Annotated in this window: 51 protein-coding genes (1 of these 51 cut by a window edge); 24 read left to right on the top strand and 27 right to left on the bottom strand. The window is 70.8% G+C overall.

Features of this window, described 5'->3' with window-relative positions:
• Both P3L51_RS04325 and P3L51_RS04320 read right to left on the bottom strand, forming a co-directional pair.
• Positions 1-1,158, bottom strand: partial view of an FAD-dependent oxidoreductase gene (locus P3L51_RS04325; RefSeq protein ID WP_354603686.1) — the 5' portion only. It extends 456 nt beyond the left edge of the window; 1,158 of the gene's 1,614 nt are visible here — the first part of the coding sequence; its start codon is at positions 1,156-1,158; its stop codon lies off the left edge, out of view.
• Positions 1,159-1,214: 56 nt separating this feature from the next.
• Positions 1,215-2,315: a LacI family DNA-binding transcriptional regulator gene (locus P3L51_RS04320; protein ID WP_354603685.1), complete on the bottom strand. Its 1,101-nt coding sequence runs from the start codon at positions 2,313-2,315 to the stop codon at positions 1,215-1,217.
• Between the two features lie 173 nt (positions 2,316-2,488).
• On the opposite strand from P3L51_RS04320, the gene P3L51_RS04315 reads away from it, so the two are divergent.
• A complete protein-coding gene (locus P3L51_RS04315; protein ID WP_354603684.1) occupies positions 2,489-3,460 on the top strand; it encodes an acetylxylan esterase in 972 nt (323 codons plus the stop codon).
• 87 nt (positions 3,461-3,547) lie between these two features.
• Here the strand turns inward: P3L51_RS04315 and P3L51_RS04310 are convergent, their stop codons facing one another.
• A complete protein-coding gene (locus P3L51_RS04310; protein ID WP_354603683.1) occupies positions 3,548-4,876 on the bottom strand; it encodes an aminotransferase-like domain-containing protein in 1,329 nt (442 codons plus the stop codon).
• A 159-nt stretch (positions 4,877-5,035) separates the two neighbouring features.
• Here P3L51_RS04310 and P3L51_RS04305 point away from each other — a divergent pair, with 159 nt between their 5' ends.
• The 3 genes from P3L51_RS04305 (at position 5,036) to cynS (ending at position 6,968) form a co-directional block, all read left to right on the top strand.
• Complete coding sequence (locus tag P3L51_RS04305; RefSeq protein ID WP_354603682.1) at positions 5,036-5,941, top strand: alpha/beta fold hydrolase; 906 nt, start codon at positions 5,036-5,038, stop codon at positions 5,939-5,941.
• Positions 5,938-6,402: a hypothetical protein gene (locus P3L51_RS04300; protein WP_354603681.1), complete on the top strand. Its 465-nt coding sequence runs from the start codon at positions 5,938-5,940 to the stop codon at positions 6,400-6,402. Before P3L51_RS04305 ends, P3L51_RS04300 begins: the two co-directional genes overlap by 4 nt.
• A 122-nt stretch (positions 6,403-6,524) precedes the next feature.
• Complete coding sequence (cynS, locus tag P3L51_RS04295) at positions 6,525-6,968, top strand: cyanase (RefSeq protein ID WP_354603680.1); 444 nt, start codon at positions 6,525-6,527, stop codon at positions 6,966-6,968.
• Between the two features lie 67 nt (positions 6,969-7,035).
• On the opposite strand, the gene P3L51_RS04290 is transcribed toward cynS, so the two are convergent.
• Positions 7,036-8,193, bottom strand: a complete 1,158-nt coding sequence (locus tag P3L51_RS04290) for an ROK family protein (protein ID WP_354603706.1) — start codon at positions 8,191-8,193, stop codon at positions 7,036-7,038.
• A 264-nt stretch (positions 8,194-8,457) separates the two neighbouring features.
• On the opposite strand from P3L51_RS04290, the gene P3L51_RS04285 reads away from it, so the two are divergent.
• Together P3L51_RS04285 and P3L51_RS04280 are read left to right on the top strand one after the other, a co-directional pair.
• Positions 8,458-10,626 (top strand): alpha-galactosidase, encoded by a 2,169-nt coding sequence (locus tag P3L51_RS04285; protein WP_354603679.1) that lies wholly within the window; start codon positions 8,458-8,460, stop codon positions 10,624-10,626.
• Positions 10,627-10,668: 42 nt separating this feature from the next.
• Positions 10,669-12,396 (top strand): glycoside hydrolase family 13 protein, encoded by a 1,728-nt coding sequence (locus P3L51_RS04280; RefSeq protein WP_354603678.1) that lies wholly within the window; start codon positions 10,669-10,671, stop codon positions 12,394-12,396.
• Here the strand turns inward: P3L51_RS04280 and P3L51_RS04275 are convergent.
• From P3L51_RS04275 to P3L51_RS04255, 5 genes are all read right to left on the bottom strand, one after another.
• Positions 12,388-13,041: a GntR family transcriptional regulator gene (locus P3L51_RS04275; RefSeq protein ID WP_354603677.1), complete on the bottom strand. Its 654-nt coding sequence runs from the start codon at positions 13,039-13,041 to the stop codon at positions 12,388-12,390. The genes P3L51_RS04280 and P3L51_RS04275 overlap by 9 nt on opposite strands.
• Before the next feature lie 185 nt (positions 13,042-13,226).
• Complete coding sequence (locus tag P3L51_RS04270; RefSeq protein ID WP_354603676.1) at positions 13,227-14,954, bottom strand: ThuA domain-containing protein; 1,728 nt, start codon at positions 14,952-14,954, stop codon at positions 13,227-13,229.
• A gap of 20 nt (positions 14,955-14,974) precedes the next feature.
• Complete coding sequence (locus P3L51_RS04265) at positions 14,975-17,854, bottom strand: carbohydrate-binding protein (protein WP_354603675.1); 2,880 nt, start codon at positions 17,852-17,854, stop codon at positions 14,975-14,977.
• 982 nt (positions 17,855-18,836) lie between these two features.
• Complete coding sequence (locus P3L51_RS04260; protein WP_354603674.1) at positions 18,837-19,040, bottom strand: hypothetical protein; 204 nt, start codon at positions 19,038-19,040, stop codon at positions 18,837-18,839.
• A 27-nt stretch (positions 19,041-19,067) separates the two neighbouring features.
• The gene (locus tag P3L51_RS04255; RefSeq protein ID WP_435594369.1) at positions 19,068-21,446 is read right to left on the bottom strand and encodes an AbfB domain-containing protein; all 2,379 of its coding nucleotides are present in this window, start codon (positions 21,444-21,446) and stop codon (positions 19,068-19,070) included.
• A gap of 215 nt (positions 21,447-21,661) precedes the next feature.
• On the opposite strand from P3L51_RS04255, the gene P3L51_RS04250 reads away from it, so the two are divergent.
• Complete coding sequence (locus P3L51_RS04250) at positions 21,662-21,976, top strand: nuclear transport factor 2 family protein (RefSeq protein ID WP_354603672.1); 315 nt, start codon at positions 21,662-21,664, stop codon at positions 21,974-21,976.
• 374 nt (positions 21,977-22,350) lie between these two features.
• Positions 22,351-22,629, top strand: a complete 279-nt coding sequence (locus P3L51_RS04245) for a hypothetical protein (protein ID WP_354603671.1) — start codon at positions 22,351-22,353, stop codon at positions 22,627-22,629.
• A 16-nt stretch (positions 22,630-22,645) separates the two neighbouring features.
• Here P3L51_RS04245 and P3L51_RS04240 read toward each other — a convergent pair whose 3' ends face one another.
• Positions 22,646-23,050 carry a cupin domain-containing protein gene (locus tag P3L51_RS04240; protein ID WP_354603670.1) on the bottom strand — a complete coding sequence of 135 codons (405 nt, stop codon included), beginning with the start codon at positions 23,048-23,050 and terminating at the stop codon, positions 22,646-22,648.
• 52 nt (positions 23,051-23,102) lie between these two features.
• Between P3L51_RS04240 and P3L51_RS04235 the strand changes: the two genes are divergently transcribed.
• On the top strand, positions 23,103-24,113 hold the full coding sequence (locus P3L51_RS04235) for a GlxA family transcriptional regulator (RefSeq protein ID WP_435594367.1): 1,011 nt from the start codon (positions 23,103-23,105) through the stop codon (positions 24,111-24,113).
• 202 nt (positions 24,114-24,315) lie between these two features.
• Here the strand turns inward: P3L51_RS04235 and ligA are convergent, their stop codons facing one another.
• The 3 genes from ligA to hemC all read right to left on the bottom strand — a co-directional run bounded on the left by ligA (position 24,316) and on the right by hemC (position 28,567).
• Positions 24,316-26,508: an NAD-dependent DNA ligase LigA gene (gene ligA, locus P3L51_RS04230; protein ID WP_354603668.1), complete on the bottom strand. Its 2,193-nt coding sequence runs from the start codon at positions 26,506-26,508 to the stop codon at positions 24,316-24,318.
• Positions 26,509-26,598: 90 nt separating this feature from the next.
• A complete protein-coding gene (locus P3L51_RS04225) occupies positions 26,599-27,522 on the bottom strand; it encodes a TIGR03564 family F420-dependent LLM class oxidoreductase (RefSeq protein WP_354603667.1) in 924 nt (307 codons plus the stop codon).
• Between the two features lie 109 nt (positions 27,523-27,631).
• Entirely contained in the window at positions 27,632-28,567 is a 936-nt protein-coding gene (gene hemC, locus P3L51_RS04220; protein WP_354603666.1) for a hydroxymethylbilane synthase, read from the bottom strand.
• A 156-nt stretch (positions 28,568-28,723) separates the two neighbouring features.
• On the opposite strand from hemC, the gene P3L51_RS04215 reads away from it, so the two are divergent.
• Entirely contained in the window at positions 28,724-29,518 is a 795-nt protein-coding gene (locus tag P3L51_RS04215; protein WP_354603665.1) for a calcium-binding protein, read from the top strand.
• Positions 29,519-29,638: 120 nt separating this feature from the next.
• Here the strand turns inward: P3L51_RS04215 and P3L51_RS04210 are convergent, their stop codons facing one another.
• Positions 29,639-29,764 (bottom strand): hypothetical protein, encoded by a 126-nt coding sequence (locus tag P3L51_RS04210; RefSeq protein ID WP_354603664.1) that lies wholly within the window; start codon positions 29,762-29,764, stop codon positions 29,639-29,641.
• Between the two features lie 395 nt (positions 29,765-30,159).
• On the opposite strand from P3L51_RS04210, the gene P3L51_RS04205 reads away from it, so the two are divergent.
• The 5 genes from P3L51_RS04205 (at position 30,160) to rox (ending at position 35,236) form a co-directional block, all read left to right on the top strand.
• Positions 30,160-31,368, top strand: a complete 1,209-nt coding sequence (locus P3L51_RS04205) for a cytochrome P450 (protein ID WP_354603663.1) — start codon at positions 30,160-30,162, stop codon at positions 31,366-31,368.
• Between the two features lie 10 nt (positions 31,369-31,378).
• Positions 31,379-32,506: a type III polyketide synthase gene (locus P3L51_RS04200; RefSeq protein ID WP_354603662.1), complete on the top strand. Its 1,128-nt coding sequence runs from the start codon at positions 31,379-31,381 to the stop codon at positions 32,504-32,506.
• Positions 32,507-32,656: 150 nt separating this feature from the next.
• Positions 32,657-33,115, top strand: coding sequence for a hypothetical protein (locus P3L51_RS04195; protein WP_354603661.1), 459 nt, complete (start codon positions 32,657-32,659; stop codon positions 33,113-33,115).
• The gene (locus tag P3L51_RS04190) at positions 33,112-33,528 is read left to right on the top strand and encodes a hypothetical protein (protein ID WP_354603660.1); all 417 of its coding nucleotides are present in this window, start codon (positions 33,112-33,114) and stop codon (positions 33,526-33,528) included. Before P3L51_RS04195 ends, P3L51_RS04190 begins: the two co-directional genes overlap by 4 nt.
• A 280-nt stretch (positions 33,529-33,808) precedes the next feature.
• On the top strand, positions 33,809-35,236 hold the full coding sequence (rox, locus tag P3L51_RS04185; protein ID WP_354603659.1) for a rifampin monooxygenase: 1,428 nt from the start codon (positions 33,809-33,811) through the stop codon (positions 35,234-35,236).
• 81 nt (positions 35,237-35,317) lie between these two features.
• Here the strand turns inward: rox and P3L51_RS04180 are convergent, their stop codons facing one another.
• From P3L51_RS04180 to P3L51_RS04150, 7 genes are all read right to left on the bottom strand, one after another.
• The gene (locus P3L51_RS04180; protein ID WP_354603658.1) at positions 35,318-36,274 is read right to left on the bottom strand and encodes a right-handed parallel beta-helix repeat-containing protein; all 957 of its coding nucleotides are present in this window, start codon (positions 36,272-36,274) and stop codon (positions 35,318-35,320) included.
• A gap of 353 nt (positions 36,275-36,627) precedes the next feature.
• Complete coding sequence (locus P3L51_RS04175) at positions 36,628-37,371, bottom strand: NPP1 family protein (RefSeq protein WP_354603657.1); 744 nt, start codon at positions 37,369-37,371, stop codon at positions 36,628-36,630.
• A gap of 220 nt (positions 37,372-37,591) precedes the next feature.
• On the bottom strand, positions 37,592-37,828 hold the full coding sequence (locus tag P3L51_RS04170) for a hypothetical protein (RefSeq protein ID WP_354603656.1): 237 nt from the start codon (positions 37,826-37,828) through the stop codon (positions 37,592-37,594).
• Positions 37,825-40,185 carry a glycoside hydrolase family 65 protein gene (locus P3L51_RS04165; RefSeq protein ID WP_354603655.1) on the bottom strand — a complete coding sequence of 787 codons (2,361 nt, stop codon included), beginning with the start codon at positions 40,183-40,185 and terminating at the stop codon, positions 37,825-37,827. The genes P3L51_RS04170 and P3L51_RS04165 overlap by 4 nt, the downstream gene beginning before the upstream one ends.
• Entirely contained in the window at positions 40,182-40,967 is a 786-nt protein-coding gene (locus P3L51_RS04160; protein ID WP_354603654.1) for an HAD family hydrolase, read from the bottom strand. Before P3L51_RS04160 ends, P3L51_RS04165 begins: the two co-directional genes overlap by 4 nt.
• 204 nt (positions 40,968-41,171) lie before the next feature.
• Positions 41,172-42,512, bottom strand: coding sequence for a PP2C family protein-serine/threonine phosphatase (locus P3L51_RS04155; protein WP_354603653.1), 1,341 nt, complete (start codon positions 42,510-42,512; stop codon positions 41,172-41,174).
• A 100-nt stretch (positions 42,513-42,612) separates the two neighbouring features.
• Positions 42,613-43,107, bottom strand: coding sequence for an FBP domain-containing protein (locus P3L51_RS04150; protein ID WP_354603652.1), 495 nt, complete (start codon positions 43,105-43,107; stop codon positions 42,613-42,615).
• 136 nt (positions 43,108-43,243) lie between these two features.
• On the opposite strand from P3L51_RS04150, the gene P3L51_RS04145 reads away from it, so the two are divergent.
• Entirely contained in the window at positions 43,244-43,858 is a 615-nt protein-coding gene (locus tag P3L51_RS04145; RefSeq protein WP_354603651.1) for a TetR/AcrR family transcriptional regulator, read from the top strand.
• A gap of 61 nt (positions 43,859-43,919) precedes the next feature.
• A complete protein-coding gene (gene pgm, locus P3L51_RS04140; RefSeq protein WP_354603650.1) occupies positions 43,920-45,566 on the top strand; it encodes a phosphoglucomutase (alpha-D-glucose-1,6-bisphosphate-dependent) in 1,647 nt (548 codons plus the stop codon).
• A 44-nt stretch (positions 45,567-45,610) separates the two neighbouring features.
• On the opposite strand, the gene P3L51_RS04135 is transcribed toward pgm, so the two are convergent.
• A complete protein-coding gene (locus P3L51_RS04135; protein WP_354603649.1) occupies positions 45,611-46,450 on the bottom strand; it encodes a hypothetical protein in 840 nt (279 codons plus the stop codon).
• Positions 46,451-46,524: 74 nt separating this feature from the next.
• Positions 46,525-47,781, bottom strand: coding sequence for a glycosyltransferase family 4 protein (locus tag P3L51_RS04130; protein WP_354603648.1), 1,257 nt, complete (start codon positions 47,779-47,781; stop codon positions 46,525-46,527).
• Between the two features lie 238 nt (positions 47,782-48,019).
• On the opposite strand from P3L51_RS04130, the gene P3L51_RS04125 reads away from it, so the two are divergent.
• From P3L51_RS04125 to P3L51_RS04105, 5 genes are all read left to right on the top strand, one after another.
• Positions 48,020-48,844, top strand: coding sequence for an aldo/keto reductase (locus P3L51_RS04125; protein ID WP_354603647.1), 825 nt, complete (start codon positions 48,020-48,022; stop codon positions 48,842-48,844).
• A gap of 88 nt (positions 48,845-48,932) precedes the next feature.
• Positions 48,933-50,003 (top strand): hypothetical protein, encoded by a 1,071-nt coding sequence (locus P3L51_RS04120; protein ID WP_354603646.1) that lies wholly within the window; start codon positions 48,933-48,935, stop codon positions 50,001-50,003.
• Between the two features lie 161 nt (positions 50,004-50,164).
• Complete coding sequence (locus tag P3L51_RS04115) at positions 50,165-50,950, top strand: SAM-dependent methyltransferase (protein ID WP_354603645.1); 786 nt, start codon at positions 50,165-50,167, stop codon at positions 50,948-50,950.
• Between the two features lie 89 nt (positions 50,951-51,039).
• Positions 51,040-51,849 carry a PrsW family intramembrane metalloprotease gene (locus tag P3L51_RS04110; RefSeq protein ID WP_354603644.1) on the top strand — a complete coding sequence of 270 codons (810 nt, stop codon included), beginning with the start codon at positions 51,040-51,042 and terminating at the stop codon, positions 51,847-51,849.
• A 20-nt stretch (positions 51,850-51,869) separates the two neighbouring features.
• Positions 51,870-52,331 (top strand): SRPBCC family protein, encoded by a 462-nt coding sequence (locus P3L51_RS04105; protein ID WP_354603643.1) that lies wholly within the window; start codon positions 51,870-51,872, stop codon positions 52,329-52,331.
• Between the two features lie 70 nt (positions 52,332-52,401).
• On the opposite strand, the gene P3L51_RS04100 is transcribed toward P3L51_RS04105, so the two are convergent.
• The gene (locus P3L51_RS04100) at positions 52,402-53,190 is read right to left on the bottom strand and encodes a LysR family substrate-binding domain-containing protein (protein WP_354603642.1); all 789 of its coding nucleotides are present in this window, start codon (positions 53,188-53,190) and stop codon (positions 52,402-52,404) included.
• Positions 53,191-53,248: 58 nt separating this feature from the next.
• Between P3L51_RS04100 and P3L51_RS04095 the strand changes: the two genes are divergently transcribed.
• A complete protein-coding gene (locus P3L51_RS04095) occupies positions 53,249-53,653 on the top strand; it encodes a DUF5997 family protein (RefSeq protein WP_354603641.1) in 405 nt (134 codons plus the stop codon).
• Between the two features lie 56 nt (positions 53,654-53,709).
• On the opposite strand, the gene P3L51_RS04090 is transcribed toward P3L51_RS04095, so the two are convergent.
• Positions 53,710-54,150, bottom strand: a complete 441-nt coding sequence (locus P3L51_RS04090) for a DUF7144 family membrane protein (RefSeq protein WP_354603640.1) — start codon at positions 54,148-54,150, stop codon at positions 53,710-53,712.
• A 342-nt stretch (positions 54,151-54,492) separates the two neighbouring features.
• Here P3L51_RS04090 and P3L51_RS04085 point away from each other — a divergent pair, with 342 nt between their 5' ends.
• Positions 54,493-55,032, top strand: coding sequence for a hypothetical protein (locus P3L51_RS04085; RefSeq protein ID WP_354603639.1), 540 nt, complete (start codon positions 54,493-54,495; stop codon positions 55,030-55,032).
• Between the two features lie 12 nt (positions 55,033-55,044).
• On the opposite strand, the gene P3L51_RS04080 is transcribed toward P3L51_RS04085, so the two are convergent.
• Together P3L51_RS04080 and P3L51_RS04075 are read right to left on the bottom strand one after the other, a co-directional pair.
• Positions 55,045-55,239: a ferredoxin gene (locus tag P3L51_RS04080; protein ID WP_354603638.1), complete on the bottom strand. Its 195-nt coding sequence runs from the start codon at positions 55,237-55,239 to the stop codon at positions 55,045-55,047.
• A gap of 104 nt (positions 55,240-55,343) precedes the next feature.
• Positions 55,344-56,573 (bottom strand): cytochrome P450, encoded by a 1,230-nt coding sequence (locus P3L51_RS04075; protein ID WP_354603637.1) that lies wholly within the window; start codon positions 56,571-56,573, stop codon positions 55,344-55,346.
• Positions 56,574-56,608 lie beyond the last annotated feature (35 nt).

Raw genomic sequence — 56,608 nt, 5'->3', positions numbered from 1 at the left:
TACGTACGGCGCCTTCGCGAGCCCGTCGGCCGTACCGGTGACGTCCGGGCGCAGCCGCAGTCCGGGGAATCCCCTGCCGCCGTCGGCGCGCGGCGCCTCGGTCTGGAGCCAGTACAGGACCGAGAGCGACAGCTGCCGTGCCTCGGCGAGCGCGGCGGCCGACGTCTCCTCGCCGGCGCCGATCAGGGGCTTCAGCCAGTAATCGTTGAGCGGCCAGTTGACGAGGGTGATGTCGGAGTCGAACGCGCCGGGCCGGTGCAGCTTGCGCGCCAGGATCCGGCGGAAGCCGAACAGTTCCTTGTCGCCCGCGTCGGCGGACTGGTCGGCGGTGACGTCGAGCGGGTCGAGTTCCGGGTTGGGGACGAAGGTGCGCGGTACGGCCTCAAGGGTGCGGGGGTCCGGCGCGAGGAAGCCGAGCAGCGGTCCGGGCCAGAAGTCCGGCTGGTAGGCGCGCCAGAAGTCGTAGTCGGCCGGCCGGTCGATGGTGTGGTCCTCGCCCTCGTGGTGGGAGAGCGCGAAACACACTGTGATGCCCTGCTGGTTGAGGGGCTGCGCCTCGTCGGGGGCGTGCGGTTCGTCGAACTCGCTCCGCGCCTCGGCGCCGATGGCGTGCTCGACCCCGGCGAGTTCGAGCAGTTCGCCGGTCTCGGTCGCGTCGATGACGTAACGGGCGCTGATCGTACGGCGGTTGCCACCGCGCAGGTCGGCGAGTGTGACGGACCGTACGGTGTCGTCGTCGCCCGTCTCGGCGGCGACGGGGCGGTGTTCGGTCAGGAGCGTGAGCCGGCCCGAGGAGCGGTGCGGCGCGAGCATCGCCTCCAGGACGGCGAGGGCGACGCGCGGCTCGTGGCAGAGCTTGCTGACGCGGCCGGCGCCCGGGTTGAGATCGGTGAGGGCCAGCGCCTCGGAGCGCAGCGGGTACCACCGGCGGTAGTGGTCCCTGATGGACTCGCGCAGGGTGCGGTACGAGGCGGTGGTGCCGAACTGCTCGACCCACGGGTGCTCGTCCGGCGGGACGGCCTGGGAGGTGAGCTGGCCGCCGATCCAGTCCGTCTCCTCGGTGAGGACGACGGTGCGTCCGGCCCGGCAGGCGGCGAGGGCGGCGGCCACGCCGCCGAGCCCGGAGCCCACGATGAGGATGTCGGGTGCGGATGTCACGGTTCTCCTTGAAGTGCTGTGTGTGCGTTGGCGCTTGGCGCGACGGGCGGTTGGGGTCAGTGGTGGACGGGTGGCGCTCCCGCCGTCGTACCGGGCCGGAAGGCGCAGGCCACCAGTGGTTCCGCGGCCTGCTCCCCCGCCACCAGCGCGGCGAGCATCCGCACGGCGGCGGCGCCCAACTGCGGCCGGGGGATGTCGAATCCGGTGGGCGTCGGTCCGTCGGACAGGTCCGGCGGCGGGCTGCCGAGCAGCGCGAGCGAGGCGTCGCGCGGGCAGTCGATGCCTACGAAGTGCGCGGCGCCGTACAGCGCGCGCCAGGCGTCGCCGGTGTCGGTCTCCTCGGCGACGAACGCGGTGACGCCGTCGTCGAGCCAGCCGCGCAGCCGCTCGGCGGTGAGGTCGCGCTCCGGGTCGGCGGAGCGGAAGACGGCGGCCGGGCCGCCGGGCAGTCCGGCCTCCTCCAGGCCCTTGAGGAAGCCGTGTTCACGGTCGGTGGACGCGGGGGCCTCGTCGTCCTCGCGTACGAGCACGATCCGGCGGTGGCCGAGTCCGGCGAGGTGGGTGACGACCTCCTTGCTGGCGCTGACGTAGTCGGCGCCGACCCAGGCCAGCCCCTCCAGTTCGTCCCTGCGGCCGAGGTGCACCACGGGGAAGCCGTCGGCGACCAGGCGCAGCAGTTCGTCGGCGGGTGCGTGGCGGCCGAGGAAGAGGCAGCCGTCGGCGAGCCGTACCCGGTTGAGCGCGTGCGGTCCGGCGGCCCCCGCGCCGCCCGTGCTGGAGCCGGTGAACAGCACCAGGTCGTAGCCGCGCGCCGCGGCTTCCTGCTCGACGCCGACGAGGAACGGGTAGTACGAGTGCTGTACGTCGGTCGGGAAGGTGGACGTGAAGCTGAAGACCCCGAGCAGGTTGTTGCGCGCGGCGGCCAGCCGGCTGGCCGCCGGATCGGGGACGTAGCCGAGGCTGCGTACCGCGTCGAGCACCTTGCGCCGGGTCTCCTCGGAGATCGTGGCGCCCTGCTTCCGCGCCCCGAGCACCAGTGAGACCGTGGCCTGCGAGACCCCGGCGAGCCTGGCGACCTCGGCCTGGCGTGGTCGCGACGTACGGCCCGTGGGTGCGGGGGTCCGGCCCGGCCGGGCCCGCTTCCTGGGTTCCTCCACCGTGTTCCTCCGGATCGTTAATGCGTATTAGTAATGCGCATTAACGAGTACTGTGGACCTCCGGAACGCGGGGGTCAAGACATCGGTCAAGAGTTCTTCCGGCCTCTTCTTCGCCGACGGCCCGGACCGTACGGTGTGATCGTCCGCCCGCTGAACACGAGGTGATCCCGCGCATGGCCCTGTTCGATCTGCCCCTGGACGAGCTACGGAACTACCGCAGCCGGTCCGTGGAACCGGACGATTTCGACGCCTTCTGGGCAACGACCCTCGCCGAGGCCCGCACCCACGATCTGGACGCCCGCTTCGAGCCCGTCGCGACGGGGCTGTCGACCGTGGAGGTGTTCGACGTGACCTTCGCCGGCTTCGGCGGCCACCCGGTCAAGGGCTGGTTCGTGCTGCCCGCGGGGACGCGTGAACCGCTGCCCGTGGTGGTGGAGTTCGTCGGTTACGGCGGCGGGCGCGGGCTGCCCCACTCCCGGCTGCTCTGGCCGTCGGCCGGCTTCGCGTACTTCGTGATGGACACCCGGGGGCAGGGCGCCGCGTGGGGCGGCGGTGACACCCCGGACCCGGTGGGCAGCGCGTCCGCGTTCCCCGGCTTTCTGACCCGGGGCATCGAGGACCCGCACGAGTTCTACTACCGCCGGGTCTTCACCGACGCGGTCCGCGCGGTGGAGGCGGCCCGCTCCCATCCCCTGGCCGACGCCTCCCGCACGGCCGCGCTCGGGCGCAGCCAGGGCGGCGGGATCACGCTGGCGGTGGCCGGACTGGTGCCCGACCTGGTGGCGGTCGCCCCCGACGTGCCGTTCCTCTGCGACTTCCCGCGGGCGACGACGCTCACCGACAGGGATCCGTACCGGGAGGTGGGCAAGTACCTCAACACCTACCGCCGCCGGGGCGAGCGGGTCCGGCGGACGCTCAGCTACTTCGACGGGGTGCACTTCGCGGCACGCGGCCGGGCCCCCGCGCTGTTCTCGGCGGCTCTGGAGGACCAGACCTGTCCGCCGTCGACGGTGTTCGCGGCGTTCAACGTCTATCCGCACGAGGACCGGACGATCGAGGTGTACGAGTTCAACGGCCATGAGGGCGGCGAGGCCTACCAGGAAGAGGCCCAACTGGGCTGGCTGCCGGGCCGCCTGACGGTCTGACGGTCACGCGCCCCGGTCGCCGGGTCGCCGGTCGCCCTTGCGCGCGAGGCTGCCCGGGCCCGTACGGGATCGGCGCCGCGCCCGCGGTCATTCCGGCGCGGCGTCCTCCGGTGTGCCGCGTGCCAGGGTGGCGAGGAGGTCGAGGGCGTCGGCGAGCGTGCGGTGGGAGGGCGTGCCCAGGGCCAGCCGGACGGCGTTGGGCGCGCGGCCGGTGCCGACGGTGAACGCGGCGCCGGGCGCGACGGCGATGCCGAGGCGGGCGGCGGCGGCGACGAACATCTCGGCGCGCCAGTGGTCGGGCAGCTCCCACCAGCAGTGGTAGCCACGGGGGTCGGCGCGCACGGTGAAGCCGGCCAGGCTCTCGGCCCTGACGCGCTGGCGCTCCACCGCGTCGACGCGTTTGGCCCGGCCGATCGCGGCGGCGGTGCCGTCGGTCGTCCACCGGGTCGCGGCGTCGAGGGCGAACCGGGATGCCGCCCAGGCTCCCGAGCGCAGGGCCGAGGCCAGGCGCCGCTCGAAGCCGGGTGGTGCCACGGCGTACCCGAGGGTCAGACCGGGCGCGAGCCGCTTGGACATGCTGTCCAGGACGATCGTGCGTTCGGGTGCGAGGGTCGCGAGCGGCGGCACGTCGTCGCGGAGGAAGCCGTAGATGGCGTCCTCGATGATGTGCAGGTCCAACGCCCGCGCCGTTTCGACGAGTTGGTCCCTGCGGTGCGGCGGAATCGTCATGCCCAGCGGGTTGTGGAGCGTGGGCTGGAGATAGACGGCGCGCAGCGGCGGGGCGTCGGCCAGGGCCTGGGGCAGGAGGCCGTGCTCGTCCATGGCGAGCGGGACGAGGGTGATCCCGAGGTGGGCGGCGATGCCCTTGACGACGGGGTAGGTGAACTCCTCCACACCGAGCCGTTCCCCGGCCGGGACGCAGGCCGCGAGGGCCGCCGCGATCGCCTGGCGGCCGTTGCCCGCGAAGAGGATCCGCTCCGGTTCCGGTGTCCAGCCCGCGCGTGCGAGGAGGGACGCGGCGGCCTCGCGGGCGGCGGGTGACCCGGATCCGCCGAGGGGCCGGAGGCTGACCGCGAGTACGTCGGGGCGTTGCAGGTGCGCCAGGCCGGGGGCGAGCAGCTCGGCCTGTTCCGGCAGGACGGGGAAGTTGACCTCCAGGTCGACCCTGGCCTCGCTGGGCTCCGTGAGTGTCGGCTGCGGTCCGGGCGGCGCGGCGCGCACGAAGGTCCCCCGGCCCACCTCGCCGACGGCCAGTCCTCGCCGGATCAGCTCGCCGTAGACCCTGGCCGCCGTGGAGTTGGCGATGTCACGGCTCCGGGCGAACAGCCGCTGCGGGGGCAGCCGCTCGCCGGGGCGCAGGCGCCCGGCCCGGATGTCGGCCGCGAGCTGGTCGGCGATCAGGCGGTAGTCCTCCATGGCGCTCCCTCCCGCGCCGCTCCCGGCGGCGCGTCGCACGTGACCGGCATCAGTATTGCACCGAGGTCAATTTCAGCATTGCATCGAGATATTGCACCACATAGCATCGAGAAGGCAAGCGGGACGGCACGGGTCGAGCACCGGACGAGGGACGCGGACATGAGCACCACGACGCTTTACGACATCACCGTCGCCTACGACGACAAGGGCGGGGGCGAGGGTGCGGGCGAGGGCGGCGGTGACGTTCTGGTCCTCGTACACGGCCACCCCTTCGACCGCTCCATGTGGCGGCCCCAGATCGAGACGTTCGCGGGCCCACGGCAGCGGGTGATCGCCGCCGATCTGCGCGGCTACGGCGGGAGCACCGTCATACCCGGCAGGACGACGCTCACCACCTTCGCGTGGGACATCGCGGCACTGCTCGACCGGCTGGGCGTCGAACGCGTGGTTCTGGGCGGGCTCTCCATGGGCGGTCAGATCGTCCTGGAGTTCTACCGGCTCTTCCCGGAGCGGGTCCGGGCCCTGGTGCTGGCCGACACCTTCGCCGCCGGCGAGACGGAGCCGGGCAAGCTGGCACGCAACGCGATGGCGGACCGGCTGCTGCGGGAGGGCATGGGGCCGTACGCGGAGGAGGTGCTGACCAGGATGATGGCGCCGCACAACGTCGAGGCCCTGCCCGCGGTGGCCGGGCACGTACGGGACATGATGCGCGGCGCGCCGCCCGAGGGCGCGGCGGCGGCGCTGCGGGGCCGGGCCGAACGGCCCGACTACGTCGGCATGTTGGGGCGGGTGGCGGTGCCCGCGCTCGTCGTGGTCGGCAGCGAGGACGCGTACACGCCGGTCGCCGACGCGCGGGTGATGAGCGAGGGGATACCCGGCGCGACGCTCGCGGTGATCGAGGGCGCCGGGCACCTGCCCAACCTGGAACGGCGGGCGGAGTTCGACGGGGTGCTCGGTGCATTCCTCGACTCCCTGCCGCCCATTACCTCCGGGGTAATCGACCGGGACCGCGTCTTGGAGAACCATCAGGGAGGTCAAGCCGCTTCCCCGAGGAGAAACCCATGAGTTCGTCGGATTCGTTCGGTGTCCCCGCCCCGTCGCTGACGGCCGCGTCCGCCGATTCCACCGCCGTACGCGGTGACACCGGCCTGTTGCGCCTGGCGCTGCGGCTCGACGCCGTCGCCACCGGCGCCGTGGGGGCCGCCGCGCTGATCGGCTGCGCCGCGCTGGACTCGGCGCTGGGCCTGCCGGTCGCGTTCCTCGCCGGGATCGGTGCGTTCCTGGTGCTCTACGCGCTCTTCGTGGCATGGGTCGGTTCCGCGCGGGCCCCGCGTCGCGTGGCGGTACGGGCGGTGATCGGCGCCAACTTGGCGTGGTTCGCGCTCAGCGTCGTGACGGCCGCCGCCGGATGGCTCGACCCGACCGGGCCGGGCACGGCACTGATCGTGGTCCAGGCGGCGGCGGTACTGGGATTCGCCGATCTCCAGTTCTACGGGCTGCGCAAGGCGCGCAAGTCGCTGTCCTGAAGGGGCCTTTGGCAAGTCTCCGCGTCCGCACCGTCTCGGAGACGGGCCGTACCCCTTCCGTCTCGCCTCTCCTATGCTTTGGCCGCGTGCTACCAGGCCGCAGTCCGGGAATGGAGATGCACATGCTGAGCAAGCACGAAGCCTCCGAGGCCGTCCGCCAGGCCAAGGTGAAGACCGGGATCACCTGGGCCCAACTCGCCGAAGCGGTGGGCAAACCGCTCGCCTGGACCACGGCCGCGCTCCTCGGCCAGCACCCGATGGGCAAGGACGAGGCCGCCACCGCCGCCGCGCTTCTCGAACTCGGAGACGACGTCGCTCTCGCCTTCCAACTCCAGCCGTCGCGCGGTGCGTTGGACGCCGCCGTGCCGGTCGACCCGACGATCTACCGGCTGTACGAAGTCGTCCAGGTCTACGGTCCGACCATCAAGGAACTGATCCACGAGCAGTGCGGCGACGGCATCATGAGCGCCATCAACTTCCGCCTCGATGTCCGGCGCGTCCCCGACCCGGCCGGTGACCGCGTGGTCATCACGCTCGACGGAAAGTACCTCCCGTACCAGTGGTGACGGCCCCCTACGCCGGTGTCCGGGCGCGCGAGTCGGCGTCCGGGCGTCGTGCGCCCGGCGCGATCTGTCAGACACGGCCCAGTACATACGCCTGGATGGCTGTCACCGCCGCGCCGCGCGCCCACAGGGCGAAGTCCACCGGCCGTACGTCGAGCGAGACGGTCGCCGCGCGCGGATCCCGGTCGTACGCCAGGCCCTCGCGCAGCGCCTCGCGGGCCACCTCCGCGAGCCGCGCGCCCTCGCCGGTCAGAACGATCTCCGTGGTGAGGGTGAGGTTCGCGACGGCGGCGATCAGACGTCCCAGCGCCCGCCCCGAGGCCATGACCAGCGGCCCGGCCACCGGGTCGGCGGACGCCGCCAGATCGAGGCACTCGTCGTACGAGACGTCCCGCCGCAGTCCCACCGACGCGGCGGCGCGCAGCGAGGCCATCGACAGCATGGCGGTGGCGCAGCCGCGGTGCCCCCGCGGGCAGAGCGGTCCCAGGGGATCCAGCGGAAAGTGTCCGAGCAGGCCGACGCCCGCGTCCGGGCTGTCCACGACGCGGTCGTGCACGACGAGCCCGTAGCCGATGCCCGCCCCGACGGTGAGGACCGCGAACCGGTCATGGCCTCGTGCGGCGCCGAACCAGTGCTCGGCGCGGGTGAGCGCGAGCAGGTCGTTGTCGACGGCGGCGGGCACCCCGAGCGCGTCGGAGAGCACGGCCCCCAGCGGAACGTCGTCGTCCCACCCCAGGAACGGCGCTCGGGTGACCGTCGCGTGGTCGACCACGCTGCCGCCGAGGCTGACGCCGACGGCGGTGATGTGCCGTGATTCCGGGGCGAGTTCGGCGACGAGTTCGGCCGTGAGCGCGCGCAGGACGGCGACGACCGAGGCCGGGTCGCGTCCCGGCAGGTCCGCCCGCGCGCAGGCGACGACCTCGGCGCGGAGCGTGGTCAGTACGGCGTGCACGTCCTCGTGGGTGATCTTGGCCCCGATGAAGTGGTGCGCGTCGGCGACGATGTCGAGTGGACGGGTGGGGCGGCCGGCGCGCGACTCGTGGCCGGTACTGCCCGACTCGACGAGGAGCCCGCTGTCCAGGAGCGGCTTCGCCAGCCGGGTGAGGCTGCCGGCGGACAGGTCGAGCCGGCGGGCGAGTTCACTGCGGGGCAGGGGTCCACGCAGCAGCACTTCCAGGGCGACGGCGTGCGCGGCCCCGGAGAGCGGGGTCCACGGCGCTGGTGTCACGGACAAGGGACGGCCTTCCGCGAGGAGCCCGGCGCGTCCGGCGCGTGCGGGCAACTGGGTCCGGTCCATCCTGCCAGCTCACCTCATTTACTTCCACGCCGGAAGCAAACATGCCGCGAGGGACGCGTTCTCGCCATATCGACGGCATCCGATCCACCTGTTGACGAGCAAGTGACGAGCTATTGACGGGCCAAAACTTCCACCCCGAAACTAACCTGAGACGGCGGACGGCCTGAGAGACGACGGACGACCCGAGGAGCCCGTATGCGCACCGGTCACTCCCGTGACTACCTCCACCTCCGCACCGCGGGTACGAGCCTGGTCCTCGACTGCACCGGCGTCCGACTGCCCCGGGTGCTCCACTGGGGCGACGACCTGGGGGACATCGACCGAACCGGGCTCGCCGACCTGGCCACCGCGAGCGCCGCCCGGCAGATGTCCAACACCCTCGATCTGCCGGTGCCGCTCTCCCTCCTGCCGGAGCACTCGGCGGGCTGGCTCGGTACACCGGGCCTCACCGGCCACCGCGACGGCGCCGACTTCTCCACCGCCTTCACCGTCCGCTCGATCCGTACCGTCCGCACACCCGACCTCCCCCAGGCGCACCAACTCACCGTCGACGCCGTGGACGAACACGCCCGGCTCGCACTGGTGCTGGAGATCGAGCTGACCGCCTCCGGGCTCGTACGGCAGCGCGCCACCGTCACCAACCGCGACACCGGCGCGCGCCCGTACGTCCTCGACGGGCTGCTGCTCGCTCTGCCCGTGCCCGCCCACGCCACCGAGATCCTCGACCTCACCGGCCGCCATCTGCGCGAACGGAGCCCGCAGCGCCACGAGTTCACGCTCGGTACGCATCTGCGGGAGAACCGCCGGGGCCGGACGGGCACCGACGCGACGCTGCTGCATCTCGCGGGCGAGCGCGGCTTCGGTTTCCGTACGGGCGAGGTCTGGGGTCTGCACGTGGCGTGGAGCGGCAACCACCGCACCCTCGCCGAACGCACCCCCTCCGGTGTGTCCCTGCTCGGTGCCGGGGAGACCCTGCTCGCGGGTGAAGTCCCCCTGGCGGGCGGCGAGTCGTACACGAGCCCGTGGATCGTCGGGTCGTACGGTCACGGGCTCGACGAACTGGCCGGGCGCTTCCACCGGCATCTGCGTGCCAGGACCGGGCACCCGCACCGGCCCCGGCCGGTCACCCTCAACACCTGGGAGGCCGTCTACTTCCAGCAGGACCTCGGCACGCTCACCGCCCTGGCGGACGCCGCCGCCGAGGTGGGCGCCGAGCGTTTCGTCCTGGACGACGGATGGTTCAAGGGACGGCGGCACGACCGCGCCGGGCTCGGCGACTGGTATGTGGACGAGACCGTCTGGCCCGAGGGGCTGCGCCCGCTGGTCGACCATGTCCGTTCGCTGGGAATGGAGTTCGGGCTGTGGGTCGAGCCCGAGATGGTCAATCCCGACTCCGACCTGGCCCGCGCTCACCCCGAGTGGATCCTGGCGACGGGCGGGCGCCTCCCGCCGGAGTCCCGGCGGCAGCAGGTGCTCGACCTCGGCCACGCCGGGGCGTACACCTATCTGCTGGAGCGCCTCGACGCGCTGGTCGGCGAGTACGGCATCGACTATCTCAAGTGGGACCACAACCGGGATCTCGTGGAGGCCGGGCACAGCCCGACGGGCGCGGCCGGGGTCCACGTACAGACGGCGGCCGCGTACCGGCTCCTGGACGAACTGCGCGCCCGGCACCCCGGGTTGGAGATCGAGTCCTGCTCCTCCGGTGGTGGCAGGATCGACCTCGGCATCCTGGAACGCACCGATCGCGTCTGGACGAGCGACTGCATCGACGCACTCGAACGGCAGCGGATCCAGCGCTGGACAGGGCTGTTGCTGCCACCCGAACTCCTCGGTGCCCACGTCGGCTCACCCGTCGCGCACACCACCGGGCGTGCCCACACCCTCGACTTCCGGGCCGGGACCGCCCTGTTCGGGCACTTCGGCATCGAGTGGGACCTCACCGCCGCCGACCCCGACGAGCGCGCCCGGCTGGCCGAGTGGGTCGCCGCGCACAAGGAGCTTCGGCCGCTGCTGCACTCCGGCACGGTCGTCCACGGCGACCATCCCGATCCGGCGCTGTGGGTGCACGGCGTGGTGGCGGCCGACCGTTCGCGCGCGCTGTACGCCCTGGTCCAGACGGCGACGAGCGTGACATCTCCGGCGGGCCCGGTACGGCTGCCCGGACTCGACGCGGACGCCCGCTACCGGATACGGCCCCACCGGCCCGGCGACCGGACCGAAGGACCCCACCGGCCCGACCCGCTCTGGTGGGAGCGCGCGGAAGGGGTGGAGCTGACCGGCCGGACGCTGGCCGTCGCCGGGGTGCGGGCCCCGACGCTCCACCCGGAACGTCTCGTGCTGGTGGAGGCGTACAGGCTCTGACCGCCGTCCCACGAACACCGAACGCGAGCGAGGTTCAGGCACGTGAGCACCGACTCCCCCTCCCCCGAGACCTGGTGGAAGTCCGCGGTCGTCTACCAGATCTATCCGCGCAGCTTCGCCGACTCCGACGGGGACGGCGTGGGCGACCTGCGCGGCATCATCGACCGGCTGGACCATCTCGCCGATCTCGGTGTCGACGTCCTGTGGCTGTCGCCGGTGTACCCGTCCCCACAGGACGACAACGGCTACGACATCAGCGACTACCAGGACATCGATCCCGCCTTCGGCACGCTCGCGGACTTCGACGACCTGCTCGCCGCCATCCACGCGCGCTCCATGAAGCTGGTCATGGACCTCGTCGTCAATCACACCTCCGACGAGCACCCGTGGTTCACCGAGTCCCGGCGGGGGCCGGACAGCTCCCGGCGCGACTGGTACTGGTGGCGGCCCGCACGGGACGGCGCGGCCCCCGGCGCCCCGGGCGCCGAGCCCAACAACTGGCGCTCCTTCTTCTCCGGCCCCGCCTGGGAGTACGACGAGCCTGCCGGCGCGTACTACCTGCATCTCTTCTCCCGCAAGCAGCCCGACCTCAACTGGGAGAATCCCGAGGTCCGCGGGGCGGTCCACCGGATGATGAACTGGTGGCTCGACCGGGGCGTGGACGGCTTCCGGATGGATGTCATCAACCTCATCTCGAAGGACCCCGCCCTCCCCGACCGCACCCACCACGGCGCGGGCCCCCGGATCCACGAATTCCTCCAGGAGATGCACCGCGAGGTCTTCGCCGGGCGCCCCGAACGGCTGCTCACCGTCGGCGAGATGCCGGGCGTCACCGTCGAGGAGGCCAGACTCTTCACCGATCCGGCACGCGCCGAGGTGGACATGGTCTTCCAGTTCGAGCATGTCGGACTCGACCACGGCGACGGCAAGTTCGACGTACGGCCGCTGAACCTGCTCGATCTGAAGGCGTCGCTCGGCCGCTGGCAGGACGGTCTCGGCGAAGCCGGCTGGAACAGCCTCTACTGGAACAACCACGACCAGCCGCGCGTCGTCTCCCGCTTCGGCGACGACGGGCCCGGCCACCGGGTCAGGTCCGCGACGATGCTGGCCACCGTCCTGCATCTGCACCGCGGTACGCCGTACGTCTACCAGGGCGAGGAACTGGGCATGACCAACGCCCCGTTCGCCTCCATCGACGACTTCCGCGACATCGAGTCGCTCAACCACTACGCGGAGGCGGTCGGCCGGGGCGCCGACCCGGCGCGCGTCCTGGCGGGTCTGCGGGCCATGGGGCGCGACAACGCCCGTACGCCGATGCAATGGGACGCCTCCCCGCACGCCGGATTCACCACCGGCACCCCCTGGATCCCGGTGAACCCGAACCACACCGGGATCAACGCGGAAGCGGCGTACGGCGATCCGTCGTCCGTCTTCCACCACTACCGGCGGCTGATCGCGCTGCGGCACTCCGAACCGGCCGTGGCGCACGGTGACTTCACGATGCTGCTGCCGGACGACCCGCGTGTGTACGCCTTCACGCGGCGGCTGGTGGCGGCGGACGGTACGGCGACCGAGCTGCTGGTCCTCGGCAACTTCACGGGCGACGCGGCCGAGGTCGAACTGCCGGACGACGGCTGGCGGGACGCCGAACTGCTGATCGGCAATGTCCCCGACCCCGGGCCGCCGGTCACCGCGCTCACGCTCGCGCCCTGGGAGGCACGGGTCCACCGGCGTCACCGGGCCGACGGGCTTCCGCTCGCCTCAGTGTGACGGCTGCCCGGCCTCCTCGGGGAAGGCGCGGTGTACGAACGAGGCGATGTGGTGGTGGAGGGCGTCCCCGGCGGCCTTCGCGTCCCCGGCGACCGCGAGCCGCAGGATGTCGCGGTGCTCGGCCGCCTCGCGTTCCCAGGTCGGGACGGACGCCCACGCCACGGTGGACACGAGGGCGGCCTGGTCGCGGATCTCGTCCAGCAGCCGGGCGAGCAGCGGGTTGCCGCAGGGCAGATAGAGTGCCCGGTGGAAGTCGCGGTTGGCGAGCGACCTGTCCGCCCGGTCCGCCGCCGACTCGGCCCGGTCCAGGGCGTCCTGGGCCTCGTCGAGCCGGGCCTCACGGCTCACCGAGCGGCGCAGCGCCTCCGGTTCGAGCAGCAGGCGGACGTCGTACACCTCGCGCGCCATGGCCGCGTCGACATGCCGTACGACGGCACCCTTGTACTGGCTCATGACGACGAGCCCGGTACCGGCGAGGGTCTTGAGCGCTTCACGTACGGGCGTCTTGGACACGCCGAACTGGGCGGCGAGTTCGGCCTCGACCAGCGCCTGTCCCGGCCGGAGCCGCCCCGTGAGGATGGCGTGCTTGACCGCCTCCAGGACGTACTGGGTGCGGGACGGTATCGGAGTCGGCGTGAAGGTCATGTGTCTCATATATGACGTATGAAGTACGACGCGTCAACGCCATTGACGGAAGAGATACACAAAAATGAGCCGGCCCCGGGGACGGGTCCCCGGGGCCGACTCGGCCGTCCTGTACGTCACTTACGGCCTGTCAGTCACACGCCACGAGCCGGAGCCGCGTGGCGCGTGGCGCGTGGCGCGAGGCGCTATCTGCCGATCGTGAAGGTGTCGATGTCGAACAGCGAACCGGCGCCGCCGGTGAAGCTGAGGAACAGCGGCCCGGTCGGCGTGCCCGTCAGCGTGGTGGACACATTCTGGAAGGTCTCCCAGCCACCGGTGTTCGGCACCGCGACCGTGCCGACGACCGGTCCGGTCGCCGAGCCCGAGCGGATCTGGACGGTGCCTCCCGCGCCGGCCGACGAGACCTTCGCGGCGAAGGTCTTCGCTCCGTCGAGTGACGCCCCCGAGTAGCCCGCCCAGTCGCCGTTCTCGATGTAGCCGAGGGTCCGGCCGCCGCTCGCCGGAGCGTGGTCGGCGGCCTGGACGCCCTGCCCCGAGGTGTAGGACTCCCCTTCGTAGGTGGTCGAATGGGGCGGTGTGGTGCCGCCCAGCTCCTTGATCCTGATGTTGCGGAAGGACACGTCGTCACCGGTGCCGTGGTTCTGGATCCCGATGTGCCCCTGCTGGAGGGAGCGCACCGGGTCGGTGTTGGTGAAGTCGTTGATCCGTACGCCGTTGAGGAAGACCTGGAGCCGCTCCCCCTCCACTCGGATCTCGTACGCGTTCCAACTCCCCGGCGGATTGAGGGCGTTGTCGCGCGCCGCGATGTCCGCCGCCTTGAAGCCGTAGACGGACCCGGTGGTCCGGTCGGCCGCGTCGGTGGAGTCGATCTGGATCTCGTAGCCCTGGTTCACCGACGTGTTGACGTCGTCGGAGGCCGGGAAGCCTACGAACACACCGGAGTTGTCGTCCCCGGCCATGCGCCAGTCCAGCTTGAGGGAGTACGAGGCGTACTCCTTCGCGCGGTACCAGTACAGACCCATGCCGCCCTGCGCGTTCAGGGTGGCGTCGGTGTTGGTGAAGCTGCCCGGTCCGGCCTGGGACCAGCCGGTGGTCGAGCCGTTGTAGAGCGTCGTGTAGCCGGTCTCCGCACGGCAGTCGGCCTTGGCGAAGCCCGCCGCGTACCGGATGCCGCCGAGCAGCAGCGAGCGGAACGCGGGGTCGGCGTACGACTCCTGGATGTGGCCGAGCCCGGTGTAGAAGGAGCGGCCGTTGCCCTGCGGATGGCACCAGGTGATCGGGTGGTCGCCGCTCATCTCGCCGCCGCTGTAGCTGGATTCGTCCAGGCTCTGGAGGACGCGGACCTGCGGGCGGGGATTGGTGCGGTAGTTGTACCACTCGTCGGTACGGGACCAGGTCTGGCCCAGGTGCGAGGTGGCCGCGTGCGACCGGTCCTCGTTCTTCACCGTGGCCCGCTGGATCGCCGGGTGGCTCTTGAACCAGGCGCCGACGAGCTGCTGGTACTGCGGCCACTCGTACTCGGTGTCGGCCGCCGCGTGGATGCCGAAGTAGCCGCCGCCACCGTCCACGTACCCCTGGAGCGCGGACTGCTGACTGGCGTTCAGGACGTCGCCGGTGGTGGAGAGGAAGACGACGGCCTTGAAGCCGGCCAGGTTCGACGCGGTGAAGGCGTTGCTGTCCTCGGTGGCGGTGACGGTGAAGTTGTTGGCCGTGCCGAGGTCGCGGATGGTCTGGGTGCCGACCGGGATGGAGTCGTGACGGAAGCCCGCCGTCTTGGAGAAGACGAGGACCTTGTAGGCGGGATCGGCGGCCTGGGCCGCGGTGGCCGGTGCCAGGAGTGAGGCGGCGAGGCCGAGGGTGAGGGCGAAGGCCGCCGCGGCGGTCTTCGGCAGGGCACGGAGCTGACGGAGCATCACTGTCTCCTTGACTCGCGTCACTTGGTGAGAGTGAGGGTGTCGATGTCGAAGAGCGAGCCGGCCCCACCGGTGAAGGTGAGGAACAGCGCCCCGGACGATCCGGTACCGGTCAGCGCGGTGGAGACGTTCTGGAACGTCTCCCAGCCACCGGTGTTGGGTACGGCGACGGTGCCGAGGACGGCGCCGGTCGCCGAGCCCGAGCGGATCGTGACGGTGCCGCCGGCGCCGGCCGAGGAGACCTTCGCGGAGAAGGTCTTGGTCCCGGCCGTCGGAACGGAGGCGTAGCCCGCCCAGTCGCCGTTCTCGATGTAGCCGAGCGTCTTGCCGCCGCTCGCCGGAGCGTGGTCGGCCGCCTGGACGCCCAGCCCCGAGCTGAACGACTCGCCCTCGACGGTCTGGCTGGAGCCGCTGCTGCCGGTGGCGAAGGTGAAGGCGTCGATGTCGAAGAGGTTGCCCTGGCCGGTCACGCCCTTGAAGACGAGGAACAACTCGGTTGTCGCGGCGGGGGCGTTGGTGAGATTCGCCGACACGTCGACGAAGTTCTCCCAGCCGCCGGTGGGTGCCACGGCCACCGTGCCGAGCAGCGTGCCGGTCGCGGATCCGGCCCGTACCTCCAGGCTGCCACCGACGCCGCCGGACGCGACGCGGGCGGTGATCCTGTTGGCGTTGGCCAGGTTGTACGGCTTGAAGGAGATCCAGTCGTTGTTGTCGGTGAAGCCGACGGTGCTGCCGCCCTCGGCGTTGGCGTGCGCGGCGACCTGGATGCCGGACTGCGCGCCGAAGTGCTCGCCCTGCCGGTGGCGGGGCTGGAGGATGCTGGCGCTGTGCGTGGTCAGTCCGGCGCCGTCGGTGTACTCGGCGTCGAAGACCCCGTAGATGTTGGCCGCGCTGTCGTGCTCGCCGTCGGCGGGCACGTTGAGGTTGCCCGAGCAGCCGGTGGCCTGGGTGATCTGGTGCCGGTGCTCGTCGTGGCCGAGCAGATAGGTGACCTTGACCTTGGAGCAGTCGATGGTCCCGTCCTCCGGGTCGCTGACGGTGACCTGGAAGGGCACGGTGTCACCGAAGGAGAACAGCTGACCGTCCTTGGGGGTCTGGAGTGTCACGGTCGGAGCGGTGTTGCCCGCGGTGACGACCAGGCTCGCCGTGCCGGTCAGACCTTCCGGGTCCCGCACCGTGAGCGTCGGCCGGAAGGTGCCGTTGGTGGTGTACGTGTGGCTCGGGTTGGCGGCCGTGGAGGTGGTGCCGTCGCCGAAGTTCCACGAGTACGTCAGGGCCTTGCCCTCGGGGTCGGAGCTGCCGGCCGAGGAGAACGCGACGGTCAGCGGGGTGGGGCCGGACACCTTGTCCGCGGCGGCCTTGGCGACCGGGTTGCGGTTGGCGGCGCCGACGTACTCGACGCGGTACAGGGCCTGGTTGTTGCCGCCGGTGCCGTAGTCCAGGACGTACAGCGCGCCGTCGGGGCCGAACGCCTGGTCCATGACCTGCGTACCGGTCCACGGGAATGCCTCGATGATGCCCGGGGTGCCGTCGGCCTTGACCTCGATGGCCTTGATCCACTTGCGGCCGTACTCACCGGCGAAGAAGCGGCCGTCGAGCGACTGCGGGAACTTCACGTTGGAGTTGAGGTTGGCGTCGTAGCGGTAGACGGGACCGCCCATGGGCGACTCGGAGCCGCCGCCGAACTCGGGCGGGGTGCCCGCGTCACCGCCGTACTTGATCCAGCTCGACTTGGCGGCGGGCAGGGTCGGCAGGCCGGTGTTGCGGAAGGAGTTGTTCGTGGGCGCGGCGCAGTTGTACTTCGCCGCGGAGGGGCCGCTCGGGAAGGTGTACTCGCTGTACGTCTCGTTGGCCGTGTTCGTGCCGGTGCAGTACGGCCAGCCGTAGTTGCCCGGTCCGGTGATGCGGTTGAACTCGACCTGCCCGCTGGGGCCTCGGCTCGCGTTGGTGACGCCCGCGTCGGGGCCGTAGTCGCCGAGGTAGACGATGCCGGTGGCCTTGTCGACGGACATCCGGAACGGGTTGCGGAAGCCCATCGCGTAGATCTCGGGGCGGGTTCGCGCGGTACCGGCCGCGAACAGGTTGCCGGAGGGCACGGTGTAACCGCCGGCCGCGGTCGGCTTGATGCGGAGCACCTTGCCGCGCAGGTCGTTGGTGTTGCCCGAGGAGCGCTGCGCGTCGAACTGCGGGTTGCGGTCGGTGCGTTCGTCGATCGGCGAGTAGCCGGACGACTCGAACGGGTTCGTGTCGTCGCCCGTCGTCAGGTAGAGGTTCCCGGCCGCGTCGAAGTCGATGTCACCGCCGACGTGGCAGCACTGGCCACGGTCGTTGGGGACTTCGAGCACGACCTTCTCGCTGGCCAGGTCGAGCGTGTTGTCGGCCTTGAGCGTGAAGCGCGAGAGGTTGAGATGGCCCTTCCACGCCTCGAACGCCGCGGCGTTGCCCGTGACGGGCGCGTCGCCGCCCGGCGTGCTGAGCTTGGGCGAGTAGTACAGGTACAGATACCGGTTGCTCTGGAAGTTCGGGTCGGCGGCTATCCCCTGGAGGCCCTCCTCGTCATGGGTGTAGACGTCCAGCTTGCCTGCCGACTTGGTGTTGCCCGCGGCGTCCGTGTAGCGGACCGTGCCGTCCCTCGCCGTGTGCACGACGGCGCGGTCGGGCAGGACGGCGAGTGACATCGCCTCACCCAACTCAGCCGAACCGAGCGCGAGTTGTACCTGCTGGTAGTCGCCTGCCGGGATGGCGGCGGGTGCTGCGGGTGCCTCTTCGTGGCCGGGGTGACCGGGATGGGCGGCGGCGGTGGGAACGCTGATCGCGCCGCCACTCACCACCAGCCCCAGTACCGCGAGCCACCTCAGCCACTTCTGTCTCGGGCGCGGCCGTCCAGAGAGTCCTGACATCGAGCTTCCTTCCATACCTGATCGGGGGAAGAGAGACAGGCGGAAGCGCGGGCGAGCGCGCCACCGTGTCTCACTCAGGGAGGAACCTGCCGCCCGGGCGATGTCCCGTCACCCGGGGAGCAGCCGTACTGGTCCGTGCAAGGGCTTGCGATACGGCACCGAACATTCGCGGGAAACCCGCGAGAGTTTTGCATGCTGGCAACGGGCCTCTAATTTGTCAAGGGTCTATCCAAATTGCCTTGACCTGCCGCTGGATCGCTACGCTGCGAGCGGCGCCCCGGCGGAAGAATCGCGGCCGTTGACGCTCACACAGGATTGCGTTCGCACACTGAACAAATGCCGCAGTCGCGGCACGCGACGGAGAGACGAGGGCGGTCCCGCAGGAGAACCCCCGCGGCTTCGAGGGGGGCGATACACCCCACGATGTGCCGCTCAGCCCCCGTGATCTCACGGTCCGCGGAGACCAGGATCTGGCCATCGGCCGGAACGTGGTCGGGGACGCGTACGACGGGGGGATTCACCATGAGCCGCGACACGACCGCCGACATGACCACGAGGACGGGCGCCCGGACGGGTGCCCGGACCACGGCCGGACGTCGGACCGGGAGCGTCGGCGGCGGGCACACCCGCAGAGGCGCCGTCGCCCTCGCGATGCCGGCCCGCGCTGATCGCCGCGGCCGGCCCCGTCGCCGCGGCCCAGGACGCCCGGCCCGGCGCCGTACAGCGCCAACCGGGCCTGCTGGTCGAGCGGGACGGGGTGCCCGGCGCACTCGCGAACGTCAACGGACGGACGTACACAGCCCGGGACGGCGGAGGCGGGGACGGGCCGGCCGATGGTCGGCGCGGACGCGCGCTTCCGAACTGGCCAACGACACCAAGGCGTTCACCGCCACCGCCGTGATGCGGCTGGTGGCCGAGGGCACCCGGCCTGCCGGTGGACGGCGCCACTTTGCGGACACGCCCTGGGGCCCGTGCGCGGGGCCTACTGGTCGGGCCCGCCGGACGTCTTCTCCAGGCGCACCAGGTCGTGCGGGGTGATGCCCGAGGCCGCCGAGACGTCCTCGACGGCCTCGCCGCGACGTACGGCGAGGACCGCCTCGATCTCCACATCGGCGCGAGCGGCGTCGACGGCCGCCTCGGCATCACGCAGTCGCTGTACGGCCAGTTCGAGTTGAGGCAGATCCATGACCGGAATGCTCGCACACCCCCACCGTCAGGGCGCCCACGGGCCGTCGACCGACCAGGTCGTGTCCTCGGTGAACGAGGCCGGGTTGTCCCAGGCACGGGGACCGCCCCGAGTCGCCATCCACACCTCCGAGTTGATGTGCCGCAGAGAGCCGCCGGCCATGTTGTACGCCGCGAGCCGCACTCCCCCGGCGGCGGGCAGCGCGCAGAACGTGGCGTCGGCCCGGAAGAGCGCGGAGCCGTCACCCGCCTCCTTGTAGACGCGGAAGTCGCGGTGCCGCAGGTACTGGCCGGGATAGTTGCGGGACTCGAAGGAGTAGCAGCCGCTGCCCGCGAGGCCGGGGACGATCTTCCAGGTGGCGTCGTTCTTCAGCAGGCTGTCGCTGTTCGCGTCGACGGGCGCGGTGAACGCGAGCCCGTCCTGATGACGCAGGTACTTGCCGGTGTGACCGGGCGTCGTCACCCGCAGCGACTTGTTCTGGCCGGTGGGCAGAGTGACCGGTGGGGGCGGGTTGCGTGAGGCGTCGACGAGGGCGAGGTTGGCGGCCCTGACCCGGGCCGCGTCGACCTTGACCACCTGCCGGTCGTACGTCAGCAGGCCGTTGGCCTCGTTCTCGACGTCGGTGATCTCGGTGTAGACGGACGCGGACAGACCGCTGGGCATCTGGTTCTCGCGGATGGTGTCGATGAGCCCGACGAAGCGGTTGTTCAGCGCGGCGACGCTCGCCTGGTCCTCGTAGCTGAAGCCGCCGCCGGGATACCACTCGTGTCCCGGCACCTTCCAGCCCAGCCCGCCGAACTCGCCGAGCACGGCCGCGCGAGTGGCCGTCGGCGTCGTGGTGCCGGGCCCGACGTAGACGTGGTTGTCGATGACGTCACCGTTGCCGCCGTCGACGGAGCCGCAGCAGTTGACACCGCTCATGTTGTTGACGAGGCGGGAGGGATCGTACGCCTTGACCTCGTCGGCGATCCGGGCCTGGTCGTACTGGCCCCAGCCCTCGTTCTGGTTCACCCACATGACCAGGGACGGCGAGCTGCGGTGCTGGTCGATGATCCGGTCGTACTCCGCCTCCCACTGCACGCGCGCGGCGCTGTCCGGAGTCCGGGTGTCCATCGCGGGCATGTCCTGCCACACCAGCAGACCGAGCCGGTCGGCCCAGTAGAACCAGCGCTGCGGCTCCACCTTGATGTGTTTGCGGACCATGTTGAAGCCCAGGTCCTTGTGCTTCTGGAGGTCGTGGCGCAGCGCCTCGTCGCTGGGGGCCGTGTAGATGCCGTCCGGCCAGTAGCCCTGGTCGAGCGTGCCGGTCTGGAAGACGAACTTGCCGTTGAGGAGCGGGCGTTGGACGCCGCCGACCTTGCCTACGGAGATGGAGCGCATCCCTGCGTAGCTGCCGACCGAGTCGACGGTCGTGCCGCCTGTGCCCGACAGCAGGTCGGCCTTGATGTCGTACAGGAACGGATCCTCGGGGGTCCACAGGTGGGGGTTCGCGACAGCCACCGAGAACTGGCTGTTCACGGATCCCGTCCCGGTGGCCACGGTCGTACCGCCGGAGGAGACCGTCACTCTCGCGGTCTGGCCGGCGAGGCCGGCGCCCCGGACGGTGACCTTCAGCGTGTTGTCGGAGAGGCTCGGCACCATGTCGAGCCGGGTGATGTGGGCGGACGCGGTGGGCTCCAGCCAGACGGTCTGCCAGATGCCGGACGCGGCCGTGTAGAAGATGCCTCCGCCGGGATGCGGCGTCACGTCGCTGATCCGCTGTTTGCCGACCGCCTGGCCGCCGGTCTGGGACGGGTCGAAGACGGAGACGACGACGGTGTTGGTGCCCGAGGTCAGCAGCGGCGTGATGTCGTAGGTGAACGCGTCGAAGCCGCCGCTGTGGGCCGCGCCGGCCTGCCGGCCGTTGACCCAGACCGTGGTCTGCCAGTCACTGGCGCCGAAGTTCAGCTGGACGCTGCGGCCGTTCCAGTTCGTGGGCACGGTGAAGTTCCGCTTGTACCAGAGCTTGTCGCTCTGGGTGATCCTGCGCTGGATGCCGGAGAGGGCCGACTCGGCGGCGAACGGGACCCTGATCTGCTCGGGGAAGGCGGCGGGCTGCCCGGCGTTCGCGCCGGTGACCGCGAAGTCCCAGATGCCGTTCAGATTGAGCCAGTCGGGGCGTGTGAGCTGGGGGCGCGGGTACTCCGGCAGCGGGTTGTCGACCGGGACCTGGTTCGTCCACGGGGTGGTCATCGGGGACGGCTTGGGCTGCCAGGCGGCGGCCTTCGCCTCGGCGGGGCCGCCGGCGACCACCAGGCTCGCGCACAGGAGCAGCAGGGCGCCGAGCCAGGCGGTGGCGCGGTCGCGGGGGCGGTTGCGGTCGCGGTCGCGGTTTCGAGCGGGGGTGGGGGTGGGGGTGGGGCGCAGCAGCGAGGCGTACGAGGCATGCATGGTCGGTTGCCCTCCTCGGTCATCGGGTGAGGACGGTGCTGGTTCGGGCCCGTAGGCATCTTTTACATCGTTGGAGGAGGGCTGTACACCCTCCCCGCACGGGCCGATTCCGCCGGGCTGCGCGGCGGCACGACAGGCGTGATGATGGCACTGCCCGCAGCACCGAAGGCCGGCCACAAGGAGGACCACCCATGAGTGTCATCCCCGAGGACCCGGCGGTCGCCGCGTTCGTCTCGGCGATCAACGGCGGGAACAGGGATGCCTTCTTCGCCGTCCTCGCCCCGGACGCCACGATGTCCGACGACGGAAGCGACCGTGACCTCGCGGGCTGGGTGGACAAGGAGATCTTCTCCGCCGACGGCCGGATGGACGTGGAGACCGCCTCCGACGAGGGCCGCGCCCTGACGGCGACGTTCACCAACGCGACGTGGGGCGCCATGCGGACGCGCTGGGCGTTCACCGTCACGGACGGCCGTATCGCCCGCTTCGAGACGGGGCAGGCGTAGCGGGGGGGGAGCCCTCCAGGCGGTGGCGCGACAGTTCTCAGCCTCAACCTCAACCGGGGCCGCTGTCACAGTCGCCGTCGCCGTCACGGTCAAGCGGATCGATGACTCCGGGGAGACTTCCGAGTCATCACTGGCAGCGGGGTCGCGCCGTCCCCGATCCGTGAAGAGGAGGAGACCGACGCGCCGTCCGACACCCCACACCGCGCTGAGCCGGCTGAACGCTCTCGTGGGCGAGTGGGACATGCGGGTCGCCGGCCGCCGAGCGGGGCCGGTCCGAACCGAGTTCTCCTGGCTGGAGGACGGCGCCTTTCCGGTCCAGCGCTCGGACGGACGCGGGGCCCACGACGGGGTTCCCGCCGGAGTGGGGGCCGCACGTGCCGTTCCCCACCAGCACGATCATCGGCTACGACGACACAGCCGACGAGTTCACGACGTCGTACGCCGACGGCCGGGGCGTCGCGCGGGTCTACCGTACGAGCCTGACCGCCGGCGTATGGAAGCAGTGGCGCGCGGCACCGGGCTTCCACCAGCGGTTCGCCGCGGCCTTCGACGAGGCCGGGGACACGATCCAGGGCGGTTGGGAGCGGTCGGCGGTCGGCGGACGGCGAACGCTGGGCGGCCGACTTCGACGTCACGTACGTCCGGGCCGGTGATCGAGGACGTACGCCGTCAGGAGCCGAGCGCGTGGCCCGTCGTCGCGTCGACATGGTCCGGGATCTCGTCGTGCCGGTCACCGACCGTCGACGTCCCGGAGGGCTCGAAGAGCAGGATCTCCGCGCGGGACGGGGCGTACGGCTTGTGCTCCGTACCGCGAGGGACCGTGAACACCGCGCCCCGTGGCAGCACGACCGTGCGCTCGCCGGCGGGCTCGCGCAACGAGATCCGCAGCTCTCCTTCGAGTACGAGGAAGAACTCGTCGGTGTTCTCGTGGACGTGCCAGACGTGCTCGCCCTCGGCCTTGGCCACGCGCACGTCGTAGTCGTTGACGCGGGTCACGATACGGGGACTCCACAGGGCGTCGAAGGAGGTCAGCGCCTTGTCGAGGGAGATGGGCTCGTTGCGTTCATCGTTCATGCGCCCATGCTCGTTCGTTCCGTCCGACCGGTGTGAGTGCTAGGAATTGCATATGGCGCAAGAATCCTCGCACGGTCCATTGCGGAGTGGTCCGAGTACCGCTCGGCGCACCCACCGGGTCGTCGTGATCGTGGACGAGAACTCGAACCCCTTCGAGCTCGGCTGCGCGACCGAGATCTTCGGTCTGCGCAGGCCCGAGATCGGCCGCGATCTCTACGACTTCCGCCTCTGCTCCCCCGAGCCGAGCACCCTGATGCGGGACGGATTCTTCACGCTCACGGGCGTCGCCGACCTGGCGGTGGCCGACACGGCGGACACCTTGATCGTCCCCAACCGGCCCGATGTCGAGGTGCCCCGCCGCACGGCCGTGCTCGACGCCGTCCGGCGGGCCCACGCGCGCGGCGCGCGCCTCGTCGGCTTCTGCAGCGGCGCCTTCACCCTGGCCGAGGCGGGGGTGCTGGACGGGCGCCGGGCCACCGCGCACTGGCAGTGGGCGGACTCCTTCCGGGCCCGCTTCCCCTCCGTACAGCTGGAGTCGGACGTGCTGTTCGTCGACGACGGCGACATCCTCACGGCGGCGGGGAGCGCCGCCGCGCTCGACCTCGGGCTGCATGTGGTCCGCCGAGACCACGGCGCGGAGGTCGCCAACTCCGTGAGCCGGCGGCTTGTCTTCGCGGCGCACCGGGACGGCGGGCAGCGGCAGTTCGTGGAACGTCCGGTACCCGACCTGCCGGACGAGTCACTGGCGCCCGTCCTGGCCTGGGCGCAGGAGCGACTGAACTCCCCGCTCACGGTGGCCGACCTGGCTGCGCGCGCGTCGGTCAGTCCCGCGACGCTGCATCGGCGCTTCCAGGCGCAACTGGGCACCACTCCGCTGGCGTGGCTCACCGGCGAACGCGTCGCCCTCGCCTGTCGCTTGATCGAACGGGGCGAGTCACGCTTCGAGTTGGTCGCGCGCCGCAGCGGCCTCGGCACCGCGACGAATCTGCGGACGCTCATCCGACGCGAGACGGGCCTGACGCCGTCGGCCTACCAGCGCCGGTTCGGCCCCGGCCCGAACTGATGACCTGACCGGTCCGTCGCCGATCGGTCCTGACGGACGCGGGCGTGCAGGTGCGTGTCGTGCCACCCGTCCGCGTGCGGCGCGGCCCACGCCGGACGCCTCGCCCTCGAACCCGGCTTTGGCGGCCGGCGTCGGCTGACCCGACCCGGCGAACGCGCCGGCGGGTATCGCGCGAAAGGTCAAGCACGGCACGGCGTTTCCCTCACCGGGCCACCTCGTCAGCGGCGCCTTTCCCACCGCCGCCGTCTTCGTCGTCGTTCCCGCCACTGCCACCGTCACCGCCGTCGCCGCTGTCGCCGTTGCCGTTGCCCAGAAGCTCCGCGATCATCTCCGCGAACTCGTCCGGTGAGGCGATCCGTGTACCGAGCGTCTCGGCCTTCTCCCGCTTGGACCCGGCGTTCTCACCCGCGACCAGGAGGGACGTGCGCTTGGAGACACTGGAGGAGGACTTGCCGCCCGCGCGCTCGATCAGTTCGTTCATCTCGTTGCGCGAGAGCCTCTCCAGCGGTCCCGTCATCGCGCCCGTGACCACCACGGTCATACCGTCCAACGGACCGCTCCCCACCGCGACTTCGCCGTCCTCGGAAGCCGCCGGGTCGTCCGACGGAGGCGTCGCGCCCGGCTCGGTCATGTTCACTCCGGCCGCGCGCAGCTTGTCGATCAGCTCCGCCAGCTCGGCCAGCTCCGCCACGATCGTCGGGGCCTTCTCCCCACCGATCCCGTCGACCCGCCGCATCGCCTCCTCGTTCGCGGCGCACAGCACGTCCATGGTCGCGAAGTGCCGTGCGATCCGGCGGGACATGGAGCGTCCGGTACCGCGCACGCCGAGTGCGGCCAGCACACGGGAGAGCGGTTGCCCCTTGGCACGCTCGATCGCGGCCAGGAGATTGTCCGTGCTGGTCTCCCCCATCCGGTCGAGAGCGAGGATCTGCTCGCGGGTGAGCGTGAACAGGTCGCCGATGTCCGCGACGAGACCGGAGTCGACGAGCTGGACGACGCGGGTCGCCCCCAGGCCCTCGATGTCGAACTGGTCGCGTCCGGCGGCGTACGAGATGGACGCGACGACATGGCAGTTACGGCCCCGCACACAGCGCCAGCGCTGCTCGGAGGTGTCGATGTCCGAGCCGCACTGCGGGCACACCTCGGGGAAGACGATGGCCTTCTCCTCCCCCGTACGCAGATGCGCGACGGGCGCCTCCACGCGGGGAATGATGTCGCCCGCCTTGTACACCATGACGTGGTCGCCGATCCGCAGATCACGGCGGGTGATGTCGTTCGGGTTGTGCAGGGTGGCGTACGTGACGGTCGAGCCGTCTATCTCGACCGGTTCCAGAACGGCGCGCGGCGCGATGGTGCCCGTACGGCCGACGTTCCACTCCACGTCCAGCAGCCGTGTCACCTTCTCGACCGCCGGAAGCTTCCACGCGATGGCCCAGCGCGGCGCGCGGGAGCCCGATCCCGCGGCCAGCTGGTCCGCCGCGGCGTCGGCCTTGATGACGATGCCGTCGATGCCGAAGGGCAGCTCCGCGCGGAGCGCCGCTATCTCCTCCACCCGGACGCGCACGGCCTCGGCGTCGGTCACCGTCCTGGGCGGGACCGTGGTGCCGGCCGTCGTGTGCACGCCCAGACCTCCGGCGAGCGTGAGCACCTCGCTGTGCGGCAGCTCGGTGAGCGAGGCGGCCAGGTCGCCGCCGGATTCCGCGAGGGGCAGCGCCGCGTACGCGAAGAACGTCATCTCCACCTGGTAAGGGCGGTCCTTGGCCCGTACGCTCCCGGCCGCCGCGCTGCGCGGATTCGCGAACGGCGTTCCGCCGTGGCTCGTACGGAGCGTGTTGGCCTGTTCGAACTGCTCGGTGGTCATCAGGACCTCGCCCCGCACTTCGAGCGTGACGGGCTCCGCGAGCCGGTCGGGCAGGCCCGCGATCATCCCGATCGCGTGCGAGACGTCCTCTCCCGCCAGCCCGTCGCCGCGCGTGATCAGCCGGGCCAGCAGGCCGTTCTCGTACCTGGCGGCGACGGCCAGTCCGTCCAGCTTCGGCTCGACGCTCCAGCGCTCCACCGGCCGCCCGATCCGCCGCTCCACGGACGCCGCCCAGACGGTGAACTCGTCGCCGCCGAAAACGTTGTCCAGGGACAGCATCGGCACCGTGTGCGGTACGTCCCCGACCACCGCGCCGCCCGCGACCTTCCCGCTGGGCGAGTCCGCCGAGATCTCCTCCGGGTGAGCCTCCTCATAGGCCGCTATGCCCCGCGCCAAGCGGTCGTAGGCGTCGTCGTCCAGGGCGCTCTCGCCCGTCGCGTAGTAGGCGGCGGCGGCCTTCGTCGCGGTCTCCACCGCGACGGAGTAGGCGGCTGCGTCGACAAGAACGGCTGCGGGTGTCGTCATGTCCCACATCTTGCCGCCCCCCACTGACAACGCCCCCGCCCGAGCTGCGGGCAGGGGCCTGACCAGGGTGTTCCTCGCTGGTGGGGGCCGAGCGGGCGCTCAGCTCGCGAGTTGCCCGAGGAGATCCCAGGTACGGCGCCGGTCGGCGTCACCGGTGATCTCGGTGCCCGCGAACACGACCTCCGTCGCCCCGGCGTCCCGGTAGCGCCGCACCTCCGCTGCGACCGTACGCTCGTCGCCGACCACCGCCACGTCGACGCCCCGTTTGCCGCCGGAGAGCTCGATGGCCCGCGCGTAGGACGGGATCTGCTCGTAGAACGCGAGCGTGTCGGTGAGCGTCTCGCGTACCGCTTCGACATCGTCGGTGACCACGCCGTGCACGAGCGCCACGATCCGGGGCGCGGGGCGGCCCGCGGCCTCGGCGGCCGCGTTGACGGCCGGGACGATGTGGTCGGCCAGGGCGCGGGGCCCGGCGAGATAGGGCAGGATCCCGTCAGCCAGCTCCCCGCTGACACGCAGTGCCTGTGGGCCCATCGCGGCGACAAGCAGCGGCACACCGGCGTCGGCTCCCGGCACACGCGCGGGGATGGCGGTGTGCGTGGTGAGCAGCTCGCCCTCGAAGTCGGCGGCTCCGGTCTCGGTCAACTGCCGCAGGACGGTGAGGAATTCACGCAGCCGGGCGACGGGACGTTCGAACGGGATACCGAAGCCGCCCTCGATGAGGAACTTGGCGCCGAGCGCGACGCCGAGGTGGTAGCGACCGTGCGTGGCCGCCTGCGCGGTCAGTGCCTGGCTCGCCACGGTCAGCGGGTGCCGTCCGAAGACGGGGATCGCGGAGGTGCCCACCTGGAGGGCCGGTACCTCACGTCCGACGATCGCCGCGAGTTGCGGCGAGTCGGCACCGAAGGTCTGACCGAACCAGGCGGACCGCAGTCCCGCCGCCGCGGCCTCCTCGGCGAGCCGTACGGTGGCGTCGATCTGGTTGTCGGGATCCGTCGCGTTGAGTGCTACTCCCACAGTCATGTCAGGGAAACCAGCGCCCGCCGGTCACGCATTCCGTTCTTGTGTGACGGCTGTGTGTCGGCTCGGCCCGGCAGCTGTACGGGTCAACTCGCCGCCGGGCAAAGGCATTTCAGTGCGCGATGGAATCGATCAGCTCGCGTGCCCCCTGGCGGAGGAGGGCGACGGCGACCGAGGTGCCGAGGGTCGCCGGGTCGAGCGGGCCGGCCCATTCGTGCGCGTTGAGGACCGTCTTGCCGTCCGGGGTGAAGACCCGGGCGCGCAGGGAGAGGCCGCCGCTGCGCTCCGCGTGCGCGAATCCGGCGATCGGGCTGTTGCAGTGTCCCTGGAGGACATGGAGGAACATCCGCTCGGCGGAGGCTTCCTTGTACGTGTCGCGGTCGCCGAGCGCGGAGACGGCGTCGATGGTGTCGGTGTCCTCCTCCCGGCACTGCAGGGCGAGGATCCCGGCGCCGATGGGCGGGCACATGAGGTCCACCGGCAGTACTTCGGTGATGACGTCGCTCCGCCCGATGCGCTCCAGGCCCGCGACGGCCAGCAGCAGCGCGTCGGCCTCACCGGCCGCGAGCTTCTCCAGCCGGCGGTTGGCGTTTCCGCGCATCGGTACGCAGATGAGGTGCGGGTGGGAGGCGGCGAGCTGGGCGACGCGCCGGACCGATGACGTACCGACGCGGGTACCGGCGGGCAGTTCGTCGAGGGTGTGTCCGCCGGGGTGGATCAGGGCGTCGCGGATGTCGTCCCGCTTGAGGAAGGCGGCGAAGACCGTCCCGGCGGGCAGCGGCCGGTCGGCGGGCACGTCTTTGACGCAGTGCACCGCAAGGTCGGCCTGTCCGGCGAGGAGGGCGGCGTCGACCTCCTTGGTGAAGGCGCCCTTCCCTTCGACCAGGGAGAGGTCGCCCATCCACTTGTCACCGGTCGTCTTGACCGGGACGACCTCGGTCACGATGCCGGGGTGGAGCGCGGTCAGTTCGGCACGCACACGCTCCACCTGGGCGAGGGCCATCGGCGAGTCGCGGGAGACGATGCGGATCAGTTCAGGGGTGGACATGGCGTTCACGATAGAGCGTCGGGTGGGTGCGCCCGCCATCCGACCCGGGTGCCCATCTCGCCCGCGTGAAAGGCACGTTGGGCGCCTCGCGCAGGTGTACGAGTGAAGCGGCCGCGACGCCCGCAACCTTTGCCGCTTTCGGCGGTCATACCTGATATGACCAGACATGCCGTTGTCGCCCTGACCGTCGCCGCGGCGGTCGGCGGGCTCACCGCTCCGACCGCACTCGCGAACAGCGCTTCCGCCACACCCGTACCCGCCCTCGTACCCGTCGCCGTCCCCGCCGATCCGGTGGTCACCGGCGTGACCGTCAACGGTGGGAAGGATGTGGTCGTCGGCACGACCGAACGCAAGACCTTCACCGTCACCGTCCGCGGGAGCGACGACTCCGGCCTCTATCTGGCCGATGTCGACCTGTTGGGGCCGGGGGTCGGCTTCTACACCACCGACGCTCTCTGCGAGACCGCGTCCGCCTGCACCACCACCTTCACCGTCGATCCCCACCTCGATCCGTACAACGACGACGCCGACCTCCGCAACGCCAACGCGGGCAGCTGGTACGTGAACACGCTGGTGGACACCAACGACGGCGCCTCCTTCCTCGCCGAGCACGCCGGCGCCTTCCTGCTCAAGCGGGCCGCGAAACTCACGGTGAACGCCGCGCCCGAGCCGGTCGCGAAGGGCGGCACGATCACGGTCACCGGCAAACTGACCCGGGCGAACTGGGACACCTACCGCTACGCCGGATACACCGGTCAGACGGTGGCGCTCCAGTTCCGCCCGAAGGCCTCCGACACCTACACCACCGTCAAGACCCTCAAGACCGACGGGACGGGCAACCTCCGTACGACCGTGAAGGCCGCTTCCGACGGCTACTGGCGGTGGAACTTCGCCGGTACGACCACCACGGCCCCGAAGAAGGCGACGGGCGACTACGTGGATGTCCGCTGACGGACGCCGGTCCGCTCCGCCGCGCGGGCCGGCGTACCGCTCACCGACCGGTCACCGGCGGAAGACGTTCACCGGCCACTCGGCTTTTCATCGGCCGTCGCCGAACTGAAGGTCCGCGGTTCATCTGCCGGTGTCCCCGTCGCAGTTGAGGGCCTTCACCGGCTCCGGGGCCGCGACCGCCGGAACGGTGAGGCCGAGGGTGAGAGCCGCCGCGGCGGCGGTGGCGAGGAGGAGAGTACGCGTCATCGTGGAGTCCTGACCTGAGGGCGCTCGGTACGCCGAACCACTGAGGTTCTGGCATCCGCGGACCCTCCCGAACCTTGATCGTCCACTCCGCCACCGGAACGAGCGAGCGCGAGGGCGGCCCCGCCCCCGACGCCGCGCTCCGGCGCGTTCGACTGCTCCCCCACCGCGCCGGGCGCGACCTCCCGCGACATAAAGACGCCGTAAGCAGATGGCCGAACGTGTGGCCACGTCTCCGCGAAGTCCGCACTGGGGGTCGGCTGTGTAGGCCCGATCCCGCCGGTTACCCGTACAGGTGAGCTTGGCATCTCCGCGCATGGCGGCTTCTCCCGCACGGAAATAACCCTGAGTTGCCAACGTCACCATGAGTGACCAACCTTGCCCATGGGAGTGCTGTGATGACCGGCGTGGACTCAGTACAGACCTGCCCCTTCCGCCATGACGAGGCCCTGGAACCCGACCCCTTCATGACCCGGATGCGGGTCGAGGCGCCCGTCGCCCGCGTGCGTATGCCGTACGGCGAGGGCGAGTGCTGGCTGGTGACCCGGTACGAGGACGTCAAGACCGTCACCTCGGACCGCCGCTTCAGCCGAGCCGCCCTGATCGGCCAGGACTTCCCCCGGATCACTCCGGCGCCCATCGCGCAGTCCGAGTCGATCAACCTGATGGACCCGCCCGCGCTCAACAGGGTGCGCAAGCTGATCAACAAGGCCTTCACCACCCCACAGGTGGAGGCGCTGCGCCCGTGGACCCAGCGGACCGTGGACGGCCTGCTCGACACCATGGCCAAGAGCGGCGCACCGGCCGACATCGCCGACCACCTCGCCGACCGTCTGCCGCTGATGACAATCTGCGAGCTGCTGGACGTACCGGAGGCGGATCGCCCCCAACTGCGGCAGCGCGCCATGGACATGATGTCCATGAACGCCGCCGACCGGAATTCGGCGGTCGAGGCGAAGGCCTGGCTGCGGGCCTACTTCTCCGAGCTGACGGCGGAGCGGCGGCGCGCGCCCGGCGAGGACCTGATCAGCGGTCTCGCCACCGCGCGTATCGGCGACGAGATGCTCGACGCCGACGAACTCGCCGTGCTGGCCATGCTCCTGGTGATCACCGGCCACGACACCACCACGTACAACATCAGCAACATCATCTACACGCTGCTGACCCAGCCGGAACGCGCGGCCGAACTGCGCGCCCGGCCCGAACTGCTCCCGCAGGCCCTTGAGGAGCTGCTGCGCTACATCCCGTTCCGCCAGGGCGTCGGTATCCCTCGCGTGGCCATGGAGGACGTCGACTTCGACGGTGTCGTCATCAAGGCGGGCGACACGGTGCACGTGTCCTACCTGACCGCCAACCGTGACGACCTCGCCTACGACCGGCCGGACGAGCTCGACTTCCACCGCGAGGACCCAGCCCTCCACATGACCTTCGGGTACGGCAGCCACCACTGCCTGGGCGCCCACCTCGCTCGCATGGTGCTCCAAGTCTCCATCGGCACACTGCTCACCCGTTTCCCCGACCTTCGTCTGGCCGTACCGGCGGAGGAGGTGCGGTGGAACACCGTCTCGATCTGGCGATACCCGCTCGCCCTGCCGGTTACCTGGTAAGGAGCTGATCATGGCAACTCTGTGCAGGCCCGCCATCGCCGTCCCCGAGCACGTCATCACGCTGGAACAGACCGTGGAGCTGGCGCGGCAGCTCCATCCCGATCACCCGCAGCTCGAACTCGCGGTGCGGCTGATCAGCAACACCGGTGTCCGGACCAGACGTCTGGTCCAGCCCATCGAGACGACACTCCGGCATCCCGGCTTCACCACCCGTAACGCCGTCTACGAGGCGGAGGCGAAGAGACGGGTGCCGGAGGCCGTGCTCCGGGCCCTCGCCCACGCCGAACTGACGCCGCAGGACATCGACATGATCGTCTACGTGTCGTGCACAGGCTTCATGATGCCCTCGATGACCGCGTGGCTCATCAACACCATGGGCTTCAGATCGCAGACCCGGCAGCTGCCGATCGCTCAGCTGGGCTGCGCCGCCGGCGGTGCGGCCATCAACCGGGCGCACGACTTCTGCTCGGCGTATCCGCAGGCGAACGTGCTGATCGTGTCCTGCGAGTTCTGCTCACTGTGCTACCAGCCGACGGACCTCGCGGTGGGCAATCTGCTCTCCAACGGCCTCTTCGGGGACGCCGTCGCCGCCGCGGTGGTACGTGGGCAGGGAGGCACCGGCGTACAGCTGGAGCGCAACGGCTCCCACCTGGTACCCGACACGGAGGACTGGATCTCCTACGCGGTCCGAGACACCGGGTTCCACTTCATGCTCGACAAGCGGGTGCCCGGCACCATGTCCGTACTCGCGCCCGCCATGCGGGAGATGGCCGAGCCGCACGACTGGGACGTCTCCGGACTGGACTTCTACATCGTGCACGCCGGCGGGCCCAGGATCCTGGACGACCTCTGCCGGTATCTCGACGTACCGGCGGAGATGTTCCGCTACAGCCGGGCGACCCTCACCGAGCGCGGCAACATCGCCAGCGCGGTCATCTTCGACGCGCTGGACCGCTTCTTCGAGGACGGCGGCGCCGAACACGGCGCGCGAGGGGTGATCGCCGGCTTCGGTCCCGGCATCACGGCCGAACTCACCCTCGGCACCTGGTCGGTGGGCGGACAGGAGAGCGGACAGATCGAACGGGAAGTGATCCTCCCGACGCCCGTCCTGATGTCGCGGTCCGACGCGGTCGGCTGATCCGGGGCGCGTGCTCAAGCGCCGGACGGGCTCAACGCCCGTCCGGCGCGGCGCCCTGTCCGGCGAACGCTCGTGTGCCTGGGGATCCACCGGCGGGACCTACTCCTCGCCGCCGATGCTGAAGCCCCCCTCCGGGCTCTCGTCCCTGTCGTGCCGACCGTGGACGCCGCCAGGAGGGCGTGCGAGGCGCTGGACCGGCCGGCCAGATACGAGGGATTGACGGACCATCAGGCTCAGGACCGTCTGCGCACCGACCTGTTGGAGCTGTTGCTCCGGCTGGTCACCGCTCCCCCGGTACCGGACCCGCTGGGCGCGCTCCGCGAGGCGCTGGACCGGCAGATCGCGATTCCCGCCACCGAACACGACCTGCGGAAGCAGCTGGGTGCCGGGTACGAGCGGCTCTCCGAGCAGGCGCCGCGCACCGCACTGCGCGAGCACACCACGCTGGAGAGGGCCCTGCTCGACAACGCTTACCGCGCCCGCCCGTTCGCGTTCGGCCACGGCAGGGGCGAGCAGCGCCAGGGCAGGCTGCGCGGCTGGCTGCCCGGTCGGCTGCGCGGCCGGGCGGCCGACCCGGCGGCGGCGAACGCCGAGTCGGTGGAGCGGTGAGGGGCCGCCCGCGGTTCGCCGTTCCCGCGTCGCTCCGGTCCCCCCGGACGGCGGCGCGGTCGGCCGGGCACCCGTACTGGGTTCTGGTGCGGGTGGACCTCAAGTCCATCGTCTGGAGCAGGGCGGGCGAGGACGAGGCGGACACCGAGGAGGCGGTGTGGCGCCTGGGCATGGCATCGGGCGCGACCTCCGGATGGCCGGGCACGGACTGGATCGAGGATCTGCTGCTGCAACGGCACGGCTACGAGATGTACGAGACGTGGGCCACCGGCAACCAGCCGTGGGACAGAGGTCCCGTGAAACGGGCCTGGCAGGAATGGGCCGCCGTGCTCGCCAACACGACAGGAGCAACGGCCTGTCCTCGCTCAACAGGCATTTCGACAGTCTGGGCGCGAACAGGTACGGGCTGCTGAACGCGAAGGACTGCACCCGCGAACACCAGGGTTCGTTCATCCGCCGTCACTACGGTCTCGACGTGACGCCCGCTCCGACGCCCGACCCACCGGGAAAACACAGAAGGCAAGGAGCACACCCGCTCCTCGCCACTCTCAACATATAGCGCACTGGGGGGCTTGCGGCAAGACCCCGGTCGTGCCGCAGAATTGTCGGCCGAGGCGCCAGAACATCCCGAAATCGGAGATTCACGGCTTCTGCGCGCTTCTGCATGCCATTGGCGATACATGGGGGTTCTTTGTGTTTGACGTGATCGTGGCCGGCGGCGGACCGACCGGCTTGATGCTGGCCGCCGAGCTGCGGCTGCACGGCGTGCGGACGCTCGTGCTGGAGAAGGAGGCGGAGCCGACCAGCGTGGTCCGCGCGCTCGGTCTGCACGCGCGCAGCATCGAGGTGATGGACCAGCGCGGTCTGCTGGAGCGGTTCCTTGCGCTCGGCCGGCAGTACCCGCTCGGTGGCTTCTTCGCCGGCATCCGCAAGCCGTCGCCGGAGCGGCTGGACACCTCGCATCCGTATGTTCTCAGCATCCCGCAGCCGGTCACCCAGCGGCTGTTGAACGAGCGCGCCACCGAGCTGGGCATCGAGATCCGGCGCGGGTGCGAACTGGTCGGGCTGAGCCAGGACGACGAAGGGGTGGGTGTCGAGCTGGCCGACGGCACGCGGCTGCGCTCGCGCTATCTCGTCGGCTGCGACGGTGGCCGCAGCACGGTGCGCAAGCTGCTCGGCGTCGGCTTCCCCGGTGAGCCCAGCAGGGTCGACACCCTGCTGGGCGAGATGGCGGTGGCCGCGTCGCAGGAGACGCTGACCGCCGTGATGGCCGAGGTCCGCGAGACCCAACCGCGGTTCGGTGCCATGCCCCTCGGGGACGGGGTGTTCCGGGTCGTGGTGCCCGCCACGGGGGTGGCCGAGGACCGCACGGTCCCGCCGACCTTCGAGGAGTTCGAGCGGGAGCTGCGGGCGACCGCCGGCACCGACCTCGGCGTGCACTCACCGCGCTGGCTGTCCCGCTTCGGCGACGCCACCCGGCAGGCGGAGCGCTATCGGAGCGGCCGGGTGCTGCTGGCCGGCGACGCGGCGCACATCCACCCGCCGGTGGGCGGGCAGGGCCTCAACCTCGGTATCCAGGACGCGTTCAACCTCGGCTGGAAGCTGGCCGCCGAGGTGGGCGGCTGGGCACCGGAGGGGCTGCTGGACAGCTACTCCGGTGAACGGCACCCGGTGGCCGCCGACGTGCTGGACAACACCCGCGCGCAGATGGCGTTGATGTCGACCGAGCCGGGCCCCCGGGCCGTGCGCCGGCTGCTGTCGGAACTGATGGACTTCGAGGAGGTGAGCCGGTATCTGACCGAGAAGATCATCGCGGTCGGGGTCCGCTACGACTTCGGCGACGGGCATGAACTGCTCGGCCGGCGGATGCGGGACGTGCCGCTGAAGCGGGGGCGTCTGTACGAGCTGACGCACGGCGGACGCGGTCTGCTGCTCGACGGGACCGGCCGGCTCTCGGTGGCGGGCTGGGCCGACCGGGTCGACCATGTCGTCGACGTGAGCGAGGAGTTGGACGTGCCCGCGGTGCTGTTGCGGCCGGACGGCCATGTGGCGTGGGTCGGCGAGGACCAGGCGGATCTGCTCGACCGGCTGCCCAAGTGGTTCGGTGTGGCCCTGAGTTGAGCGCATGGCGTCCGGCTCGACCGCCGGACGGGCGGCGCGAGTGGCCCGTCCGGCGGTCGAGGGTGGATCGGCCGCCGCCGGTCAGGGGGTGACGGCGATGTTCGTCAGGCCACGGCCGCCGGTGACCGTGTTGTTCGAGTGCACGGTGGTGCGGCAACTGGCGGTGTCGGCGGTGACGTTGATCGCGAGCCGCTTGTCGCCGGTGGCGCCGTTCAGATCCGACTTGTTGCCGCGGAAGACCGTGCCGCAGCCCCAGCCCGACTTCTGGGTGTGGGTCTCGAAGCCGTTGTTGGTGGTGTTCTTCCCGGTGTTGTTCTCGACGAGGGTGTTGTTGCCCTTCACGTCGACCCAGGAGTCGTCGAAGTTGGCGCCGGTCAGCCCCCGGCCGTCGAAGGTGTTGCCGATGATCTTCGCGCCGGTGGTGCCTTCCTTGATGTCGATGGCCTCACCCCCGACATCGGGACCGATGGTGTTGTTGAGGATCTGCGCGTTGTCGCTCTTGTCCGAGGTGCCGCCGGCCGAGCCGACGTAGACGCCCTCGCCCATGCCCCGGCCGTCGTTGCCGGTGTCGTAGATCCGCGAGTTCTTGATGACTCCGTCGCGGCTGGTGTTCCGGAAGTGGACGCCCTCCATGTCCAGGTCGTGCACGACGACGGAGTCGATGACGACGCCGTCGGCCGTGTCCGCCATGATCCCCTTCTGCGCGCCGGTGAGGGTGATGCCCTTGACGGTCCAGTACGAGGCGCCGTTGAGGTGCAGTACGTACCCGCCGCCCGCACTGAGGACGGCCTTCTCCGAACCGGTGAGCGTGATGCGGGAGTTGGCGGTGGCGGCGACCAGCGCCTTGAAGTTTCCGGTGTAGAGGCCGTCGGCGAGCTGGATCGTGTCGCCGGGGCGGACGGTGGTGAGGGCGGACTTCAGCTGGGCGGCGGTCGTCACGCTGATGACCGCCGCGTGGGCCGGGGTGACGGTCGTGGACAGCACGCCGGCCGTCGTGGCAACGGCGAGGAGGGTGGGGAGCAGCCTTCGAGCACGCATCGCAAGCGCCTTCCTGCGGGAGTGTGGGGTCTCATATGCGAACAGGGGACGAGCTTGTGAACACTGGAGCTGATTGGCCACCGTAGGGACACCGACGAACCGCGTCAAGGTCCGTACCAATAGCGGAACTTGAACCCCTGAACTCCGGCTCGCCGACACCCCGGCCCCGCGAACCCCACATCACACGCACGATCGGTCGTACATTTATCGATACAACAAGGTGGCCGTCTGTATATGGGGCCGCGCGTCGGCTCGATGGCGCGCCCAACCCACCTGGGGGCAGACTCTGCTGACGGCACGTCAGGACGAGCGGCGGGGCGGCGGCCCGAGGGACGCCGCCCCGCCACCGCCTGTCAGGCGTTCGGGTCGAACGGGATGCCGCCCGGCTTGGCCCTGGTGAGGTGCGAGTTGAATGTGCTGTCCTTGATACCGAGCGTCGCGCTGCCGAAGTCGGCCCCGCTCAGCTTGTCGCGCAGACCGGCGGGGTAGCCCTCCCAGCCGACGAGCGTCGGGTACTGCCACGTTCCCTTGTGGTTCTCCGGCGGCTCGTCACCTGTGCTCGCGGACCGGAAGGTGTGCGTACTGCCCCCGTCCTTGTGGTAGACGACCTTGGCGTGGCTGCCGTCGAACTGGATCTGGGAGCGGTTGTGGATCTGGAACCCGCCGTGGGCGGAGGTCGACACGTACTCGACGTTGTTGTCCTTCACCCACACCACGATGTGCTCCCAGTCGTGGCGGTGTCCGGCGCTACCGCCGCCGAGCGACACCTGGTCCTTCTCGAAGTAGGACGCGTACATGATCGCGCACCACCCGTTGTTGCACTTCTCGCGCGAGTAGCTGTTGGTGTTCTCCAGGTCGGACAGGTCACGGCAGTTGCCGTTGACGTCGCCGCCCATTCCCAGACCCGGGGCGATGGTGCCGTCGGGGCCGATGGCGGGGCTGGCGTAGCAGCCGTCACGGTCGTAGTCGTAGGCGGGCTGGAACGACCGCTCCTGCCCGTTGGCGTTACCCGGGAGTGCCCTTGGGGGGTCGGCGTGGGCGGTGGCCGGGGAGGCCACCACCAGTGCTACGGCTCCGACGAGACTCGTGAGGGACATCCTCCCGAGCCGCCGCGACGAGCCTGTTCGCTTGGCCGAGGGCCAACTCTTCTTCAACTGCGTCCTCCTGGTCGAACCCGCGGTGGGGAGCGGGCAGGGCCGGACCGTCCACGGCACGCATGTCAGCCATGTCGTGCGCGTGGCGGCCACTGAACACGCATGAGTCTGCCTGGAGTTGGCGATCACTCGCAGCAGAATCCGGGAGTCGGACGCCCGTTCGTCAGCCCTCGACGTCCTCCACGCCGAGCGACTCGCAGCGCGCCGGGTCCCGGCCGCGGATACGCGGGGCCATCGCCACTCCCACCAGGAGGAGCACCGGAAGCGGCAGCAGCGGCGACCAGTTGACGGCGGAGCCTGCGGCCGTGCCGCCGACCGGTGCGCCGGACCGCCGGTGGATCCTGCCGAACGGGGTCGGCAGCGAGGGCCGGACGGCTGCCGCCCCGCCCTCGCCGGTCAACGTCCGCGGCGGTGCCCGGCCGCGTTCGGCCGGCGCCCCGGCGGGTAGTCCGGCGTCGGCGGGGCGATGACGGTCGGGATGGCGCGGGCCTCGGTCACTCCCCCCTGGACGGTGACGAGTTCGCCGTAGTGGTGGATCTCCAGCGGGTCACCGGTGGGAAGGGTGTACGTGGCGGTCGTCGGGGTGATCTCGACGCGGAGGTGGCGGCCCCGGAACTGCATCGTGAAGGCGAGCCGGCTGATCTCCTCCGGCAGCCGGGGCGCGAAATCCAGCCTGTCCCAGCCGTGCCTCATCCCCCCGAAGCCGCCCACCAGAACCATCCAGGCGCCCGCGAGCGAGGCGATGTGCAGGCCGTCCCTGGTGTTGTGCTCCAGGTCCTCCAGGTCGATCTGCGCCGCCTCGGTAAGATAGTCGTAGGCGAGGCGCATGTGCCCCGTCTCCACCGCGATGACCGCCTGGCAGCAGGCCGACAGCGAGGAGTCGCGGACGGTGAGGGGCTCGTAGTAGGCGAAGTTGCGCGCCTTGTGGTCGGCGTCGAAGTAGGAGCCGCACTTGACCATGGCCAGGACCAGGTCCGCCTGTTTGATGACCTGCTTGCGGTAGATGTCGAAGTAGGGGAAGTGGAGCAGGAGCGGGTACTGGTCGGGCCGGGTGCCCTCGAAGTCCCACTGCTGGTGCCCGGTGAATCCGGCGTCCTGCTCATGCACCCGCAGCTCGCTGTTGTAGGGGATGTTCATGGCGTCGGCGGCGTCCCGCCACGTCGCGCTCTCCTCGTCGTCCACGCCGAGTTCGGCCGCCCGGTCGGCGTGCCGCTCCACGATGCCGGCCGCCGCCAGCAGATTCGTCCGGGCCATCAGGTTCGTGTACGTGTTGTCGTCCACGACGGCGCTGTACTCGTCGGGGCCGGTGACACCGTCGATGTGGAAGACGCCGTGGTGGTCGTGGTGACCTAGGGATCGCCACAACCGCGCCGTCTCCACGAGCAGTTCGACGGCGCAGTCACGCTCGAACTCCTCGTCGTGGGTGGCGGACAGGTACCCCACCACCGCGTCGGCGATCCCGGCGTTCACATGGAAGGCCGCCGCGCCGGCCGGCCAGTAGGCCGAGCACTCGGAACCATCGATGGTCCGCCAGGGGAACGCCGCTCCCCGCAAACCGAGTTGCTTCGCGCGCTCACGCGCGGCCGGCAGGGTGCTCTGGCGCCAGCGCAGCGCCTGTGACACCGCGTCCGGTGAGGTGTACGTGAGCAACGGCAGGACGAACGCCTCGGTGTCCCAGAAGGCGTGCCCGTCGTAGCCGGAGCCGGTCAACCCCTTGGCGGGGATGCCGCGTTGCTCGGCGCGGGCGCCGGCCTGCAGAACGTGGAAGAGGGCGAAGCGCACGGCCTGCTGGATCCCCTCGTCGCCCTCCACCTCCACATCGGCGCACCGCCAGAAGGCGTCGAGGTAGGTGCGCTGTTCCTCGACGAGGCCCGTCCAGCCGACACTCGCGGCGCCGGCGAGAGCCGCGTCCACCTGGTCGCCGATGGCGGGCAGCGACCGGGTGCTGGACCAGCCGTACGCCACGAGCTTGTCCAGGCGCAGGCTCTTGCCGGGGGTCAGGACGGAGGTGACGGTCAGCCGGGCGATGTCGTCGTCGGACTCGCACTCCGTCGTGGTCGGCTCGGGTCCGGACACGACATGGTCCGCCGCCGCGCCGACGCGCAGGCCGCTGCGGCGGGTGGAGTGCACCAGCCGCAGCCGGTTCCCGGAGGCGAACGTCTCCTCCGCCTGGAGCGGCGACTCCAGCGCGACGGCGGCCCGGGGGTCGGTCGCGGCGCCGGGCAGTTGCTCGTTGGCCACCAGCTCCGACTGGATCACGATGCGCACCTCGGAGTCGACCGCCTCGACCTCGAAAGAGACCGCGGCGATGGCTCGCTGGGTGAAGGACACGAGCCGGGTGGAGCGCACCCGTACGGTGTTGCCGGCCGGCGAGGTCCACTCGCAGGTACGGTGCAGCAGGCCGGTCCGCAGGTCGAGCACGCGTTCGTGGGAGCGCAGTTGCCCGTAGCGCAGGTCGAACGGCTCGTCGTCGACCAGCAGCCGGATGATCTTGCCGTTGGTGACGTTGATGACGGTCTGGCCGGACTCCGGGTAGCCGTAGCCGGCCTCGGCGTACGGCAGGGGGTGCAGTTCGTGGACGCCGTTGAGGTACGAGCCCGGCAGGCCGTGCGGTTCTCCCTCGTCGAGGTTGCCGCGCCATCCGATGTGGCCGTTGGAGAGCGCGAAGACCGATTCGCTCTGCGGCAGCACGTCGAGGTTGAGTTCCGTCTCGCGCAGGGACCAGGGCTCCACGGCGTACATCAGGTCGGTGATCATGCCTGCGGCTCCCGGTCGGCGGGGCGGCCGGGTTCGCCGGGGCCGGCGAGGTCCGCCAGGTCCGCCAGGTCCGTGACGACGGTGTCGGCGCCGTGGGACCGCAGCGCTTCGGCCTGGCCGACCCGGTCGACGCCGACGACGTACCCGAAGTGTCCGGCGCGGCCCGCCTCCATGCCCGCGAGCGCGTCCTCGAACACGGCGGCGGCCGACGCCTCGATGCCCAGGTCCTCCGCCGCCGCGAGGAAGGGGGCGGGGTCGGGCTTGCCGGGCAGTCCGCGCTCCGCCGCCACGACGCCGTCGACACGGGTGTCGAAGAGGGGTTCGGCGTCGATGGCCCGGAGGATGTCGCGGCAGTTGGTGCTGGAGGAGACGACGGCGGTGCGCAGCCCGCCCGCCCGGACGGCCCGGATGTAGCGCAGCGAACCCTCGTACGGCTCGACGCCGCCGGCCTTGATCCTCTTCAGCAGCCGGTCGTTCTTGCGGTTGCCGAGGCCCTGGACGGTGGCCCGGTCGGGCGGGTCGTCAGGGGCGCCTTCGGGAATCTTGATGCCGCGCGAGGCGAGAAAGGCCCGTACGCCGTCGGCGCGGGGCAGCCCGTCGACGAATTGGCTGTAGTCCGCGACGGCGTCGAACGGGCGGAACTGATCCCCGTCACGCTCCCGCAGGAACTCGTCGAACGTCTCTTTCCAGGCCGCCGCGTGCACGACGGCCGTCTTGGTGATGACACCGTCGAGGTCGAACAGGCAGGCCTGGATGCTGTCCGGGAGGCCGAGTTTCGTCATGCGGTGCACCTTCTGCGTGGAAGGGAGCTGCTTTCCCGGCAATCGTAGGGCGGTCGGACGGACCGGTCCTCGGGAACATTCGCCGCGCGGTCTCCGTCCGGCATGGGAAAACCTGGAAGAACCCGGCGGGAATCCTGAAGGAATCCAGGAAGGAAGCTTGGAGGAATTACGGGGAAATCCCTCGGCGGGCGGACAGCCCTTCGCTCATTCGGCGGTGGCGGTGTACGGCTCGATGCCGGGCGGGATGCGTACCGCGATCAGTGCGATGTCGTCCGTACCGGCGTCACCGAGCGCCACCACCAGTTCGTCGCAGAAGGTCTCCAGCGGGGCACGGGCCAGCGCGGCGGCGTGTCGGCGCAGCCGCGTCATACCGTCGTCGAACGTCTCGCTGCGGCGCTCGATCAGCCCGTCGGTGTACAGCAGGACCGTCGATCCCGGTGGCAGGGTTTCGGTGGCGTCGGGGCGGATCGTCTCGGGCACCACGCCGAGCAGGATGCTCCGGCCCTCCTCCAGAAAACGGGTGTCGCCGTCGCGGGTGATCAGCAGCGGGGCGGGGTGCCCGGCGACGGCGTACTCGAAGATCCAGGGGCTGTCCGGTTCGGGCTTGGCGAGCAGGCCGTAGAGACAGGTGAGGGTCTGCCACGGGTAGAGGATCTCGTTCGCGGCGTCCAGCCGGGCCAGGATCTTGCCCGGTGGTTCCTTACGGTCGCAGGCGATGCCCCGCAGCATGTTGCGCATCTGGCTCATGGCCACCGCGGCCTTGAGATCGTGGCCGGTGACGTCACCGATGATCAGGCTGAGGGCACCGTCGGGGAGCAGGAACGCGTCGTACCAGTCGCCGCCGACCTCCGCGCTCGCCCGCGCGGGGTCGTACCGTGCCGCGATCTCCAGCGGGCCGCCGTGGGGCAGGTCGGGCAGCAGAGAACGCTGGAGCCGTTCGGCCGTATGGGCGATCTGGCCGTGCAGCCTCGCGCTGTCCACGGCCATGGCGATGCGGTGGGCCAGGTCCTCGATCAGCGGCAGCCGGTCCTCGTCGTCGAGCCCTTCCGGGCCGGTGCGCACCAGGGTCAGCACGCCGAGCACTTGGTGGCGGGCGCGCAGGGGGACCAGTACGGCGCGGTGCGCGCCCAGTTGCTCGAAGGTCCGCAGCTCGACGCGGTGCAGCGCGTCGGCGCCCTCGTCCGGGGCGGGGAAGTCCGCGAGACGCAGGGGCCCGGCGCCCCGCAGGGCCCGCGCCAGCGGGGCCTGGGAGGATTCGCCGGCCGGCGGCATCAGCGCCTCCAGGAATCCGGAGGGCAGCACATCGGGCTCGCGGTGCTCCACCACCGCGCGACGCAGCTGCCCCTCGTTCTCGACCAGGTCGATCGCGCACCAGTCGGCGAGTGCGGGGACCAGCACCCTGCACAGCCGGCGCAGCCCCTGTTCCAGGTCGAGCGTGCTGGACAGCGCCTCGGACGCGTTGGCCACGATCGTCAGCCGGTCCAGGGCGTCCTGAAGGGCGCGGTCCACGTCGAAGGGCTCGTCCCCGGGTGGCGAAGTGGTCACGTCGGGCCTCCTCTGCGTACGGCGCCGCGGTCCACCCCTGCGAGGCGCGTTCGATGTCCGGAACGCGTTCGAGCGTATGCCTTCGGCGCGGACCGGCCCTTCAGGAAACGAGCTGGTCGAGGAAGGCGTGGAGATTCGCCCGGGTGCGCTCGATCTGCTGCTCCACGGTCAGGCTCTCCTGCATCCGTCCGCCGGGCGCCGCGGCCTTCTTTCCGCGTACGTAGAGGGAGCAGGCGAGGTCGGTGCACATGTACAGCCCGACCGAATTCCCGTCCCGGCCCGCCCTGCCACGCTTCCGGGCGGTCATCAGCGACACACCGCTGCCCGGGTGGGTGGTCAGACAGAGGGAACACATGCTGCGGTGCAGAAATCCACGGCGCCGCGACGGATAACGCAGCGTCACGCCGACGAGCGCCCCGTCCCTTTCGGTGACGAGATAGCCGCGGTCGGGCGCCGAGAGGTCGAGCCACCCCAGGAAGTCCAGGTCTTCCCAGGGGTGGTCGGCGAGTTCGCGCGGCAGCGGAAGCCGCGCCGCCTCGCCCTTGGTGCAATTGACGAACGATGTACGGATGTCCTGTTCGGTCACGGCTTTCATGATTCCGACGCTAACAGTGCCTAATCATATTAGGCAAACAATTATTACTTCTAGGCGGCCGAGTGTGCTGAGGTGGAGCCACGCCGGACGACGCCGGACGACGCCGAGCACCGGCCGAGCACAGGAGGTGGCGCCCATGGCGCGCGTACGACTGACGGTCGACCGGTTGACGGAGGCGGCGGGCGTCCTCGCGGACGAGGTCGGCTTCGAGAACGTCACGGTGGCCGCGCTCGCCCGGCGCTTCGACGTGAAGGACGCGAGCCTCTACGCCCACCTCAGGAACGCGGCGGACCTGCGGACGAGGATCGCGCTGCTGGCGGTGGACGAGTTCGCCGAGCGCGTCGCCGCCGCGGTGGCGGGCCGGGCCGGCAAGGACTCGCTCGTCGCGTTCGCCGACGCGTACCGGGCGTTCGCACTGGAGCGCCCCGGCCTGTACGCGGCCACACAGATGCGCGTCGACCCGGCGATCACGGCCACTCCCCCGTCGTATCTGCGCACCATCGAGATGACGTACGGGATGCTCCGGGCGTACGGCCTCACCGAGCCGGACCTGACCGACGCCGTACGGCTGCTGCGCAGCACCTTCCACGGCTTCAGCACGCTGGAGGCCAACGGCGGATTCGGGGCCGACCGCGACGTCCGGGCCTCCTGGGAGCGGACCGTCGAAGCGCTCCATGTCCTGCTGGAGCACTGGCCGCGCGCGGGGACCGCGGCGCCCACTGGCGCGGCCTCACCTCATAGGGTTACGTAGCGCCAGGACCACGGGCTCGACGCCCCGGGCGGCGGCCGACCGACACGATTGGAGTTCGCCGATGGTGCACGACAGGGCCGGGCAGCAGGCGCAGCCCGGAGATCTGGTGGACGTGGCCCGGCTGGTGACGGCCTATTACACGCTGCACCCGGATCCGGCCGAGCCCGCGCAGCGGGTCACCTTCGGTACGTCGGGGCACCGCGGCTCCGCCTTCGTGGCGGCCTTCAACGAGGACCACATCGCCGCCACCACCCAGGCCATCTGCGACTACCGGACCCGCCAGGGCACCGACGGGCCGGTGTTCCTGGGCGTCGACACCCACGCCCTGTCCGAGCCGGCCCGGGTCACCGCGCTGGAGGTGCTGGCCGCCAACGGCGCCACCGTCCTGATCGACTCGGACGACGGCTACACACCCACCCCGGCCGTCTCGCACGCGATCCTGACGTACAACCAGGACCGCGCCACCGGCCTCGCCGACGGCATCGTGGTCACGCCGTCGCACAACCCGCCGGCCGACGGCGGCTTCAAGTACAACCCGCCCAACGGCGGCCCCGCCGGTTCGGACGCCACCTCCTGGATCCAGGACCGCGCCAACGCCCTGATCGAGGCGGGCCTGGGAGAGGTCCGCCGGATTCCGTACGCGCGGGCGCTGGCCGCCGACACCACGGGGCGGCACGACTTCCTGGGCCGGTACGTGGACGACCTGCCGTCCGTCCTGAATCTGGACGCGGTGCGCGACGCCGGGATCCGGATCGGCGCGGACCCGCTCGGCGGCGCCTCGGTCGGGTACTGGGGCCGGATCGCCGAACGGCACCGGCTCGACCTCACGGTGGTGAACCCGCTCGCCGACCCGACGTGGCGGTTCATGACGCTGGACTGGGACGGCAAGATCCGGATGGACTGCTCGTCGCCGCACGCGATGGCCTCGCTGATCGCGCGGCGCGACGAGTACACCATCGCGACCGGCAACGACGCCGACGCCGACCGGCACGGCATCGTCACGCCGGACGGCGGTCTGATGAACCCCAACCACTATCTGGCCGTGGCCATCCAGTACCTCTACGCGCACCGCGACGGCTGGCCGGCCGGCACCGGGATCGGCAAGACGCTGGTCTCCTCCTCGATGATCGACCGGGTCGCCGCCGACCTCGGGCGCACGCTCGTGGAGGTGCCGGTGGGATTCAAGTGGTTCGTCGACGGTCTGTACGACGGCAGTCTGGGCTTCGGCGGCGAGGAAAGCGCCGGTGCCTCGTTCCTGCGCCGCGACGGACGGGTGTGGACCACCGACAAGGACGGCATCCTGCTCGCCCTGCTGGCCTCCGAGATCACCGCCGTCACGGGCTCCACCCCGTCCCAGCACTACGCGGCGCTCACCGACCGCTTCGGCGACCCGGCCTACGCCCGCGTGGACGCCCCCGCGACCCGCCAGGAGAAGGCGGTCCTCGCGAAGCTCTCGGCCGACCAGGTCACCGCCGACTCCCTGGCGGGCGAGCCGATCACCGCGGTCCTCACCGAGGCGCCCGGCAACGGCGCGGCGATCGGCGGCCTGAAGGTGTGCACGGACAGCGCCTGGTTCGCCGCGCGGCCGTCGGGCACCGAGGACGTGTACAAGGTGTACGCGGAGAGCTTCCAGGGCCCCAAGCACCTGAGCGAGGTCCAGGAAGAGGCGAAGACCCTGGTGTCGAGGGCGCTGCGTGCCGCGGGCTGACGTATTTCTGATGGTTCGTCAACTTCGGTGCCGCGCGCCGATGTTCACCGGGCGGGCGGCGGAGCGATCTCCACGGAGAGGTCGTTGTCGACCGTGTAGTACGGACGCGCCGTCACCCCGCCGAGGGTGGCGGCCGGGTAGACGAAGACCGTCTTGCGGTCCGCGACATCGTCCAGCAGCCGGGCCACCCGGATCCGGGACGCGCCCGTCGCGGGGCGGACGTACACGTCCCAGATCACCGGCGCCGCCCCGGCTGCGGGCCGTCCGCCTTCCGCCAGGAGCTCCTGGTAGTCGACGGTGAAGGAGAAGTCCTGGCCCCCCTCGGGCCGTAGCGCGATCTCCCGTACGACGCCGGCCTGACCCCGTCGGTACAGCAGCGCCGCCGCGCCCTCCCCCGGACGGGGCCCGAACAGCCGCGCCCGCACGGTCATCGACCGGCCCGAGAAGACGATCCGGCCGGCCTCCGCGTGCGAGGCCCGCAGCCAGGCCCGTACGGCGAGACGGCCGTCCTTGGTGGCGTACGGGATCCGGACCGCCAGCGGCGTCACCACGCCGTCGCGGCCACCGGACACCAGCGCGCGCAGATCGCGAAGGCCGGGCAGCAGCGGTGTGCGCTCCTCGCCCGGCACGCCCACGACGTACGCGTCCCAGCGGCCCTCCGCCAGGGCGGGTGCCGTCTCCAGGACAGCCCGCCACTCGTCCTTCCCGTCGGGCTCCAGCGCGACGACGCGGCCGAGCTCCTCCGACCGCCCCTTCTTCGGGCGCAGCTGGAGCAGCAGCCGGGGGCGCGCGGAATCGGGCAGCGGCAGTCGTACGCGTACGACGAAGCGCCCTTCCTCGTCCACGGTCGTGTCCGCGCGCGGCTTCTCCAACGGTCCGTTCACCGCCGGTCCGTTCGTGCCCGGCCCATTCGTGCCCGTTGCGTTCCCGGCCGGTGCGTTCGTGCTGTCGTCGCCGCTCATCCCCGTGCCTTCCGTACGGTCCTCAGGACACTGCTGGCCGCGACGAGCGCGGTGTCCTTCGCCGCGTAACCGCCGCTCACCAGTGCGTGGTCCGTCGCGCGCGCCGACGGCCCGCCGGCGCCCCGGGCCGCCACCAGCTCCTCGAACAGCTGCTCGGCCTGGGCCACCACGGGGCCGGGGGCGTAGCGCCGGGAGTTGTGCAGTGCGGCGCGGCCCATCCGGCGGCGCAGTTCGTCGTCGCGTACGAGATCCAGCAGGGCGCCGGCCAGCGCGTCCCGGTCTCCGACGGGGACCAGCCTGCCGTCCTCGCCGGGGGCGATGATCTCGCCGGGGCCGTACTCGCAGTCGGTGCTCACGACGGGCAGTCCACAGCGCATCGCCTCGACGATGGTCATGCCGAACGGCTCGAAGTTCGATGTCGCCGCCCCGATCGAGGCCTTGACCCACTCGGCTTCCATCGGGGTCACGGCGCCCATCAGGAAGACGTTGTTGTGCAGGCCCAGCCGGTCGATGAGCGCGCGCAGCCGCTCCCGCTCCTCACCCTTGCCGTAGATCCGCAGCTGCCAGTCGGGCCGCTCGGCGGCGACGGTGGCGAAGGCCTCGATCAGCAGGTCGAATCGTTTCACCGGTACCAGCCGTCCGGCCGCGATCACGACGCGCTCGGTGCCGTCCGCCGGCGGAAGGGCCGGGGCCGGGACGCTGTTGGGGAGCGCCTGCACCCGGACGCCCGGCAGTCGCATCTTGCGCCGGTAGGCGGCGGCGTCGGCCTCCGTGACGGGGGTGAGCGCGTCCAGGCGCGGATAGACCCGGCGCAGCGCGTTGCGCAGGCGCGGCGGGTGGTTGTTCAGCGTGAGGTGCTCCTGCCCGACGCGCACCGTGCGGGCGGGTGCCTGGAGGGCGAGGTGCACGTTGAGGCCGGGCCGGGTGCCCACGGCGACATCGGCGTCGAGCGACGCCAGCGCCTCGCCGATGCGCTCGTCGGTGAGCGCGCTGTACTGCCGGTAGCGGTACTCGGACGAGGGGAAGATCTTCGCCGGTGTCAGATGCCGCGGGTCGCTCTGCTCGTGCCGCAGATCGACCAGGGGCCGCAGGCGTACGCGCGGATCGAGGTTGAGATTCGGCCGCTCCCGGTGCCGGAGAGCCGAGATGATCTCCACATCGTGCCGATCGGCCAGCGCGCGGGCCAAGTTGAACGTGGTCGTGATCGTCCCTCCTATCCCATACGCGTTGTGTATAAGAAATGAGATCTTCATGCCGTGCATGACGGGTTGGGCATCCGGAAGGTTGCTCGCGTAACCCCTCGGTAAGGAGAAAGGCACCCTGCCGTAACCGCGCGGTCTGACGCGCCGTCGGACGCGATCCACGCGAGGAGACGGCTGGAGCATTTGCCGTATTGAGCAGTTTTACCGGCAATATGATCGGGAAGACGGCCCTGTGCACAGCCCCCTCACCCCACGCACCCCTGTCGAAGCGGCACATCAAGGAGCCACCATGAACGCGGTCCCCGACATCACGCTCAACAACGGGGTGAAGATCCCCCAGCTCGGTTTCGGCACCTTCCAGATCCCGCCGGCCGACACCCGGGCGGCGACACTGACCGCGCTGGAGATCGGCTACCGGCACATCGACACCGCGCAGATGTACGGCAACGAGAAGGAGGTCGGCCAGGCGGTCCGCGACTCCGGGCTCGACCGGGACGACATCTTCGTGACCAGCAAGCTGAACAACCCCTTCCACGAGCCCGCCGCCGCGCACGCCGCGTTCGAGCAGAGCCTCGCGGACCTCGGACTGGCCCATCTCGACCTCTTCCTCATCCACTGGCCGCTGCCCGCCACCGGGAAGTTCGTCGAGACGTGGAAGGCGCTGGAGGAGATCTACCGGTCCGGGCGGGTCAGGGCCATCGGCGTCTCCAACTTCCAGCCGCACCATCTGCGCCGCCTCCTGGAGGGCTCCGTCGTCGTGCCCGCCGTCAACCAGATCGAGGCGCACCCGTATCTGACCCAGGACGAGGTCAGGGCGTTCGACCGGGAGCACGACATCGCCACCGAGGCGTGGTCCCCCATCGCCAAGGGCAAGGTGCTGAACGACCCGATCATCGTCGGCATCGCCAACGCGGTCGGCCGGACCCCCGCGCAGGTGACCCTCCGCTGGGCCCTCCAGCGCGGGGACATCGTCTTCCCGAAGTCGGTGACCCGCGAGCGCGTCGAGGAGAACTTCGCCCTGTTCGACTTCGAGTTGAGCGAGGGCGACATCGCCGAGATCTCGGCCCTCAACCGGAACGAGCGCACCGGTCCCGACCCGGAGCACGTCAACTGACGCCCGGCCGCCGCCCGGTCCGTAATGGATGTCCCAACTCCGCAACTCTCGGCGGAGAACGGCCGGTGAGTACGGCAAGATCGGTCGTATGACCGAACAACGGGCCAACGCACCGCGACAGAGCGCTACGGACGAGACGATCGCGGCCCTGTCGGTCCGCCTCCGCGCGGCGGACACCGGCGGCTGGACGTCGGACGCGACACGGGCGCTGGTCGTCCGGCTCGGCTGGGGCTGGAGCGGCAGTCCCGGCGTGGTCACCGGCCGCTCCACCGGCGACGCGCGGCTGCGGCCCGTCGGGAAGTTCGAGGAGCGGCACGTGGGCGGGGAGGCGTACGTCGAACTGGCCGTCCCCGTACGGCACACCGCCCCGGACCCGGCCTCCCAGGCGGAGGCCTTCCGGCTGGCCAAGGACGAGCTGACCGCCGCGCTCGGCGAGGCGTCGATCATGGGTGTGCACGGGAGGCTGGCGCCGTTCCTCCGCACCGTGCCCAGCTGGGGCTCCCCGTATCTGCGCTGGCGTGGCGAGTCCGACACGCTCGAACTGCGCGCGGGACCGACGGGGCCCGAGCTGGTCCTTCTGCCCACCGACCCGGCCGAGAGCTGGTTCGTACGCCAGGGAAACGGCGACGAGCTCGGGATCACGGGCTTCTTCGGCTTCCGGCCCGACGGGTCGAACGGCGGCCTGACCTTCCCCGGTGGCTGGCGGGCCCGGAGCTGGGAGACGATGACCCGATCGCTCGCCGCCTTCCTGACGACGCTGCCTGCCGAGACGACGGCGCTGCGGACCCCGATGTGGATGCCGATCTACGGCCGGATCAAGGGGAAGGGCGCGCCGATCCTCTTCGACATCGACTGCGGCGACCGGCTGATGCTCGCCTCCTTCGCGGACGAGTCCGTCGACCCGTCCGCGCTGGGCTGGGGTACGGCGGCGACGTACCCGACGACCGGCCGGCCCTGGCCCGACCCCAACCACCCGCGCCTGCGCATCGACGCGGGCGGTCCGGGCCGGCCCGACGGCCAGGCGCTCGCCGAGACGATCGTGGCGACGGCCCGCGCGATGGGTGTGGAGTCGCCCGAGGACCTGCTCATCGGCTCCGAGGCCGGGGACATGGGCGCCTACCGGGTCACGTTCTACGGCCTGGGTCTGCCGATGGGCTGAGGCGGTCGGAGCGTGGCCCCGGCGCATCGCGAACTGATCAACTCGCCTGCGCTGTGGCAGACTTCACCGGACGGCCGGTGACGCCCGGGCACGCCCGTGACGGCGCCCGAACGCGTCGTGCCACCTTCCGTCGCACCGCCACGCACCCATCGGAGTTTCGTATGACGGCAGGGACACCCAAACCTCAGGTCGACACCAGCAAGCCGCACCCCGCACGGGTCTACGACTGGCTGCTCGGCGGCAAGGACAACTACGAGGTCGACCGTCAGGTGGGCGAGCGACTGCCGGCCGAGTCGAGGGACGGTGCCCGCCAGAACCGGGCGTTCATGCACCGCGCCGCCGCCTGGCTGGCCGGCACCGGCGTCACCCAGTTCCTGGACATAGGCACCGGCATCCCGACCGAGCCGAACCTGCACCAGATCGTGCAGGCGATCGCGCCGACGGCGCGGATCGTCTACGCCGACAACGATCCCATCGTGCTGCGGCACGCCGAGGCCCTGCTCGTCAGCACGCCCGAAGGCACGACCGACTACATCCAGGCCGATGTGCGAAAGCCGGAGGAAATACTGCAGTACGCCCGCGCCACCCTGGACTTCGAGCGGCCGATCGCGCTGTCCCTCATCGCGCTCATGCACTTCGTCCCCGACGACCAGGGCCCGTACGACATCGTCTCCAGCCTGGTGGACGTGCTGCCGTCGGGCAGCCATCTGGTGCTGTCCCACGCGGCGTCGGACCTGGTGCCGGAGCTGTCGGACAAGGTCGTCGCGGAGTACGCGAAGGGCGGCATCACGCTGGGATTCCGTACCCACGGCGGGGTGGGCCGCTTCTTCGAGGGGCTGGAGCTGATCCAGCCCGGACTGGTGACGGCGCCCGCCTGGTTCAAGGACACGGACGCGCCCACGGACGAGATGAGCGGCATCTACGCGGGCGTGGCGCGCATCCCGTAAGCCGCGGGTCGCTGCCCCCTCGCACGACCCGGTCCGGCTTACGCTGCGGTGGCCCGACCGCCGTCGACGTGAGACCGAGGTGTTGTGGGATGCCGACGACCATGCGCAAGTGGGCGTGGCTGCCCGTTCTGGCCGTCGGGCTGGGGCTGTACTTCCTCGTGCAGGGCACGCTGATCGACACCGGCAACGTCAACTACGTACCGTCCATGATCCTGTTGGGCGCGGTCGTCGTCCCTCTCTCCTTCCTCACCTTCGTGGCGGGGCGCACGGGCGAGTGGCGGATCGGGCCGTTCGTGCTGGGGATCGCGGCGCTGTTCGGCGGCGTGGTCGGGATCGTGGCCGCCGGACGGCTGGAGTTCGACACCCTCCGCGGCCTGGGCACGACGTCCCTGATCGGCATCGGCCTGATCGAGGAGTCGTGCAAGCTCATCGTCCCGGTGCTGATCCTGGTGTGGCAGTGGCAGCGCGGGACCGTACGTGTCGGGGACGGGCTGCTGATCGGGGTCGCGGCGGGCATGGGGTTCGCCGCGCTGGAGACCATGGGGTACGCGTTCACCGCGCTGCTGGCGTCCCAGGGGAACATCGGGGACGTCGAGCAGACCCTGTTCCTGCGCGGACTGACCTCGCCCGCCGCGCACATGGCGTGGACCGGACTCATCTGCGGAGCGCTGTGGGCGGCCGTGGCGGCGCGGTGGTCGCTCGCGGCCACCGCGCGGCTCGTGGTCACCTTCGTGTTCGCGGTCGCCCTGCACGCGCTCTGGGACGGTGTCACCAACCGGTTCGCGTACTTCCTGCTGGCCGCGGTCTCGTTGGGCTGGCTCCTCTTCGAACTCCACCGGAGCGACACACTGTCCTGGGACGGCCGGGCCACGAACGCGACGCGCGTACGGCGGCCGTGAGCCGGAGCTAGATTCTCCGCATGTACTCGACTCAGGTCTCCCGGCGTGTACGGGCCCCGCGTACCGCCGTCTACCGCGCGCTGCTGGACCCCGACTCGGTCGCGAAATGGCGGGCACCCGAGGGGATGAGCACCGAGGTGCACGAATTCGACAGCCGTGAGGGCGGGCGGTTCCGTATCTCGCTCATCTACGAGGCGCCGACGGACACCGGGAAGTCAGGTGCGCGGACCGACACGTACCACGGGCACTTCGAGCGGCTCGTGCCGGACGAACAGGTCGTGGAGGTGATCGAGTTCGAGACCGCCGATCCCGCGATGCGGGGCATCATGACCATGACGACGACGCTCTCGGACGTCGACGGTGGTACGGAGGTCCTCATCGTGCACGCGGGGGTCCCGGACGCGGTGCCGGTGGCCGACAACGAGATGGGCACGCGCATGTCGCTGGACAATCTCGCGAGGCTCGTCGAAAGGGATCACTGACGGACCCCCGGTACCGCGGGTGCGTCAGGAACCGGGTGCGTAGGACCTGGTGCGTCAGGAACCGGGTATGTCAGGAACGGCGGCCCGGTTTGCCGCGCCTGCCGCTCTTCGCGCCGCCCGAACCGCCGCTCCGGGGCTTACCGCGGGGATTCTTGCCCGTCGACCCGCCGACGGCGCGCTTGGGCGCCGCCCTGGCCTTGGCCTTCGGCGCGGGCTTCTCCCGCGCCGGGGCCGGGCTCCGGCCCCGTGAGCTGTTGACGGTGCGCCCCCGGACGATCCCGATGAACTCCTCGACCAGGTCGGTGGTCGCCTCCTCCGGCCACGACAGCGCGATGCGCGACTCGGGGACGCCGGAAACCGGCCGGTAGGTGAGGTCCTTGCGGTGGTGCAGGCGGGCGAGCGACTGCGGTACGACGAGCAGACCCACGCCCGCAGCCACCAGCTCGACCGCGTCCGCCGTCGTGGCCGGCCGCTCGTTCGCGGGCCGGCCGGGCAGGCCCCCCTCCCAGTCGAGGGTGTCGTCGAGGGGGTGCAGCACGATGTCGTCGGCCAGATCGGCGGCGGAGACCTCGTCGACGGCGGCCACGAGGTGGTCCTTCGGGACGAGGACCACCGTCGTCTCGGTGTAGAGCGGGATCGCGCTGAGGTCGTTCCGGTCGACCGGCAGCCGTACGAATGCCGCGTCGGCGTCGCCCGCGCGCAGCGTGTCGGCCACGTCGGCGGCGGGCACCCCGGTGAGGGTCAGCGGGATGTCGGGCAGCCGCTCGTTCCAGATCCGCACCCACTTGGAGGGGATCACCCCCGGCACGTAGGCGAGCCGGAACGTGGGGGACGCGAGGGGTACCTCCGAGCCAGTCACACGGCCAGGCTACCGGTCGTGGTCGGAGGCCCCGCACGCGCTAGATAGTCTGGGCACCATGACGTCGCACCAGACCACCCAGACGATGAAACCCGCCACGGCGGCGAAGAAACTGGGTGTGTACCTCGAGGCCACCCCAGCCGATTTCCAGGAGGGTGTCGTCTCGCGCAACGAGTTGAGCGCGCTCCAGGCCGATCCTCCCGAGTGGCTGCTGGAGCTGCGGCGCGACGGGCCGCATCCCCGGCCGGTGGTCGCCGCCAAGTTGGGCGTCTCGATCGCGGGCCTCGCCCGTGGCGGCGTCACGGACGCCCTCACGACTGAGCAGATCGACGCGCTCAAGGAGGAGTTTCCCTCATGGCTGCGGCGGGAGCGCGCCACCCAGGCCGAGGTGCGGAAGGAAGCGGCGCGCATCAAGGAGAAGAACGCGGAGCGGGACACCGAGGCCCGCCGCCCGAACTCCTGACCGGCGACGGAGCGACGGTGAGCGGCCGGGGAGTCCCGGCCGCTCACCGTACGTGACTACCGCGTCGGCCGTGTGCGGTCGGTCAGCAGTGACCAGATGACGAAGACGCCGATCGCGATGGTGATGACCGCCCACACGGGCTGGTAGGGCAACCACATGAAGTTCGCGACGACACTGATGGCCGCCACGCCCACACCCAGCACCCGCGCCCAGGGCGCACCGCTGATGATGCCCAGCCCGGTGAGGACGAGGACCGCGCCCACCACCAGATGGATCCAGCCCCATGAGGTCAGGGTGAACTGGTAGGTGTAGCTGCCATTGAGCGTGAACACGTTGTCCCGTGCGAGCGCGACGACGCCGTTCAGGACGCCCAGCACGCCGTCCACGAACAGCAGGACCCCGGCGAACATCGCCCCGCCCGTCGCCCACGTAGTCCCGCCGTGGCCTTTGCGACGCGGTGTCTGATGTGCCCCCGAAGGGGTCGCGGTCTGTGCCATGAGAGCCTCCTCGGCCGAGTGCGTGGCCCGCTCTCCGGACCACTCCGGCATGGGGCCGACAATCCGCCGCCCTTGCTCCCACGACCAGCCGAACTGGGCCATTCGAGTGAATGACCTCCGGTCGGTACCGCGCGTGTACGGGCCAGGGAATTTGCCGTTATTTTCCTCGGCGCCCTACAACCATCCGGCCTTTCGGACCCCCTTCAATTCAACTGGGAAAAGCGCGGGAATTGAGGGAACTGTTTCATTGCCGAGGCAGTCTTAGGCCGTGACCAAAGGGCGCCGCGACAGACCGGAACGAGACCATGTCGCGGAGCCGAACTACGGGGAAGGCACATTCTCATGCGCACTCGCACTCGCTCTCGCACTCGAATTCGCACGGCGCTCGTCGCCACCGCGGGCATCGCCTCCGCACTCTCGCTGGTCGCGATCACCCCGGCCCTGGCCGGCGCGACCGGTCCGGCCGGGACCGTCGCCGCACCGTGGCGCGGCGTCTCGGCCCCCGCCGCGCCCGCGCAGGGAGACCCGCGCGACGTCACCGGGCGCGTCGCCAACTTCTACGGCTCGTACATCGACTCCGTGTACGACCTGGAGGACCCGACGGCGAGCGCCAACGCCAAGGCGCTCAAGAAGTTCTACCTGAGCACCGCCGCACAGAAGAAGGTCGCGGCGTTCGAGGCGAAGGAGCACGCCGACGGGATCCTCTTCGCGCAGAACGTACCGGTGAAGTGGAAGGTCACCTACACCGGTTCGGGCGCGGGGCACGCCACCTCACTGGTCACGCTGACCTGGAGCGACGGAGCGAACCCCGGGATCAGCGAGATCAAGGTCCAGTCGGATCTGAAGACCCGCAGGATCACCGCGCTCACTCCGTCCGACTGACACGGACGGCGCTCATTCCTCGATGTGAATGGCGAGCGCCGGACAGACGGACGCGGCGTGGCGGGAGTCGGCGGCCTGATCGGCCGTCGGCTCGGCGTCGAGGAGTACGGCGATGCCGTCCTCGTCGCGCTGGTCGAACACCTCCGCCGCGGCGACCACGCACTGTCCGGACGCGACACACTTGTCCTGGTCGAGGGTGATCTTCATGAGGGCTCCTTCAGTGGGGGCGGTAGTCGGACCCGGTCGGTCGTCGGGCCGGTTCGGTCGGAGTCGGTTCGGTCGGGGTCGGTTCGGTCGGGGTCGGGGTCGGGTCACCAGGTGACGGGGAGCTGGTAGACCCCGTACACGCCGCCGTCGTGCTTGAACGGGATCTGCTCGATGTCGGACGCCAGCCTCAGCGTGGGGATGCGCCGGTACAGGGTGCTGTAGACGATCTGGAGTTCCAGCCGGGCCAGCGGCTGGCCCAGGCACTGGTGGACGCCGAAGCCGAAGGCCACGTGGTGCCGGGCGTCGCGCTCGATGTCGAGGCGGTCGGGTTCCGGGAAGACGTCCGGGTCGCGGTTGCCGATGTCGTTGGCGATGACCAGCCCGTCGCCGGCGCGGACATGGCGACCGGCGATGTCGATGTCTTCGAGCGCGACCCGGCGGCGGCCGTTGTGGACGATGTTGAGGTAGCGCAACAGTTCCTCGACGGCCGAGGCGACCAGCTTGGGATCGTCGGAGTCACGCAGAAGGTCGAGCTGGGCGGGGTGTTCGAGCAGCGCGAGCGTACCGAGCGCGATCATGTTCGCGGTGGTCTCGTGTCCGGCGATCAGCAGCAGTACGCCCATCTGGGCCGCTTCGTTCCGGGTCAGCTCCCCCGCTTTCACCCGCCCGGCCAGGCCGGACAGCAGGTCGTCGGCCGGAGCTGCGAGCTTCTCGCCCATGAGGTCGTCCAGATAGCCGATCAGCGCGCCGAAGGCGTCGCTCCGCTCCTGCGGGTCGTTGTCCCGCTTGATGAGGATCTTGCTGTTGGCCTGGAAGAAGTCGTGGTCGCTGTAGGCGACTCCGAGCAGCCGGCAGATGACCAGCGAGGGCATCGGCAGGGCGAACGCCTCCACCAGGTCCACCGGTTTCGGACCGGCCAGCATGTCGTCGATCAGTTCGTCGACGATCTGCTGGACGGCCGGTCGCAGCGCTGCCACGCGCTTGATGGCGAAGGGCGCCGTCACCATGCGCCGCAGACGGGCGTGCTCGGGGTCGTCCATCAGGATGAAGCTGACCGACGGGCCGCCGGGAGGGAGCGGTGCCTGGAGCGGGTAGCCGGGCCGGGTGATGTCGGCGCTGACCCGGGGATCGGCGAGCAGGGCGCGCCCTTCGGCGTACCCGGTGACCAGCCAGGGGGTGCTGTCGTCCCACATCCGGACCTTGGTGAGCGGCGCTTCCTTCCGCTGGGCGACGGCGGCGGGGGGCGGGTCGAACGGGCAGCCGGCCGCCCGGTCCATCGGGAAGTACGGGACTTCGGCGGGGGTCTCGCCGGCTGATTCGACAGTGCTGGTCATATGTCTCCTCCAAGGGGGGTGGGGCGTGGGGCTGT

The sequence above is a fragment of the Streptomyces panacea genome (assembly GCF_040560175.1).
Classification (GTDB): Bacteria; Actinomycetota; Actinomycetes; order Streptomycetales; family Streptomycetaceae; genus Streptomyces; species Streptomyces panacea.
The sequence above is the reverse complement of the archived record's forward strand: the minus strand, read 5'-3'. Positions and strand labels throughout refer to the sequence as shown.

Bases quoted from the DNA above. Each gene is read 5' to 3' on its own strand.
- P3L51_RS04315 (WP_354603684.1), top strand. From the start codon at position 2,489: ATGGCCCTGTTCGATCTGCCCCTGGACGAGCTACGGAACTACCGCAGC.
- P3L51_RS04310 (WP_354603683.1), bottom strand. From the start codon at position 4,876: ATGGAGGACTACCGCCTGATCGCCGACCAGCTCGCGGCCGACATCCGG.
- P3L51_RS04305 (WP_354603682.1), top strand. From the start codon at position 5,036: ATGAGCACCACGACGCTTTACGACATCACCGTCGCCTACGACGACAAG.
- P3L51_RS04300 (WP_354603681.1), top strand. From the start codon at position 5,938: ATGAGTTCGTCGGATTCGTTCGGTGTCCCCGCCCCGTCGCTGACGGCC.
- cynS (WP_354603680.1), top strand. From the start codon at position 6,525: ATGCTGAGCAAGCACGAAGCCTCCGAGGCCGTCCGCCAGGCCAAGGTG.
- P3L51_RS04285 (WP_354603679.1), top strand. From the start codon at position 8,458: ATGCGCACCGGTCACTCCCGTGACTACCTCCACCTCCGCACCGCGGGT.
- P3L51_RS04275 (WP_354603677.1), bottom strand. From the start codon at position 13,041: ATGACCTTCACGCCGACTCCGATACCGTCCCGCACCCAGTACGTCCTG.
- P3L51_RS04270 (WP_354603676.1), bottom strand. From the start codon at position 14,954: ATGCTCCGTCAGCTCCGTGCCCTGCCGAAGACCGCCGCGGCGGCCTTC.
- P3L51_RS04265 (WP_354603675.1), bottom strand. From the start codon at position 17,854: ATGTCAGGACTCTCTGGACGGCCGCGCCCGAGACAGAAGTGGCTGAGG.
- P3L51_RS04260 (WP_354603674.1), bottom strand. From the start codon at position 19,040: ATGGATCTGCCTCAACTCGAACTGGCCGTACAGCGACTGCGTGATGCC.
- P3L51_RS04250 (WP_354603672.1), top strand. From the start codon at position 21,662: ATGAGTGTCATCCCCGAGGACCCGGCGGTCGCCGCGTTCGTCTCGGCG.
- P3L51_RS04240 (WP_354603670.1), bottom strand. From the start codon at position 23,050: ATGAACGATGAACGCAACGAGCCCATCTCCCTCGACAAGGCGCTGACC.
- P3L51_RS04235 (WP_435594367.1), top strand. From the start codon at position 23,103: ATGGCGCAAGAATCCTCGCACGGTCCATTGCGGAGTGGTCCGAGTACC.
- ligA (WP_354603668.1), bottom strand. From the start codon at position 26,508: ATGTGGGACATGACGACACCCGCAGCCGTTCTTGTCGACGCAGCCGCC.
- P3L51_RS04225 (WP_354603667.1), bottom strand. From the start codon at position 27,522: ATGACTGTGGGAGTAGCACTCAACGCGACGGATCCCGACAACCAGATC.
- hemC (WP_354603666.1), bottom strand. From the start codon at position 28,567: ATGTCCACCCCTGAACTGATCCGCATCGTCTCCCGCGACTCGCCGATG.
- P3L51_RS04215 (WP_354603665.1), top strand. From the start codon at position 28,724: ATGACCAGACATGCCGTTGTCGCCCTGACCGTCGCCGCGGCGGTCGGC.
- P3L51_RS04210 (WP_354603664.1), bottom strand. From the start codon at position 29,764: ATGACGCGTACTCTCCTCCTCGCCACCGCCGCCGCGGCGGCTCTCACC.
- P3L51_RS04205 (WP_354603663.1), top strand. From the start codon at position 30,160: ATGACCGGCGTGGACTCAGTACAGACCTGCCCCTTCCGCCATGACGAG.
- P3L51_RS04200 (WP_354603662.1), top strand. From the start codon at position 31,379: ATGGCAACTCTGTGCAGGCCCGCCATCGCCGTCCCCGAGCACGTCATC.
- P3L51_RS04180 (WP_354603658.1), bottom strand. From the start codon at position 36,274: ATGCGTGCTCGAAGGCTGCTCCCCACCCTCCTCGCCGTTGCCACGACG.
- P3L51_RS04175 (WP_354603657.1), bottom strand. From the start codon at position 37,371: ATGTCCCTCACGAGTCTCGTCGGAGCCGTAGCACTGGTGGTGGCCTCC.
- P3L51_RS04165 (WP_354603655.1), bottom strand. From the start codon at position 40,185: ATGATCACCGACCTGATGTACGCCGTGGAGCCCTGGTCCCTGCGCGAG.
- P3L51_RS04160 (WP_354603654.1), bottom strand. From the start codon at position 40,967: ATGACGAAACTCGGCCTCCCGGACAGCATCCAGGCCTGCCTGTTCGAC.
- P3L51_RS04150 (WP_354603652.1), bottom strand. From the start codon at position 43,107: ATGAAAGCCGTGACCGAACAGGACATCCGTACATCGTTCGTCAATTGC.
- P3L51_RS04145 (WP_354603651.1), top strand. From the start codon at position 43,244: ATGGCGCGCGTACGACTGACGGTCGACCGGTTGACGGAGGCGGCGGGC.
- pgm (WP_354603650.1), top strand. From the start codon at position 43,920: ATGGTGCACGACAGGGCCGGGCAGCAGGCGCAGCCCGGAGATCTGGTG.
- P3L51_RS04130 (WP_354603648.1), bottom strand. From the start codon at position 47,781: ATGAAGATCTCATTTCTTATACACAACGCGTATGGGATAGGAGGGACG.
- P3L51_RS04125 (WP_354603647.1), top strand. From the start codon at position 48,020: ATGAACGCGGTCCCCGACATCACGCTCAACAACGGGGTGAAGATCCCC.
- P3L51_RS04120 (WP_354603646.1), top strand. From the start codon at position 48,933: ATGACCGAACAACGGGCCAACGCACCGCGACAGAGCGCTACGGACGAG.
- P3L51_RS04115 (WP_354603645.1), top strand. From the start codon at position 50,165: ATGACGGCAGGGACACCCAAACCTCAGGTCGACACCAGCAAGCCGCAC.
- P3L51_RS04110 (WP_354603644.1), top strand. From the start codon at position 51,040: ATGCCGACGACCATGCGCAAGTGGGCGTGGCTGCCCGTTCTGGCCGTC.
- P3L51_RS04105 (WP_354603643.1), top strand. From the start codon at position 51,870: ATGTACTCGACTCAGGTCTCCCGGCGTGTACGGGCCCCGCGTACCGCC.
- P3L51_RS04095 (WP_354603641.1), top strand. From the start codon at position 53,249: ATGACGTCGCACCAGACCACCCAGACGATGAAACCCGCCACGGCGGCG.
- P3L51_RS04090 (WP_354603640.1), bottom strand. From the start codon at position 54,150: ATGGCACAGACCGCGACCCCTTCGGGGGCACATCAGACACCGCGTCGC.
- P3L51_RS04085 (WP_354603639.1), top strand. From the start codon at position 54,493: ATGCGCACTCGCACTCGCTCTCGCACTCGAATTCGCACGGCGCTCGTC.
- P3L51_RS04080 (WP_354603638.1), bottom strand. From the start codon at position 55,239: ATGAAGATCACCCTCGACCAGGACAAGTGTGTCGCGTCCGGACAGTGC.
- P3L51_RS04075 (WP_354603637.1), bottom strand. From the start codon at position 56,573: ATGACCAGCACTGTCGAATCAGCCGGCGAGACCCCCGCCGAAGTCCCG.